The 44,002-nt window shown below is 68.3% G+C and carries 40 protein-coding genes and 1 pseudogene; 27 read left to right on the forward strand and 14 right to left on the reverse strand.

Translation table 11 applies throughout. From position 1 onward, the window contains the following. Positions 1 to 367: pseudogene (locus ACRDPS_RS04190) on the reverse strand (D-2-hydroxyacid dehydrogenase family protein); the annotation flags it as partial. A gap of 110 nt (positions 368 to 477) precedes the next feature. Between ACRDPS_RS04190 and ACRDPS_RS04195 the strand changes: the two are divergent. After that, positions 478 to 1,110: a ClpP family protease gene (locus ACRDPS_RS04195; protein WP_431500367.1), complete on the forward strand. Its 633-nt coding sequence runs from the start codon at positions 478 to 480 to the stop codon at positions 1,108 to 1,110. Between the two features lie 79 nt (positions 1,111 to 1,189). Then, positions 1,190 to 1,795 carry a ClpP family protease gene (locus tag ACRDPS_RS04200; RefSeq protein ID WP_431500368.1) on the forward strand — a complete coding sequence of 202 codons (606 nt, stop codon included), beginning with the start codon at positions 1,190 to 1,192 and terminating at the stop codon, positions 1,793 to 1,795. 10 nt (positions 1,796 to 1,805) lie between these two features. Here ACRDPS_RS04200 and ACRDPS_RS04205 read toward each other — a convergent pair whose 3' ends face one another. Further along, on the reverse strand, positions 1,806 to 2,042 hold the full coding sequence (locus ACRDPS_RS04205) for a helix-turn-helix domain-containing protein (RefSeq protein ID WP_431500369.1): 237 nt from the start codon (positions 2,040 to 2,042) through the stop codon (positions 1,806 to 1,808). A 329-nt stretch (positions 2,043 to 2,371) separates the two neighbouring features. Here ACRDPS_RS04205 and ACRDPS_RS04210 point away from each other — a divergent pair, with 329 nt between their 5' ends. Continuing rightward, entirely contained in the window at positions 2,372 to 2,884 is a 513-nt protein-coding gene (locus ACRDPS_RS04210; protein WP_431500370.1) for a hypothetical protein, read from the forward strand. 133 nt (positions 2,885 to 3,017) lie between these two features. Beyond that, the gene (locus ACRDPS_RS04215; protein WP_431500371.1) at positions 3,018 to 3,518 is read left to right on the forward strand and encodes a hypothetical protein; all 501 of its coding nucleotides are present in this window, start codon (positions 3,018 to 3,020) and stop codon (positions 3,516 to 3,518) included. A gap of 34 nt (positions 3,519 to 3,552) precedes the next feature. Here the strand turns inward: ACRDPS_RS04215 and ACRDPS_RS04220 are convergent, their stop codons facing one another. After that, positions 3,553 to 4,236 carry an MBL fold metallo-hydrolase gene (locus tag ACRDPS_RS04220; protein WP_431500372.1) on the reverse strand — a complete coding sequence of 228 codons (684 nt, stop codon included), beginning with the start codon at positions 4,234 to 4,236 and terminating at the stop codon, positions 3,553 to 3,555. Positions 4,237 to 4,386: 150 nt separating this feature from the next. Between ACRDPS_RS04220 and uvrA the strand changes: the two genes are divergently transcribed. Together uvrA and ACRDPS_RS04230 are read left to right on the forward strand one after the other, a co-directional pair. Then, the gene (gene uvrA, locus ACRDPS_RS04225) at positions 4,387 to 7,368 is read left to right on the forward strand and encodes an excinuclease ABC subunit UvrA (RefSeq protein WP_431500373.1); all 2,982 of its coding nucleotides are present in this window, start codon (positions 4,387 to 4,389) and stop codon (positions 7,366 to 7,368) included. A gap of 76 nt (positions 7,369 to 7,444) precedes the next feature. Further along, entirely contained in the window at positions 7,445 to 7,873 is a 429-nt protein-coding gene (locus ACRDPS_RS04230; RefSeq protein ID WP_431500374.1) for a Rieske (2Fe-2S) protein, read from the forward strand. A gap of 253 nt (positions 7,874 to 8,126) precedes the next feature. Here ACRDPS_RS04230 and ACRDPS_RS04235 read toward each other — a convergent pair whose 3' ends face one another. Both ACRDPS_RS04235 and ACRDPS_RS04240 read right to left on the reverse strand, forming a co-directional pair. Continuing rightward, on the reverse strand, positions 8,127 to 9,410 hold the full coding sequence (locus tag ACRDPS_RS04235) for a pyridine nucleotide-disulfide oxidoreductase (protein WP_431500375.1): 1,284 nt from the start codon (positions 9,408 to 9,410) through the stop codon (positions 8,127 to 8,129). Between the two features lie 61 nt (positions 9,411 to 9,471). Beyond that, positions 9,472 to 10,506: a LacI family DNA-binding transcriptional regulator gene (locus tag ACRDPS_RS04240; RefSeq protein ID WP_431500376.1), complete on the reverse strand. Its 1,035-nt coding sequence runs from the start codon at positions 10,504 to 10,506 to the stop codon at positions 9,472 to 9,474. 180 nt (positions 10,507 to 10,686) lie between these two features. On the opposite strand from ACRDPS_RS04240, the gene ACRDPS_RS04245 reads away from it, so the two are divergent. The 10 genes from ACRDPS_RS04245 to ACRDPS_RS04290 all read left to right on the forward strand — a co-directional run bounded on the left by ACRDPS_RS04245 (position 10,687) and on the right by ACRDPS_RS04290 (position 23,766). After that, positions 10,687 to 14,679, forward strand: a complete 3,993-nt coding sequence (locus ACRDPS_RS04245; protein WP_431500377.1) for a GH92 family glycosyl hydrolase — start codon at positions 10,687 to 10,689, stop codon at positions 14,677 to 14,679. A gap of 112 nt (positions 14,680 to 14,791) precedes the next feature. Further along, a complete protein-coding gene (gene uvrC / locus ACRDPS_RS04250) occupies positions 14,792 to 16,786 on the forward strand; it encodes an excinuclease ABC subunit UvrC (protein ID WP_431500378.1) in 1,995 nt (664 codons plus the stop codon). A 3-nt stretch (positions 16,787 to 16,789) separates the two neighbouring features. After that, a complete protein-coding gene (gene rapZ, locus ACRDPS_RS04255; protein WP_431500379.1) occupies positions 16,790 to 17,656 on the forward strand; it encodes an RNase adapter RapZ in 867 nt (288 codons plus the stop codon). Between the two features lie 2 nt (positions 17,657 to 17,658). Further along, positions 17,659 to 18,639, forward strand: a complete 981-nt coding sequence (locus tag ACRDPS_RS04260; protein ID WP_431500380.1) for a gluconeogenesis factor YvcK family protein — start codon at positions 17,659 to 17,661, stop codon at positions 18,637 to 18,639. Between the two features lie 156 nt (positions 18,640 to 18,795). Then, positions 18,796 to 19,782, forward strand: a complete 987-nt coding sequence (gene whiA, locus ACRDPS_RS04265) for a DNA-binding protein WhiA (protein ID WP_431500381.1) — start codon at positions 18,796 to 18,798, stop codon at positions 19,780 to 19,782. A 150-nt stretch (positions 19,783 to 19,932) separates the two neighbouring features. Further along, a complete protein-coding gene (gene gap / locus ACRDPS_RS04270; protein ID WP_431500382.1) occupies positions 19,933 to 20,931 on the forward strand; it encodes a type I glyceraldehyde-3-phosphate dehydrogenase in 999 nt (332 codons plus the stop codon). A 38-nt stretch (positions 20,932 to 20,969) separates the two neighbouring features. Beyond that, complete coding sequence (locus ACRDPS_RS04275) at positions 20,970 to 22,193, forward strand: phosphoglycerate kinase (protein ID WP_431500383.1); 1,224 nt, start codon at positions 20,970 to 20,972, stop codon at positions 22,191 to 22,193. After that, the gene (gene tpiA, locus ACRDPS_RS04280; RefSeq protein WP_431500384.1) at positions 22,193 to 23,002 is read left to right on the forward strand and encodes a triose-phosphate isomerase; all 810 of its coding nucleotides are present in this window, start codon (positions 22,193 to 22,195) and stop codon (positions 23,000 to 23,002) included. Before ACRDPS_RS04275 ends, tpiA begins: the two co-directional genes overlap by 1 nt. A gap of 43 nt (positions 23,003 to 23,045) precedes the next feature. Continuing rightward, entirely contained in the window at positions 23,046 to 23,276 is a 231-nt protein-coding gene (secG, locus tag ACRDPS_RS04285; RefSeq protein WP_431500385.1) for a preprotein translocase subunit SecG, read from the forward strand. 130 nt (positions 23,277 to 23,406) lie between these two features. Then, a complete protein-coding gene (locus ACRDPS_RS04290) occupies positions 23,407 to 23,766 on the forward strand; it encodes an RNA polymerase-binding protein RbpA (protein ID WP_008357153.1) in 360 nt (119 codons plus the stop codon). Between the two features lie 139 nt (positions 23,767 to 23,905). Here the strand turns inward: ACRDPS_RS04290 and ACRDPS_RS04295 are convergent, their stop codons facing one another. From ACRDPS_RS04295 to tkt, 6 genes are all read right to left on the reverse strand, one after another. Further along, complete coding sequence (locus ACRDPS_RS04295; RefSeq protein WP_431500386.1) at positions 23,906 to 24,880, reverse strand: type IV toxin-antitoxin system AbiEi family antitoxin domain-containing protein; 975 nt, start codon at positions 24,878 to 24,880, stop codon at positions 23,906 to 23,908. Positions 24,881 to 25,083: 203 nt separating this feature from the next. Then, the gene (locus ACRDPS_RS04300) at positions 25,084 to 25,923 is read right to left on the reverse strand and encodes an endonuclease I family protein (RefSeq protein WP_431500387.1); all 840 of its coding nucleotides are present in this window, start codon (positions 25,921 to 25,923) and stop codon (positions 25,084 to 25,086) included. A 111-nt stretch (positions 25,924 to 26,034) separates the two neighbouring features. Beyond that, complete coding sequence (gene pgl / locus ACRDPS_RS04305) at positions 26,035 to 26,778, reverse strand: 6-phosphogluconolactonase (RefSeq protein ID WP_431500388.1); 744 nt, start codon at positions 26,776 to 26,778, stop codon at positions 26,035 to 26,037. Next, complete coding sequence (pgi, locus tag ACRDPS_RS04310; RefSeq protein ID WP_431500389.1) at positions 26,775 to 28,445, reverse strand: glucose-6-phosphate isomerase; 1,671 nt, start codon at positions 28,443 to 28,445, stop codon at positions 26,775 to 26,777. Before pgi ends, pgl begins: the two co-directional genes overlap by 4 nt. After that, entirely contained in the window at positions 28,442 to 29,548 is a 1,107-nt protein-coding gene (tal, locus tag ACRDPS_RS04315) for a transaldolase (protein WP_431500390.1), read from the reverse strand. The genes pgi and tal overlap by 4 nt, the downstream gene beginning before the upstream one ends. Positions 29,549 to 29,582: 34 nt before the next feature. Continuing rightward, on the reverse strand, positions 29,583 to 31,688 hold the full coding sequence (tkt, locus tag ACRDPS_RS04320; protein WP_431500391.1) for a transketolase: 2,106 nt from the start codon (positions 31,686 to 31,688) through the stop codon (positions 29,583 to 29,585). A 169-nt stretch (positions 31,689 to 31,857) separates the two neighbouring features. On the opposite strand from tkt, the gene ACRDPS_RS04325 reads away from it, so the two are divergent. Beyond that, on the forward strand, positions 31,858 to 32,796 hold the full coding sequence (locus ACRDPS_RS04325; protein ID WP_431500392.1) for a heme o synthase: 939 nt from the start codon (positions 31,858 to 31,860) through the stop codon (positions 32,794 to 32,796). Between the two features lie 18 nt (positions 32,797 to 32,814). Beyond that, complete coding sequence (locus ACRDPS_RS04330) at positions 32,815 to 33,423, forward strand: hypothetical protein (RefSeq protein ID WP_431500393.1); 609 nt, start codon at positions 32,815 to 32,817, stop codon at positions 33,421 to 33,423. Between the two features lie 39 nt (positions 33,424 to 33,462). Here the strand turns inward: ACRDPS_RS04330 and ACRDPS_RS04335 are convergent, their stop codons facing one another. Genes ACRDPS_RS04335 through ACRDPS_RS04345 form a run of 3 tightly spaced genes read right to left on the reverse strand, consistent with a single transcriptional unit; the run spans position 33,463 to position 36,111 of the window. Continuing rightward, entirely contained in the window at positions 33,463 to 34,365 is a 903-nt protein-coding gene (locus ACRDPS_RS04335) for a COX15/CtaA family protein (RefSeq protein WP_431500394.1), read from the reverse strand. Then, the gene (locus tag ACRDPS_RS04340; protein WP_431500395.1) at positions 34,362 to 35,153 is read right to left on the reverse strand and encodes an ABC transporter permease; all 792 of its coding nucleotides are present in this window, start codon (positions 35,151 to 35,153) and stop codon (positions 34,362 to 34,364) included. Before ACRDPS_RS04340 ends, ACRDPS_RS04335 begins: the two co-directional genes overlap by 4 nt. Next, entirely contained in the window at positions 35,146 to 36,111 is a 966-nt protein-coding gene (locus ACRDPS_RS04345) for an ABC transporter ATP-binding protein (RefSeq protein WP_431500396.1), read from the reverse strand. Before ACRDPS_RS04345 ends, ACRDPS_RS04340 begins: the two co-directional genes overlap by 8 nt. Positions 36,112 to 36,358: 247 nt before the next feature. Here ACRDPS_RS04345 and ACRDPS_RS04350 point away from each other — a divergent pair, with 247 nt between their 5' ends. From ACRDPS_RS04350 to ACRDPS_RS04390, 9 genes are all read left to right on the forward strand, one after another. After that, on the forward strand, positions 36,359 to 37,000 hold the full coding sequence (locus ACRDPS_RS04350; RefSeq protein WP_431500397.1) for a glyoxalase: 642 nt from the start codon (positions 36,359 to 36,361) through the stop codon (positions 36,998 to 37,000). After that, positions 36,966 to 37,436: a PPOX class F420-dependent oxidoreductase gene (locus ACRDPS_RS04355; RefSeq protein ID WP_431500398.1), complete on the forward strand. Its 471-nt coding sequence runs from the start codon at positions 36,966 to 36,968 to the stop codon at positions 37,434 to 37,436. Before ACRDPS_RS04350 ends, ACRDPS_RS04355 begins: the two co-directional genes overlap by 35 nt. A 100-nt stretch (positions 37,437 to 37,536) precedes the next feature. Continuing rightward, positions 37,537 to 38,322: a helix-turn-helix transcriptional regulator gene (locus ACRDPS_RS04360; RefSeq protein ID WP_431500399.1), complete on the forward strand. Its 786-nt coding sequence runs from the start codon at positions 37,537 to 37,539 to the stop codon at positions 38,320 to 38,322. Beyond that, complete coding sequence (sufB, locus tag ACRDPS_RS04365) at positions 38,319 to 39,737, forward strand: Fe-S cluster assembly protein SufB (protein ID WP_431500400.1); 1,419 nt, start codon at positions 38,319 to 38,321, stop codon at positions 39,735 to 39,737. Before ACRDPS_RS04360 ends, sufB begins: the two co-directional genes overlap by 4 nt. Further along, entirely contained in the window at positions 39,737 to 40,933 is a 1,197-nt protein-coding gene (sufD, locus tag ACRDPS_RS04370; RefSeq protein WP_431500401.1) for a Fe-S cluster assembly protein SufD, read from the forward strand. Before sufB ends, sufD begins: the two co-directional genes overlap by 1 nt. Next, positions 40,930 to 41,688: a Fe-S cluster assembly ATPase SufC gene (gene sufC, locus ACRDPS_RS04375; RefSeq protein WP_431500402.1), complete on the forward strand. Its 759-nt coding sequence runs from the start codon at positions 40,930 to 40,932 to the stop codon at positions 41,686 to 41,688. Before sufD ends, sufC begins: the two co-directional genes overlap by 4 nt. Positions 41,689 to 41,803: 115 nt before the next feature. Beyond that, positions 41,804 to 43,057 (forward strand): cysteine desulfurase, encoded by a 1,254-nt coding sequence (locus tag ACRDPS_RS04380; protein ID WP_431500403.1) that lies wholly within the window; start codon positions 41,804 to 41,806, stop codon positions 43,055 to 43,057. Next, positions 43,057 to 43,524 (forward strand): Fe-S cluster assembly sulfur transfer protein SufU, encoded by a 468-nt coding sequence (gene sufU / locus ACRDPS_RS04385; RefSeq protein ID WP_431500404.1) that lies wholly within the window; start codon positions 43,057 to 43,059, stop codon positions 43,522 to 43,524. Before ACRDPS_RS04380 ends, sufU begins: the two co-directional genes overlap by 1 nt. Before the next feature lie 92 nt (positions 43,525 to 43,616). Continuing rightward, the gene (locus ACRDPS_RS04390) at positions 43,617 to 43,952 is read left to right on the forward strand and encodes a metal-sulfur cluster assembly factor (protein ID WP_431500405.1); all 336 of its coding nucleotides are present in this window, start codon (positions 43,617 to 43,619) and stop codon (positions 43,950 to 43,952) included. Positions 43,953 to 44,002 lie beyond the last annotated feature (50 nt).

Consider the following 44,002-nt stretch of genomic DNA (forward strand, 5'->3'; position numbering starts at 1 on the left):
CCTCGGTGACGATGTGGCGGGTCAGCGCATGGATGAGCGCCCAGGTCAGCTCGACCGGCGGATGCGGGCTCGACGGGGTGCCGCACACGGTGACACCGAGCCGGGCCGCCGCGTCGAGGTCGATCGAAGCGTTCCGCATCCCGGTCGTGACCAGCAGCCTCAGTGACGGCAGCCGTTCCAGGACGGCGGCCGGAAACGGCGTACGCTCCCGCATCGCCACCACGATCTCGGCTCCGTCCAAGGCCCGGACGAGGGCATCGGGCTCGAGATGCGAGGTGAGCGAGGTGACCTCGACGCCGTCGAGCGAGTCCCATGCGGCGTACGTCCTGGCCACATCCTGATAGTCATCGAGAATCACACAGCGCACGACGCCAACCTATCGGTGTGGCCCATCGGGTCGCGGCGTTCTGCTGTGGGCAGATCTGCCTTCGGCAGATTCGCTGGAATGCGGCGTACGCCTGGATCAGGCTCGACAGCATGACTCAGACACCAATGGCGGCCGGGCCGCTCGACGAGCAGCTGACGGCAAGGCTCCAGAATCAGCGGATCATCGTGCTCGGCCAGGAGGTGGACGACGCGATCGCCAACCGGATCTGCGCGCAGCTGCTCCTGCTCTCGGCCGAGGACCCGCACCGCGACATCTCCCTCTACATCAACTCGCCAGGTGGCTCGGTGACCGCCGGGATGGCGATCTACGACGTGATGAACCTGATCCCCAACGACGTCTCCACGCTCGGGATGGGCATGGCGGCGAGCATGGGGCAGTTCCTGCTCACCGCCGGCACCCCGGGTAAGCGTTACGTGCTCCCGCACACCGAGGTGCTGCTGCACAAGGGGTCGGCCGGGATCGGCGGCTCCGCGGCCGACATCGAGGTGCAGGCCGCGCGGTTGGCGCGGATGACCGAGCAGATGCTGCGGATCACCGCCGAGCACACCGGACAGAGCGTCGAGCAGATCGACAACGACTCGCTGCGTGATCGGTGGTTCAGCGCGGAAGAGGCGCGGGACTACGGCTTCGTGGACGAGGTGCTCGACGACGTGCAGTCGGTGACCCCGGTGCAGCAGCGCAGCGTCGCCTTCGGTCTCTCCGCGGCTGGGGGTGCCCGATGAGCGAGCGTCAGCGAGCGAACGTCGGATCTTTCATCGGGACGCGTCCGTACTCTGGCTCTTGCGCTACGGAGGTGGCCCGATGAGCTCCTACACGATTCCCTCGGTCGTCGAGAAGACCCGCAACGGCGAGCGGGCCGTCGACATCTACAGTCGTCTGCTCTCGGACCGGATCGTCTATATCGGTACGCCCATCGACGACGGCGTCGCGAACGTGGTCATCGCCCAGCTGCTGCACCTGGAGTCGGACTCGCCCGAGTCCGAGATCAATCTCTACCTCAGCTCGCCCGGCGGCGACCCCACCGCGATGTTCGGCATCTACGACACGATGCAGTTCATCGGTGCCCCGGTCGCGACCACGTGCGTGGGCCAGGCGGCGGGTTCCGCGGCCGTGCTGCTCGCCGCTGGGGAGCCGGGGCGCCGGATGGTCCTGCCGCACGCGCGCGTCGTGCTGCAGCAGCCCGGCCAGGACGGTCAACGGGGCGATGTCACCGACCTGCAGGTCGCGGCGAAGGAGATCAGCCGGGTGCGTGCGGAGATGGACACGCTGCTGGCGCGTCACACCGGCCACGGCCGGGAGCAGATCCACACCGACACCGAGCGCGACCTGGTCCTCGGGGCCGAGGGCGCGGTGGCGTACGGCCTGGCGGACGGCGTGCTGGAGAGCCGCAAGCTCGCCACGGTGTGAGCCCGGGCGCTCAGGCGGCAAGGGCGAGGGGGCCGGACGGATGGGCGGCGGTGCGCAGGGTGCGGGTGACGCGCTCGGTGAGGTCGACGAGGCCGAGACCGAGCGCGCCGCCGACCGCCTGGAGCACCTCGGAGCTGGGCTCCTTGCGGCCACGCTCGATCTCGGAGAGATACTGCGTCGAGACACCGGCGTCGCCGGCGACCTCGGAGAGCGTACGTTCCTGGCGCGATCTCTCCTCACGGATCACCTGCCCGGCGGCCTCACGCCATAGCGGCGCGGATTTATTCTCATCCGGTAACGGTCGGCCGGGAAACCTGATCAATTCGCCCATGACATCACATTAGCGCTGGTCACATCGGATGACGCGATAGTTCGCGCTGGGCGAACAAGCGTCCTACCTGCGGTTTTATCGGTCGAACGATAGATGGCGAGGACTTGCCAGCGGGGCTCGACACTCCGATAGTGGTCGCACAGTTTGGATCTTTGTAGGTCTACTGTGCACGACCAGAGAACGAGTCGAGTCGTTGGTATCACGGGGGAATCGTGTTGCATCGCAAGCAGATCGCTTTGGCCGGAATGGCAACCGGACTGGCCATGACAAGCATCGGGATCGGCGGACTGATCGTCGGCAACGCTGGGGCAGAGGAGCCCGGACAGCGGTACGCATCGGGTGAGGAGTCCGGGGTCAGCCTGATCTCGCCGGTCTCGCCGGTGGCACCGCTGGAGAAGTCGTCCTCGACGCCGTCGGAGGGCGAGCCGTACACCAGGGGCCCCGGGAGCCAGGCTCCCGAGATCGGCGAGTCGGTCCCGGCGAGCCCGCGGGCGATCGAGGAGTCGATGACCGGGTCGACCTCGCCGGTTCCGGCGCGTCCGACCCACCCGCCGGTGGAACCGAGGCCGACGGGCAGCCCGACGGAGTCGCCGAGCGACCCCGGCGAGTCGCCGAGCGAGCCGAGCGAGAGCCCGAGCGACCCCAGTGAGTCGCCGAGCGAGCCGAGCGAGTCGCCGAGCGAGCCGAGCGAGTCGCCCAGCGATCCCAGCGAGTCGCCGACCGACCCGGACGACCCGTCCGGGTCGCCGACCGACTGAACCGGCTGAGCTGAGCGCCGGGCCGTCTGTGACGGTCACACTGCTCCCGATGCCCAGGGGAGAGTGACGCCCCGGGCGGGGCTGCCCTACGCTGTGCGCCACATCATGCGCGGGGCATGCACAGGGAGTCGAGTTGCAGAGCAAGCAGATCGCCGTCGCGGGCATCCTGTCCGGCGCTGTCATGACCGGCCTCGGGGTCGTCGTCCTGCTCGCCAGCCTGGCAGAGGCCGAGCAGCCCAAGCGCGATCCGGTCACCGGGTACGGGGACACCGGGACCAACTACTCCGAGGTCGAGCCTTTGCCGTTGCGGCCCTCCGAGAAGTCGTCCCGGAAGCCCAGCGCCGACCCCTCAGACGATTCGAGGGGCGCGGCCGAGCGCGAGAGCGAGGGCGGGGCGTACGAGCCGGGGGAGCCTGCTCCTGCGCGAACCGCCGAACCAGACGACCCGGCGGCTCCGAGTGCGTCGACCAAGCCCACCGGGCCGGGCGGATCGACTCCGACCTCGGGGCCGACGCGCACGAGCGAACCCGAGCCGACCACCGAGCCGAGCGACCCGGACGATCCCACCACCGAACCGGAGCCGTCCGAGACGCCGACGCCCACTTCCGATCCGGATCCGCAGGCGCTCGGCTAGGAGCGCCAGGACCCGTTGGTGACCCGAGAGGTGGTCACCATCCGCGCTCGCGCCACTCGGCGAGATGGGGGCGCTCGGCGCCGAGCGTGGAGTCGTCGCCGTGCCCTGGGTAGAACCAGGTGTCGTCGGGGAGGGTTCCGAAGATGCGCTCTTCGACGTCGTCGATCAGCTGGGCGAAGCGTACGGAGTCGTTCTGGGTGTTTCCGACGCCACCTGGGAAGAGGCTGTCGCCCGTCCACAGGTGCGGCGTGCCCTCGGGATCGCGATAGACGAGGGCGACCGAGCCGGGTGTGTGGCCGCGCAGGGCGATCACCTCGAGAGAGCAGTCGCCGACGGTAACCGTGTCGCCGTGGGAGAGGGCACGCGAGATGCGTACGCCGGTGGCCTCCGTGACCGCGGCAGCGTCGGGCTCGCCGGCGAGGGCGGTGGCGCCGGTCGCTGCGGTGACGTCCGCCAGGGCTCGGTGGTGGTCCCAGTGCTGGTGGGTGGTGACGACGGTGCCGAGCCGGTCGCCGATCAGGGGGAGCAGGGTCTCGGGCTCGGCCGCGGCGTCGACGAGGAGCTGCTCGCCGGTGGTCCGGCAGCGCAGCAGATAGCAGTTGTTGGACATCTGCTCGTCGACGGCGACCTTCGTGATGGTCAGGCCGGCGAGCTCGCGAACGTCGGCCGGTCCGCCCGGTTTCACGGCGCCTGTATAAGTGGAGGGAACATCGCTCATGCACCCATGCAAGCACGCCGAGCAACGCCGCAGGTAAAAATGTCGGTGCTCCGTGAGAGGGTGCCAACTGGGAGACTTCTTGGCGTCGTATGATGCGAACATCTGTTCGACGCAGTAGCGCGATGCGATAGCACTGGACGAGGAAAGAACGTGGCGGAGCAGCAGCTGATCATCCGGGGAGCCCGGGAGCACAACCTCAAGGACATCTCGCTCGACCTGCCTCGAGACTCGATGATCGTTTTCACCGGCCTGTCGGGAAGCGGCAAGTCGAGCCTCGCGTTCGACACCATCTTCGCTGAGGGCCAGCGGCGCTATGTCGAGTCGTTGTCGGCGTACGCTCGCCAGTTCCTGGGCCAGATGGACAAGCCCGACGTCGACTTCATCGAGGGCCTCTCCCCGGCGGTGTCGATCGACCAGAAGTCGACCTCGAAGAACCCTCGATCGACCGTGGGGACGATCACCGAGGTCTATGACTACCTGCGTCTGCTCTATGCCCGCGCGGGACGTCCGCACTGCCCGACCTGCGGGGCGCCGATCGAGCGCCAGACGCCGCAGCAGATCGTCGACCACGTGCTCGCACTGGAGGAGGGACGGCGCTTCCAGGTGCTCAGCCCGGTGATCCGGGCCCGCAAGGGGGAGTACGTCGAGCTCTTCAGCCAGCTCCAGCAGCAGGGCTACTCGCGGGTGCGTGTGGACGGCGAGACCTATCAGCTCGACGCTCCTCCCAAGCTGGAGAAGCAGAGAAAGCACACCATCGAGGTGGTCATCGACCGGCTCGCGGTCAAGGAGTCCTCCAAGCGGCGGCTGACCGACTCGGTCGAGACCGCGCTGGAGCTCGCCGGCGGTCTGGTCGTCTTCGACTTCGTCGACAGTGGCGAGCAGATGAAGTTCTCCGAGCGGATGTCGTGCCCCAACGACCATCTGCTCGACACCGACGAGCTGGAGCCGCGCTCCTTCTCGTTCAACTCGCCCTTCGGTGCGTGCCCGGCCTGCACGGGTCTGGGCACCAGGATGGAGGTCGACCCCGAGCTGGTCGTCCCCAACCCGGCCGCGACGCTGGCCGAGGGAGCGCTGCAGCCGTGGTCCCAGGCTCACGTCGCCGACTACTTCCTCCGTCTCCTCGAGGCTCTCGGTGGCGAGCTCGGCTTCGACCTGGAGACGCCGTGGGACGCGATCCCGGCAGCGGGCCAGAAGGCGATCCTCGACGGACACGGGCACAAGGTGCACGTGGTCTCGGTCAACCGCTATGGCCGCCGCCGCTCCTATGACGCCGAGTTCGAGGGCGTACGCCGCTGGGTCGAGCGCCGCCACAAGGAGGCGGAGTCCGACACGACCCGGGAGCGCTTCGAGGGCTACATGCGCCAGGTGCCGTGCCCGACCTGTGGTGGCACCCGGCTCAAGCCCGTCTCCACCTCGGTGACGCTGGGGGAGAGGAGTGAGGGCGGCCTCAACATCGCCGAGCTGTGCGCGATGCCGATCAACGAGGCGGCCGAGTGGCTCGACAAGGTCGAGCTCAGCGGCCGCGAGCGTCAGATCGCCGAGCAGGTGCTCAAGGAGATCCAGGCGCGGCTGCGCTTCCTCCTCGACGTCGGCCTCGACTACCTCTCCCTGGAGCGGCCCTCGGGATCGCTCTCCGGTGGCGAGGCGCAGCGGATTCGGCTCGCGACCCAGATCGGCTCCGGCCTGGTCGGCGTGCTCTACGTGCTCGACGAGCCCTCGATCGGGCTTCATCAGCGCGACAACCACCGCCTGATCGAGACGCTCCAGCGGCTCAAGCGCCTCGGCAACACGCTCATCGTGGTCGAGCACGACGAGGACACCATCAACGTCGCCGACTGGGTCGTCGACATCGGCCCCGGCGCGGGCGAGCACGGCGGCCAGGTGATCCACTCCGGCCCGGTCAAGGAGCTCCTCGCCAACGAGGAGTCGATCACCGGCCAGTATCTGGCGGGGCGCCGCGAGATCGCCGTACCTGCCGTACGCCGCCCGCGCACCGCCGGGCGAGAGCTGACCGTGCACGGTGCCCGAGAGAACAACCTCAAGGACATCGACGTCACCTTCCCGCTGGGGCTCTTCCTCGCGGTCACCGGGGTCTCGGGCTCCGGCAAGTCGACGCTCGTCAACGACATCCTCTACACCGCGCTGGCCAAGGAGTTCTACCGCGCCCGCACCGTTCCGGGTCGGCACACCAAGATCTCCGGCCTCGACAACGTCGACAAGGTGATCCACGTCGACCAGTCCCCGATCGGTCGTACGCCGCGGTCCAACCCGGCCACCTACACCGGTGTCTTCGACCACGTCCGTAAGCTCTTCGCCTCCACCCCTGAGGCCAAGATGCGGGGCTACCTGCAGGGCCGGTTCTCGTTCAACGTCAAGGGCGGCCGCTGCGAGGCGTGCTCGGGTGACGGCACGATCAAGATCGAGATGAACTTCCTGCCCGACGTCTACGTCCCGTGCGAGGTCTGCCACGGCGCGCGCTACAACCGCGAGACGCTCGAGGTGCACTACAAGGGCAAGTCGATCGCTGAGGTGCTCGACATGCCGATCGAGGAGGCGGTCGACTTCTTCGCGGCCGTGCCCGCGATCGCACGCCACATGAAGACCCTGGTCGAGGTCGGCCTGGGCTACGTACGCCTGGGGCAGCCCGCGACCACCCTGTCCGGCGGTGAGGCGCAACGGGTCAAGCTCTCCTCCGAGCTGCAGAAGCGCTCGACCGGCAAGACGCTCTACGTGCTCGACGAGCCGACCACCGGGCTCCACTTCGAAGACATCCGCAAGCTCATCGGCGTGCTCTCCTCGCTGGTCGACAAGGGCAACACGGTGCTGGTGATCGAGCACAACCTCGACGTCGTCAAGACCGCCGACTGGATCATCGACATGGGCCCGGAGGGCGGGAACCGCGGTGGAATGGTGGTCGCCGAAGGCACCCCCGAGACCGTCGCCGCGACCCCCGGCAGCCACACCGGTGGATTCCTCGCTCCGCAGCTCGAGGGCAAGGCCGCCGAGCAGCCACCGGCCAAGCCGGTGAAGGCGAAGGCCGCCCCGGACAACGCGAGCCCGGCGAAGAAGGCGGCCGCGAAGAAGTCCGCCGCGAAGAAGTCGGCGGCGCGGAGGAGGGTCGCGGCGTCCTGAGCCTGTCGAGAATCGTGTGTGAAGGTTTACGCCCAGTCCGCGATCAGTCTCGTCAACCCAGCCTATTCTTTGTCGCATGAGTGAATCTCGAATCACCCGGCGGAAGGTCTTCGCGAGCACCGCAGTCACCGCGGTCGGTGTCCCGCTTCTCGCTGCGTGCGGCAGCGACGAGAGTGGCACCGATTCGGGTGGCGACTCCGCCGGGGGCGATGCGGGTGACGGTCCGCTGGTCGCGACCAGCGAGGTCCCCGTGGGCGGGGGAGTGATCCTCGCCGATCGCAACCTGGTCGCCACCCAACCCACCGAGGGCACCTTCAAGGTCTTCTCCGCGGTCTGCACCCACCAGGGCTGCACGCTGACCAAGGTCGTCGACGGCACCATCGACTGCCCCTGCCACGGCAGCCGCTTCTCGATCGAGGACGGCTCGGTGGCCCAGGGCCCCGCCGAGGACCCCCTCGATGAGGTGACCTTCAAGGTCACCGACGGCGACATCGTCCCCAGCTGAACCCCCGCCAAGCGTCACCCCCACCAAGGGTTACCCCGCCAAGGGTCACCCCCGCCGAAGGTCACCCCCGCTGGCCGAGACGTCAGTTCTGCAGGCCGAGAGGTCACTTGTGCAGGCCGAGAGGTCTGTTCTGCAGGTCCACACGTCACTGCGCTGCCCACTCGGCCTGCGAAGTTGACGCCTCGATCTGCAGGAGTGACGTCTCGGCCTGCAAAGTTGACGCCTCGGTCTGCAGAGGTGACTTCTCGGCGGGTCAGGCGCCGGCGAGGGCCTCGGCACGCCAGGCGGAGTCGCGGGGGGAGCGGCGGCGGTCGAGGCGGGCGTCGAGCAGCACCCGCGCGTCGTCCCAGCGGTCGGCGCGGAGCAGGGCGGCGATGCGGGCCTCCTCGATGATCTCCCGCTGAGCGTCTGACCCGCCGAGGCGGCGGATCGACGGCGCCAGCGCGGCGAGGCTGTCGGCCGCGGCGGAGTGCTCCTCGCGCGCCATCAGGCCCAGTGCCCCGGCGAGGGGTGAGACGACGTCGGCCATCGTCGGGTGTACGTGGCCGGCGGCCCACGACCTCAGCTCGTCGAGAGCGCCGATGTCCCCGGTGGCGAGGTGCGCGACCGCGGTGTGCATGGCCAGGAACGGCGTAGCCGGCCGGATCATCGTCTCGCGGCCGGTGACGCGGATGACCTCGGCGATGTCTGGCACGTCGCGCGCTCCCGGCGTGAGCGCCCAGCGGAACAGCAACGAGCCGGAGTCGACCAGGGCCCGGCAGCCCAGCGCGTGGCCGGGCTGGAGCTGGGACTCGTAGCGGCGGCGTACGGCCTCCATGTCGCCGAGCGAGAGCTCGTGCAGCGCGGCGTGCCAGGAGAAGTGCGAGAGCGAGTCGATCTCAGCGCCGTCGCCGAGCACCCATGACGACATCCAGGCCAGACCCGCCTCGTGGTCCCCGGTCTCATAGTGCGCGTGCGCGCGGGCGTGGGCGGAGTGCCCGGCGCCGGGTTCGACCGCCAGCGAGGCGCAGGCGAGCGTCATCGCGTCGTCGAAGCGGCGCTGCTCCTGGCGTACGAAGGCGAGCAGGCCGGCGAACCACCAGTCGTCACCATACGCGGGCGCGGCACGTTCAACGATCGCCCAGGCCTCCTCGGGCACCTCGGTGGCGCCGGCGAACGCGATGGTCGGGACCGAGGTGGACAGCAGCAGCGCGTCCCTCGGGAAAGCCGCCAGGTGGTCGATGAGCGGCCGCGGATTGCCATCGATGTGAGCCTCGACAGCGTGGACGTGGCTGCGCTCCCGCTCGGTCGCCCGCCTGGCGTGCAGCCGGGCCTGCCGCAGGCGCGCGCCGACGTCGACGGGAGCACACATCTCGTGGCCGAGCAGCGCGAGCGCGGCATGTCCCAGCGCGAAGGTCGGGTCGAGGACGATCGAGGCCGCGAACGAAGCGAGAGCGCCGTCGCGCAGTCGGAGCACGTTCAACAGTCCCTGGGAGTAGGCCAGGGCGGCTTGGTCACTGGTGGTCAGCGAGTATCCATAGCGGTCACGACAATGCACATAACAATACTAGACCACTAGACTTTAAAATCCAGGGTCGATGGGCCCGATATCCCCAGACTCAGGGAGCGTCAAGCTCTCCGGAGCCCCGGGCGATCAGTCGGGTGCCGATCGTGACGGTCTGCGTCGGGCCGCCGACGTCGCCGGCGATGCGCTGGAAGAGCAGGCGCGCGGCGGCAGCACCCATGGCGCCGGGATCCTGCGCCACGACGGTGAGCCCGGGCCGGAGCAGATCGCCGAGCTCGACGTCGTCGAACCCGACCAGGGCCAGTCGCGTCGAGCGGCGGGCGAGCTCGCGGAGCACGCTGACGGTGGTGCGGCTGTTGCCGCACAGCAGCGCGGTCGCCGGCGACGGCCCGCCGAGCAGCCGGTCCAGCGCGTCGGTCGTCGACGCGGGTGACGGTGGCGCCTGGGTGACCAGCTGGTCGTCGAAAGGGATTCCGGCGGACTCCAGTGCCTCTCGATAGCCGCGAAGGCGCTCGCCCGCGGTGTAGATCCCCGGTGCGTCGCCGATGAAGCCGATCCGCCGGTGACCGAAGGACAGCAGGTGCTCCACCCCGCGCCGGGTGCCGCCGGCGTTGTCGGTGAGGACGATGTCGGCGTCGATGTCGCCGGGCGGACGGTCGACGAACACTACCGGGATGCCGGCCTGTATCTCGGGGAGGAGGTAGGAGTGGCTGGTGCCTGCTGGTACGACGATGAGGCCGTCGACGCGTCGCTCGCAGAACGCCAGGGCGAGCTCGCGTTCCCGTTCGGTGTCCTCGGCCGAGGATCCGGCGAACACCATCGTGCCGTGCCCGCGGGCTACCTCCTCGACCGCTCGCGACAGGATCGAGTAGAACGGATCGGCGACGTCCTCCAGGAGCAGGCCGACGCTGCCCGACCGGCCCTGGCGGAGGTCGCGTGCGCTGGCGTTGCGGCGAAAGCCGAGTGCGGCGATCGACTCCAGCACAGCTGAGCGTCGGTCGTCGTTGACGTTGGCTTCGCCGTTGACCACCCGCGAGACGGTCTTCAGGCTCACGCCCGCGGCGGCGGCGACGTCCTTCATCGTCGGTCGCCGCTGCTGGGGGGTCGTCTCGGACGGAGGTAGGGCCACACCCCAAGAGTAAGTCGCCGACGTGGTCGCGACAACGATGTCACAGGTTCGGCGGTGTGTCGGGCGATCAGCCGCACAAGAGCCCCGACTTCCCGCGTAAATCCTTTGCCAATCTCGTTGACAACGTTGTCATCCGGGTGTTCGATCACCCTGTTCCCCCATGTGAAGGAGATCACATCAATGCACCACTGGGACGCACGACCGACGAGACGACGCCGGGCCTTCCGCCTGGCCGCGATGATCGCCGCACCAGCGGCACTGATGCTCGCGATGAGCGGGACCACGCCCGCGTTCGCGACCCCGGAGGCACCCGAGCCGTCCGCGCCGAAGAGCAACACCGCTGACCCCGAGCGGATCGAGGGCGTCGAGGACGGCGACTGGGCGACCTCCTTCGAGGAGGAGGACCCGCAGCCGACCTGGGCCGACCTGGTCGACACCGACGAGGACGGCAAACCACGCTCGGAGGGTGTCGCCGGCCCCGACCCCTCCGGCATCCCGGGCGACATCTCCAGTCACATCACCGAGGCGACCGCGAGCGACGAGAACGCCGACGGGGGTGAGGGCGCGGCCGAGCTCGTCGATGGTGACGTCAACTCCAAGTGGCTGACCTTCGACACCGCCGGCTGGGTGACGATCAAGCTCGACCAGCCGATCCAGGTGGTCAGGTACGCACTCACCTCGGCCAACGACGCGGCCGAGCGCGACCCGAAGGACTGGGAGATCCAGGGCTCTGCCGACGGTCAGACCTGGACCACCCTGGACAGTCGCACCGGCCAGTCGTGGGAGGAGCGCTTCGAGACCAAGGAGTTCGAGATCGCGTCCCCGCAGGCGTACTCCTACTACCGGATCGACATCACCGCCAACCAGTCCGGTGAAATCCTCCAGCTGGCCGAGTGGCAGCTCTCCGACGGCTCAGAACCCCCGCCGCCGCTGGAGAACATGACCAGCCATCCCGACGACGGCCCCGCCTCGGCGTACGCCGCCAAGTCCAAGGTCGGCTTCACCGGCCTGCACACGCTCGAGTACGCCGGCAAGGTCACCCGTGACAGCGGCGGCTTCTCGTACAACCGGGTCTTCGACGTCGACATCCCGGTCGGCAAGAAGACCGAGCTGTCCTACCTGCTCTTCCCCGAGTTCATCGAGGGCGACCTGAGCTACCCGAGCACCTACACAGCGGTCGACCTGACCTTCACCGACGGCACCCATCTCTCCGACCTGGGCGCGCTCGACGCGCAGGGCTACGAGCTCTCCCCGAAGGGGCAGGGCGAGTCGAAGTCGCTCTACACCAACCAGTGGAACAAGAAGGTCTCCGTCATCGGGGAGGTGGCCGCGGGCAGGACGATCGACCGCATCCTGGTCGCCGTCGACACTCCGAGCGGGCCGACGAAGTTCCGCGGCTGGTACGACGACATCAAGATCACCGCGGCGCCCGAGACGCCACAGGTCACCAGTCGTGCCGACTACGCGCTGACCACTCGCGGGACCCAGTCCAGCGGCGACTTCTCCCGAGGCAACAACATCCCGGCGACGGCCGTTCCGCACGGCTTCAACTTCTGGGCGCCGATGACCAACGCCGGCTCGCTGTCGTGGTTCTACCGCTATCACGAGGACAACGACAAGCAGAACCGTACGCGGCTGCAGGCACTGACCCTCAGCCACGAGACGAGCCCGTGGATGGGGGATCGGCAGACCTTCCAGGTGATGCCGTCGGCATCCTCCGGCACCCCCGACCCGGGAAGAGATGCGCGGTCGCTGACCTTCAAGCACGAGAACGAGACGGCGCGCCCCTACTACTACAAGGTCGACTTCGACAACGGTCAGCGTGCCGAGATCGCGCCGACCGACCACGCGGCGATGTTCCGGTTCACCTATCCCGGTGACGACGCGAGCCTGGTGTTCGACAACGTCAACGACAACGGCGGACTGACGCTCGACAAGGAGAACGGGACGCTGTCCGGCTACACCGACACCCGCAGCGGCCTGTCGAACGGCGCGACCCGGATGTACGTCTACGCCACCTTCGACCAGCCGGTCACCGGCGGCGGCAAGTACGCCCAGGGCGAGCGCCCCGACGTACAGGGTCATCTCGAGTTCGACGCCGGTGCGGACAAGACGGTGACGATGCGCATCGCCACGAGCCTGATCGGCACAGACCAGGCCAAGCGGAACCTCGAGCTCGAGGTCGCCGACGACTCCTTCGACACGGTCAAGGACGAGGCCAAGGCGCTGTGGCAGGACAAGCTCGACATCCTCGACATCGAGGGGGCGAGCAAGGACGAGAAGACCACCGTCTACTCCAACCTGGCCCGGCTGTTCCTCTACCCCAACTCGGGCCACGAGAACACCGGCACCGCCGAGGAGCCGACCTGGCAGCACGCCGTGCAGTCGACCTCGGAGGAAGGCAACCCGCCAGGCACCACCCCCACCCACACGGGCGCGGAGATCAAGGACGGCAAGGTCTATGTGAACAACGGCTTCTGGGACACCTATCGCACCACCTGGGCCGCGTACTCCCTGTTCGAGCCGAGCCAGGCCGCCGAGATGGTCAACGGCTTCGTGCAGCAGTACAAGGACAACGGCTGGATCTCGCGCTGGTCCTCCCCGGGCTACGCCAACCTGATGACCGGGACGAGCTCCGACGTCTCCTTCGCCGATGCGTACGTCAAGGGTGTCAAGGGGATCGACGCCGAGGCCGCGTACAAGGCCGCCGTGAAGAACGCCACCGTCCGGCCGCCGGGCACCGCGACCAACTCCAACGTGGGCCGCAAGGGCATGCAGACGTCGCTGTTCCTCGGCTATACGCCGGCGGCGGTCGGCGAGGGCGTCTCCTGGGCGCTCGAGGGCTACATCAACGACTTCGGGATCGGCAACATGGCCGCCGCGCTGGCCAAGCGCGAGGGCATCTCCAGCGCCGAGAAGAAGCGGTTCACCGAGGAGTCGGAGTACTTCCTCGACCGGGCCCGCAACTACGTGAACACCTTCGACACCAAGGTGGGCTTCTTCCAGGGACGCAACGCCGACGGCACCTTCAAGAAGTCGCCGCAGGAGTTCAACCCGCTGGTGTGGGGCAGCGACCACGACTACACCGAGACCAACGGCTGGAACTTCGCCTTCCACACCCCGCAGGACGGCCAGGGCCTGGCCAACCTCTACGGCGGCCGAGACGGTCTGGCGCAGAAGCTGGACACCTTCTTCTCCACGCCGGAGACGGGGGAGTACCCCGGTTCCTACGGTGGCATCATCCACGAGATGCGTGAGGCCCGAGACGTACGCATGGGGCAGTGGGGCTTCTCCAACCAGGTCAGCCACCACATCCCGTGGATGTACACCTACGCGGGCCAACCGTCGAAGACGCAGAAGATCGTCCGCGAGACCCTGCGCCGGATGTACACCGGCTCGGAGATCGGGCAGGGCTACGGCGGCGACGAGGACAACGGCGAGACCTCGGCGTGGTACCTCTTCTCAGCACTCGGCCTCTACCCCCTGCAGATGGGCAGCGAGAACCTCGTGATCGGCTCGCCGCTGTTCACGAAGGCGACGCTGCACCTCGAGGGCGGCAAGGACCTGGTCGTCAAGGCGCCCGAGAACAGCACCGAGAACATCTACGTGCAGGGTGTCAAGATCGACGGCAAGAAGTGGGACAAGACGTACGTCTCCCACAAGGAGCTCGCCGACGGCGGAACCATCGAGTTCGACATGGGCTCGAGCCCGTCCTCGTGGGGCACGAAGCGCTCGGCAGCGCCGCCGTCGCTGACCGAGGGGTCGAAGCCGGCCACGCCGATCGCCGACAGGTCCGGTCCGGGCAAGGGCACGATCCTGACCAGCGGCAGCGACGGCGAGATCCTGGTGGACAACGACTCCGGGACCGAGACCACCGTGGCCGGCGACGGCTGGGTGGAATACCGGTTGAACAAGAAGCGGGTCCCGGTGTCGTTCTACACGCTCACCAACGGCGTCGCGGGCGGTTCTCCGACCGGTTGGGTCGTCAAGGGATCGATGGACGGGACCTCCTGGAAGGTGCTCGACGAGCGCTCCGGTGAGAAGTTCGACTGGCAGCAGGCCACCAGACCGTTCAAGCTCGGTTCGGAGGCGAGGTACAACCGCTACCGGATCGAGTTCACCGGCTCCGCCGGCGACCGGATCACGCTCTCCGAGCTGGAGCTGCTCGGCTGACCTGTGTGATGGAGAGACGATGCCCGGCCGGAGCTCCGGCCGGGCATCGTCGTCGGGCGTCGCCGTCTCTGCACCCGACGAGACTGTCCGTGGTCGCCACTAGGGTTGGAGCGTGCCCGATCCGCAGAGCTATCGCCCCAAAGCTGGAGACATCCCCACCCAGCCTGGGGTCTACCGGTTCCGTGACCCCAAGGGCCGGGTGATCTATGTCGGCAAGGCGATCAACCTGCGCCAGCGGCTCGCGAACTACTTCCAGCCGATCCCGAGCCTGCACCCGCGTACGGCCACGATGGTCACCACCGCGGCCGGGGTCGAGTGGACGACGGTCAACAACGACATCGAGGCGCTCCAGCTCGAATACACCTGGATCAAGGAGTTCGACCCGCGGTTCAACGTCAAGTACCGCGACGACAAGTCCTACCCCTGGCTCGCGGTCACGGTCTCCGACGAGTTCCCGCGGGTCATGGTCGGCCGCGGCGCCAAGCGCAAGGGCACCCGATACTTCGGCCCCTACGGCCACGCCTGGGCGATCCGGGAGACCGTCGACATCCTGCTGCGGGTCTTCCCGATGCGCAGCTGCTCCAACGGCGTCTTCAAACGGTCCCAGCAGATCGGCAGGCCGTGCCTGCTCGGTTACATCGACAAGTGCACCGCGCCCTGCGTCGGGGAGATCTCCGCCGATGACCACCGTGAGATCGTCGACGACTTCTGCGACTTCATGGCCGGCCGAACGGCGCCCTTCACGCGGCGGATCGAGAAGGAGATGCTCGCCGCCTCGGAGGCGCTCGACTTCGAGAAGGCAGCCCGCCTGCGCGACGACCTCGCCGCGATGCAGCGCGCGCTGGAGAAGCAGGCCGTGGTGCTCGGCGACGGCGCCGACGCCGACGTCATCGCGCTGGCCGAGGACCCGCTCGAGGTCGGCGTCCAGATCTTCTACGTCCGCGGCGGCCGCATCAAGGGCCAGCGCGGCTGGGTCGCCGACCGGATGGACGACGCCGATACCGCGGGCCTGGTCGAGCACTTCCTGCTCCAGCTCTACGCCGGCGAGGCTGGTGAGTCTGGCGAGCCTGGCGAGGCGATCCCGCGCGAGATCCTGGTCCCGGCGCTCCCGCCCGACAGCGAGACCCTCGAGGAGCTCCTCTCCGACGTACGCAAGGCGAAGGTCCGGATCCGGGTCCCGCAGCGCGGGGACAAGAAGACGCTCCAGGACACCGTCGCCAGCAACGCCAAGCAGTCCCTCGCTCTCCACAAGACCAAGCGCGCCAGCGACCTGACCACCCGCAACCGGGCGCTGGAGGAGATCCAGGAGGCGCTCGAGCTCGACGAGGTGCCGCTGCGGATCGAGTGCTACGACATCTCCCACCTGCAGGGCACAGAGATCGTGGCCAGCATGGTGGTCTTCGAGGACGGCCTGGCCCGCAAGTCCGAATACCGCCGGTTCATCATCAAGGGCCAGGACGGCTCCGACGACGTCCGGGCGATGCACGAGGTGATCACCAGGCGGTTCAAGCGGCTCCTCGACGAGCAGTCCACCAGCGTCGTCTCGACGGAGATCGAAGGGGCCAACGGCCCGATGCTCGTCGACCCCGAGACCGGTCGGCCGAGGAAGTTCGCGTACGCCCCGGGGCTGGTCGTCGTCGACGGCGGCGCGCCGCAGGTGGCTGCCGCCCAGCGCGCCCTGGCGGAGCTCGGCGTCAATGACATCCCGGTCGTCGGCCTGGCCAAGCGGCTGGAGGAGGTCTGGGTCCCCGGGGAGGAGGACCCGGTGATCCTGCCCAGGTCCTCGGAGGGCCTCTACCTGCTGCAGCGGGTCCGCGACGAGGCGCACCGGTTCGCGATCACCCACCACCGCGGCCGCCGGAGCAAGTCGATGGTCGAGAGCCTGCTCGATGACGTGCCCGGCCTCGGCGAGGTGCGTCGCAAGACCCTGATGAAGCACTTCGGATCGCTGAAGAAGCTCCGTGCGGCCACCGCCGAGGAGATCGCCCAGGTGCCCGGCATCGGCCCGAGCACCGCCGCGGCGATCAAGGCCGCTGTGGAGCAGACGACGAAGGGTGGCAGGGTTGGTTCCATCAACGTCACCACCGGCGAGATCATCGAGGAGTAGGTCATGCACAAGGGGGAGCTCGTCGTCATCACCGGCATGACCGGCGCGGGGCGAAGCACCGCGGCCAAGGAGCTGGAGGATCTCGGCTACTACGTCGTCGACAACCTGCCGCCGAGCCTGCTCCCGCAGGTGGCCGAGCGGGTCGACGCCTCGCGAGGCCCGCAGCAGCCCATCGCGGTCGTGACCGACGTACGTTCGGGGTCGTTCTTCGCCGAGCTCGAAGAGATCCTGGCGAAGGGCTCCACCGGGCGGCGTACGACCCTGGTCTTCCTCGACGCCGCCGACGACACCCTCGTCCGCCGCCAGGAGGCGGCCCGACGGCCCCACCCGATGCAGAAGGGCAACGAGCGGCTGCTGGACGCGCTCGAGCGCGAACGGGTGGTGCTGGCCAGCCTGAGGGGCTCCGCCGACCTGGTCATCGACACGACCCAGCTCAACGTGCACCAGCTCACCGCCAGGATCGCGCAGGCGTTCGGCACGCCGGAGACCACGACGCTGAAGGTGTCGGTGGTGAGCTTCGGGTTCAAGTACGGGATCCCGGTCGACGCCGACTTCATGGCCGACATGCGATTCCTGCCCAACCCGCACTGGGTGCCGGAGCTGAAGGGCGGCAACGGACGCGACAACCCCGACGTCGCTGCCTACGTCTACTCACGCCCTGGCGCGGAGGAGTTCTTGAGCGGGTATGTTCCGGTGCTCATCGGAGTGACCAAGGGCTATCTTCACGAAGGGAAGAGGTTCATGCGCGTGGCGATCGGGTGCACTGGTGGCAAGCACCGCAGCGTAGCGATGGCGGAGGAGATCTCCCGGCGGCTGCGAGATGCCGGCCTGGAGGCGAAGGCGATCCACCGAGACCTCGGTCGGGAGTGAGCGTGGCCGGGGCCGACCGGCCCGGGGCGGACGCCCAGGCCGTCGTCGCCCTGGGGGGAGGGCACGGGCTGCACGCCTCGCTGAGCGGGTTGCGGCTGCTGGTCGACGATCTGACAGTCGATCGGCTCACCGCGATCGTGACGGTCGCCGACAACGGCGGCTCCAGCGGGCGGCTGAGGCGAGAGTTCGGGGTGCTCCCGCCGGGTGACCTGCGGATGGCGTTGGCCGCGCTGTGCGGCGAGGACCGCTGGGACGACACCTGGGCGCAGGTGCTCCAGCACCGGTTCGCCGGTGAGGGGGAGATGCGAGGCCACAACCTGGGCAACCTGCTGATCGTGGGTCTGTGGGAGCAGCTCGGTGACCACGTCGAGGCCCTCGACTGGGTCGGACGCCTGCTCGCCGCCAAGGGCCGCGTCCTGCCGATGGCACTGGTGCCGATGGACATCGTCGCCGAGGTGAGCGGGCTGGTCCTCGAGGACCCCGAGGAGCGCCGTACGATCCGCGGACAGGTCGAGGTGGCCACCACCGACGGCCAGATCGAGTCGATCCGGCTGATCCCCGACAACCCGCCGGCGGCGCCCGACGCGGTCAAGGCGATCCAGGAGGCCGAGTGGGTGTTCCTGGGGCCCGGGTCGTGGTTCACCTCGGTGCTGCCGCACCTGATGGTGCAGGCTCTGCGTGAGGCTCTGGTCGCCACCGCCGCGAAGATCGTCGTTGTGCTCAACCTCGGCGAGCAGCCGGGGGAGACGACCGGATTCGGTCCGGCGGAGCACCTCGACGTGCTCCTCGAACATGCTCCTGAACTGCGAATTCACACGGTCCTCGTCGACGCTTCGATGGACGGCCTGGACGAGCTCCATCAGGTCGCCGACAAGTGCGGTGCGGGCGTCGTCGTGGCCGACGTCGCTCTTGGTGACGGGACTCCTCGCCACGACCCGGAGCGGCTCGCCGCGGCGTACGCGAGCGTGATCGGGGCGGGGTGAATGTACGCGGCCGGGCGACGAGATTTGTCGAAGCCCTCGCGTCATGGCACCGCGCCGAGGCCGTCCCAACCCCGCAAGCCTCGCTCTGGCCCCACTCGGAGTGCTCCGAAATGGAACCGGTTCTAGGGTCGTTGACAACAATGAAAGACTCTCGACATGGCGATGACGGGACAGGTGAAGGCCGAGCTGGCCTCCACTCAGATCACCAAGACATGCTGCCGGAAGGCGGAGGTGGCCTCGACGTTGAGGTTCGCCGGGGGAATCCACATCGTGGCAGGCAGGATCGTGGTCGAGGCTGAGCTCGACACCGGTATGGCCGCCCGGAGGTTGAAGCGAGACATCGCCGACGTCTTCGGCCACGAGGCAGAGGTTGCACTCATCCAGGCGAGCGGGATTCGTAAGGGCAGCCGCTACATCGTGCGGGTGGTCAAGGACGGCGAGGCGCTCGCGCGCCAGACCGGCCTCCTGGACCAGCGCGGACGTCCCGTACGCGGGCTTCCGCCGGCCGTCGTCTCGGGCGGTGCCTGCGACGCTGTCGCCGCCTGGCGTGGCGCCTTCCTGGCCCACGGGTCGCTGACCGAGCCGGGCCGCTCCTCCTCGATGGAGGTGACCTGCCCGGGGTCGGAGGCGGCCCTGGCCCTCGTCGGGGTGGCCCGTCGCATCGGCATCTCCGCAAAGCCGCGAGAGGTACGCGGCGTGGACCGTGTCGTCATCCGCGACGGTGACGCGATCGGCCAGCTGTTGACCCGTCTGGGCGCCCATGAGTCGCTGATGGCCTGGGAGGAGCGCCGGATGCGCCGCGAGGTCCGGGCCACCGCCAACCGGCTGGCCAACTTCGATGACGCCAACCTGCGGCGCTCGGCCCGCGCGGCGGTCGCCGCGGGAGCGCGGGTGGACCGGGCTCTGGAGATCCTCGGCGAGGAGATCCCCGACCACCTGCGCCAGGCCGGAAAGCTGCGCCTGGAGCACAAGCAGGCCTCGCTCGAGGAGCTCGGTCAGCTGCACGACCCGGTGCTGACCAAGGACGCCATCGCGGGCCGCATCCGTCGCCTGCTGGCGATGGCAGACAAGCGGGCCGAGGAGCTCGGCATCCCCGACACCGAGGCTTCGCTGACCGCGGAGATGCTCGCCGAGGACGCATAGGGCTCCGTCAGCGACGGGCTGTCGGCCGGATGCTACTCGTCCGTCTTTTGGAACGATCAAACCCAGTCTCCCGCAGCTCAGGGGTGCTGGGTAGTGTCGTCGTCGGCGGGTGATCCCGCCCACAGTCTTCGACGCGAACCAGGAGTGCACGTGACAGTTCGAGTAGGCATCAACGGCTTCGGCAGGATCGGCCGGAACTTCTTCCGCGCGGTCCGCGCCTCCGACCTCGACATCGAGATCGTCGGGGTCAACGACCTGAGCGACAACGCGACGCTCGCGACGCTGCTGAGGTTCGACTCGATCCTCGGCCCGCTGGACGCCGAGGTGTTGGCCACCGACGACGCGATCGTCGTCGACGGCAAGGAGATCAAGGCGTACGCAGAGCGTGACCCGGCGAACCTCAAGTGGGCCGACCTCGGAGTCGACGTCGTGATCGAGTCCACCGGCTTCTTCACCGACGCCACCAAGGCGCGCGCTCACGTCGACTCGGGCGGGGCGAAGAAGGTGATCATCTCGGCGCCGGGGAAGAACGACGACGCCACCATCGTGATGGGCGTCAACGAGAAGACGTACGACCCCGACGGTCACACCGTCATCTCCAACGCCTCGTGCACGACCAACTGCCTGGCTCCGCTGGCGAAGGCACTCAACGACGGCATCGGCATCAACCGCGGCCTGATGACGACGGTCCACGCCTACACCGCCGACCAGAACCTCCAGGACAACATCCACAAGGATCTGCGTCGCGCCCGCGCCGCCGCGCTCAACGTGGTGCCGACCTCGACCGGTGCCGCCAAGGCGATCGGCCTGGTGCTGCCGGAGCTGAAGGGCAAGCTCGACGGCTACGCGCTGCGAGTGCCGGTGCCGACGGGCTCGATCGTCGACCTCTCCTTCGAGGCCTCCCGCGACACCACGGTCGAGGAGATCAACTCGATCATGGAGAAGGCCGCCGACGGGAAGTACCTCGTCTACTCCACCGACCCGATCGTCTCCCACGACATCGTCACCAACCCGGCCTCCTGCATCTTCGACGCACCGCTGACCAAGGTGATCGGCAACCAGGTCAAGGTCGCGGCGTGGTACGACAACGAGTGGGGCTACTCCAACCGGCTCGGTGACCTGGTCGCGTACGTCGGCGCGAGCCTGTGACGCCAGGACAGGTGTCGCAGGTTAGTGTCTAGCCCGTTATGTCTCTGAATCTCACACAGCTCATCGAGCAGGGGGTCGCGGGCAAGCGTGTTCTTGTGCGCTCCGACCTCAACGTCCCGCTGGAAGGCACGACGATCGCCGACGACGGTCGCATCCGTGCCTCGGTCCCCACGATCAAGGCGCTGGCCGACGCCGGCGCCAAGGTCGTGGTGGTCGCCCACCTCGGGCGCCCGAAGGGCGAGCCGGACCCGCAATACTCGCTCGCGCCCGTAGCCGTGCGGCTCGGTGAGCTGCTCGGCGCCGAGGTCTCCTTCGCGACCGACACGGTCGGCGAGTCCGCCAGCTCGGTCGTCGGCAGCCTCGGCGACGGCCAGGTCGCACTGCTCGAGAACGTACGCTTCAACGCCGGTGAGACCAGCGAGGACGACATCGAGCGGGCCACCTTCGCGGCCCAGCTCGCTGCCCTCGTCGACGCCTTCGTCTCCGACGGCTTCGGCGTGGTCCACCGCAAGCAGGCTTCGGTCTTCGACGTCGCCAAGCTGCTCCCGAGCGCGCAGGGTGGTCTGGTGGCCACCGAGGTGGACGTGCTCACGCGGCTCACCGAGACGCCCGAGCGTCCCTATGTGGTGGTGCTCGGCGGCTCCAAGGTCTCCGACAAGCTCGGCGTGATCGACAACCTGCTCGGCAAGGCCGACAAGCTGCTCATCGGCGGCGGCATGGTCTACACCTTCCTCAAGGCCCAGGGCAACGAGGTCGGCCAGTCGCTGCTGGAGGAGGACCAGGTCCTCACCGTGCTCGGCTACCTCGAGCGCGCCGAGGAGACCGGTGTCGAGATCCTGCTGCCTACCGACGTCGTCGTCGCGGACTCCTTCGGCGACGAGGAGTCCGCCCGCGTGGTCGCGGCCGGCTCCATCCCGTCCGAGTCGCTCGGCCTCGACATCGGCCCCGAGTCCGCCGCGGCGTACGCCGCGGCTCTCGAGGGTGCCAAGACGGTTTTCTGGAACGGTCCGATGGGCGTCTTCGAGCAGCCCGCGTTCGCCGAGGGCACCCGCGCGATCGCCGAGGCGCTCACCACCGTCGACGGCCTCACGGTCATCGGCGGCGGTGACTCCGCGGCGGCGATCCGCCAGCTCGGCTTCGCTGATGACCAGTTCGGCCACATCTCCACCGGCGGGGGCGCCTCGCTGGAATACCTGGAGGGCAAGACGCTTCCGGGCATCGCCGTGCTGGACGGCACGGCCACCGTCGGAGGACTGGGCTGATGGCGACCAAGAAGAAGCCCGAGGGGCGTACGCCACTCATCGCGGGCAACTGGAAGATGAACCTCAACCACCAAGAAGCGGTGGTCCTGGTCCAGAAGCTCGCCTGGACGCTCTCCGACAAGCGCCACGACTTCGCCGCCGTGGACGTCGCGGTGTTCCCGCCGTTCACCGACATCCGCTCGGTGCAGACGCTGGTCGACGGCGACAAGATGAGCATCAGGTACGGCGCTCAGAACGTCTCGACACAGGAGTCCGGCGCCTACACCGGCGAGGTCTCCGCCTCGATGCTGGCCAAGCTCGGCTGCACCTACGTGATCGTGGGCCACTCCGAGCGACGCGAGCACTACGGCGAGACCGACGAGACCGTCGCGCTCAAGGCCAAGATCACGCTCAAGCACAAGATGACGCCGATCGTGTGCGTCGGCGAGGGACTCGAGGTGCGTCAGGCGGGCAACCACCTGGACCACTGCACCAGCCAGGCCGAGGCCTCGCTGGCCGGGCTCACCGACGCCGAGGTCGCCCAGGTCGTGATCGCCTACGAGCCGGTATGGGCGATCGGCACGGGGGAGACCGCCACCGCGCAGGACGCGCAGGAGGTCTGCGTCGGCATCCGCGCGCGGCTGGAGAAGGTCTTCGGCGCCGAGGTTGCCGACGGCGTACGCATCCTCTACGGCGGCTCCGTGAAGCCCAACAACGTCGCCGCGCTGATGCAGGAGCCTGACGTCGACGGTGCCCTGGTGGGCGGGGCGAGTCTCTCGGTCGAGGACTTCGCGGCGGTCTCGCGTTACTACGACCTACCGGTGCTGTAGGGCAGTGCCCTAGTCTTGGCGCTCTTCAGATAGGATTTCAGACGTGGAACTTCTCTTCACCATCATCCTGGTCATCGCGAGTGCGCTGATGATCGTGCTCGTGCTCCTCCACAAGGGCCGCGGTGGCGGACTCTCCGACATGTTCGGTGGCGGTGTCTCGAGCTCGCTGGGTGGATCCTCGGTCGTCGAGCGCAACCTCGACCGGCTCACCATCGGTATCGGTGTGATCTGGTTCGCCACGGTGATCGCGCTCGGCCTGCTGATGGCCTACTGAAACAACCCCCTTCAGCGCGCGCGACATAGCGTCTAAACTCATTCGACGCTGGACGGCGTTTGCCGTCCGCTTCCCCCAAAGTGGCCTCTCGGGGCTGCGAACTTAAGTTGAGAGAGGACACCGCAGCACCATGGCAGGTGGAGGGAACGCGATTCGGGGCTCCCGAGTCGGTGCTGGGCCAATGGGCGAGGCGGAGCGTGGCGAGGCAGCGCCACGGAAGGCCGTCACCTACTTCTGCGCCAACGCACACCGCTCGGTCATCACGTTCGCCGTCGAGGCGACGCCGCCGGACTCCTGGGACTGCCCCAAGTGCGGCCTTCCAGCGGGTCTCGACGAGGAGAACGCGCCCCCGGCGCCGAAGATCGAGCCGTACAAGACCCACCTCGCCTACGTGAAGGAGCGCCGCTCCGACGCCGAGGCCGAGGACATCCTGGAGGAGGCAATCGCCCTCCTCCGCTCCCGCCGGAAGTCCGGCGAGATCATCTTCTGACCTTCCCCCGAGTCGGCGCATCTGCCCCAAGCAGAGGCGTCGATTCGGCGCATCTGTCTCAGGTTGAGGTGCCGAGTCGGCGCAACTGTCCCACGCTGAGGCGTCGAGTCGGCGCGTCTGTCCCACCGATCTCGCCAGATCAGCCCGTCAGCCGCTCTCCGCGCCGCCGCAGAGCCTGGTGGCGCAGTTGTCTGATGCGTACCTCCGCATCGCCGTGGCGGGTGAAGAGGTCTGCCTTCTCGAATGCCTCGATCAGCCACCCCTCTTGCCGTACGTCCTCGCGACGCTCCTGGTCATGGTCCCGTTGGCTGGGGGAGGAGTGCCAGTCATCCCCGTCGTATTCGACTGCCGCGAGCAGGTCCTCGTTGGCCAGGTCGAGCCGACCGACGAACTCGCCCTCGGCAGTCACGACCTCGACCTGCGGTGTGACGGGGAACCCGGCTTGGTGGCAGCGCAGCAGGAGGACTGCTTCGGGTGGCGACTCGACGCGGCCGTCGGCGAGCGGGCCGATGACACGAAGGGTGGTCACCCATCGCTGGCCGCGGAACCGCTCGATGCCTTGGAGGAACTCCTCGGTCTCGTACGCGCCGAGCCGGTGCATCGAGCTGACCCCGGCGATCGCCTCATCGGTCCAGCGAACACGGCCAAGATCCCAGGCCGTACGCAGCGGGTTGGTGACCCGGAGTCCGCCGATCTCGACGACGTCCGACTCAGGTATGTCGCGCTCCCCGCTGTCGGCGATGTCGTTGCGCAGCCTGCCGCGTCCGGCCGGGAGATAGAGCGACAGCGGGCGGAGGTTGAGGTGCTCGCCGGGAGCGAGCACCATCTCAGCGCCGAGCAGCCACCCTGCGTGTCTGTCGACGACGATGCAGTCGGGAGGCGCCACCAGCTTCAGGCACGCCGCGCGTAGGGCGAGCGAGTCGCCCGCCTCGGTGGCGAGGTAGGTGCCCTTGACTGGCCGGCGAACCAGACCATTCGTGAGGAGCTCGCCGAGGCGTCTTCTGGAGATTCCGGCTCGGCGCGCCATCTTGTAGGTGAATGGTTCGTTCGGGGGCAGAGGGAAGGTTTCCCCGAGGCTGCCGTTGTACAACATCTCGTTCAGGTCCAAGTCCATGTCTGAGAGTCTGAGAGCCTCTCGGGCATGGCGCCACTACGTCCAGCCAACCTGTGGAAAAGCCTGTGGATAACTCGGGGCAGTTGCGCCGACTCGACGCATCTGGGCGGGACAGACGCGCCGACTCGACCCTCGATTCTGGGGCAGTTGCGCCGGCTCGGGCTGAATTTTTGGGGCAGTTGCGCCGGGTCGGCATAGGGGGCTCACCAGATCGACTCGACCCATTCGGGGTGGTCTACGAAGGGATTGCGGTTGTTCTGCCAGGTGGCGTAGATCTTGTCGTTGCGGTTGATCTCGAACTCCGAGGGCGGGTCGGCCTCGTGCCAGGCCTTGAGCACTGACAGCTTGCCGATGTAGGGGGCGGAGCCGTTGTCGACCTGGTCGTTGAGCTCGAGGTCGACGTAGGAGTCGGTGCCCTCGTAGCGTACGGCCATGTAGAACATCGCTCGGGCGATGTCGCCCTTGCTCACCGCCGGCGGCTCGAAGGAGTCGCTGTCGACGGCGCAGTCGGAGCACTGGTCGACCGAGCCGGTGGTCTCGTCGAAGTCGAGGTTGCCACGGGTGCTGTTGACCGAGACGTCCTCGGGCATCAGGTGGTGGATGTCGGTGCCCGGGCCGGCCGAGGTGCCGAGGTCGCCGTGGCTCTTGGCCCAGGTGTGCTCACGGTTCCACTGGTCGGGGTCGCCGCCGTTGGAGCTCTTCGGCAGCGAGAGCTGGGAGTAGACGGTGATGACGTTGGCGGAGTCGTTCGGGTCCTCGTCGACGTCCTTCAGCGCCTCCCAGACCTGGTCGTAGGAGAGGGTCGTGTGGTCGTCGATGATGCCGTTGAGAGCCGTCTTGAGCTGGTCACCAGAGAGCCCGTCAGCGGCGTCGTAGTAGCCGCTCGGGATCTCGCTGCTCGTCGGCGGATCGGTCGCCCGGTCCGGGGGGAGAGTGGCCGACTGGGCCGGGACGGTCGTGAGCACGACCGCCGTGGTGGTCGCCGTAGCGAGGGTCAGAAGGCTGGCCGGGATGCGACGCAGCCGAGATCTGCGGAGAGGCATGCTCCTGATCGTGGCATGGCGGATGTCGACGGCGTCAGGGTTGAGGTCAAGTCTTTACGTGAACTTTGCACAACAGGTAATTCTGTTGCTTGATGCGGGACGACGCCCGGATCAGAGCTTGGAGGCCGCGCCGCGGTCCAGGAACCAGGTCGTCTCTGCCGTGCCGGTGACGCCGGTGGCGGGGATCTCGGAGACCTGAGCCCCGGCGTGAGCCTTCGCCACCGCGTCGGCCTTGCCCTCGCCGCTGACCAGGAACCAGACGGTCGTTGCCCGTCGCAGGGCCTCGAAGGTGAAGGTGATGCGCTCGGGCGGCGGCTTGGGGGAGTCGGTGACTCCGACGGCGATCGCGTCCTTCGCCTCGAGCTGCGGATGGCCGGGGAAGAGCGAGGCGATGTGGCCATCGGGGCCGACACCGAGCATGAGGATGTCGAAGCCGCCCGAGCCGTGGCTTCGTACCTCATCGGAGAACTGAGCCGCGGCGTCGTCGACGCTCAGGCCGGAGTCGGAGGAGGGCATCTCGTGGATGCGGTGGTCCGGGACGCCGACCGGGGTCAGGAACGCGGCGCGCGCCTGACCCGCGTTGCGATCGGCGGAGTCGGAGGGGACATAACGCTCGTCGCCGAAGAAGAAGTCGACCGCGCCCCAGTCCACGCCCGACTCGGGTGCCAGCCGCGCGATCTCGCGGTGGATCGCCTCGGCGATGGTGCCGCCGGTGAGACCGATGGTGGGTACGTCGCCGGCGGCCTGCAGGTCTGCGAGGCGGCTGAGGAACTCCCCGGCCACCGCGCCGGCCAGTGCCTCGGCGGTGTCGTGGACCTCGATGAGTGACTCGGGATGACCGTCGCTGGTCGTCACGTGCGCTTCTCTCTGTAGTAGGCGATGAGGGACTGGGTGGAGGTGTCCTGCTGGCGGGCGGTGCTCGCGTCGCCGGAGACGGCGGGGCTGATCTGCAGGGCGAGCTGCTTGCCGAGCTCGACGCCCCACTGGTCGAAGGAGTCGATGCCCCACACCACGCCCTGGGTGAAGGTGATGTGCTCGTAGAGCGCGATCAGCTGACCTAGCACGCCTGGGGTCAGGGACGGCGCCATGATCGAGGTGGTCGGCCGGTTGCCGGAGAAGACACGTGCGTTGACGATGTTCGCAGCGGTGCCCTCGGCACGCACCTGCTCGTCGTTCTTGCCGAACGCCAGGGCCTGGGTCTGGGCGAAGAAGTTGGCCAGGAACAGCTCGTGCACGTCGACGTCGCCCTGTCCGCTGTCGGCGTCCTTGAGCGGATAGGCCGGGTTGGCGAAGGCGATGAAGTCGGCCGGGATGACCCGGGTGCCCTGGTGGATCAGCTGGTAGAAGGCATGCTGTCCGTTGGTGCCGGGCTCGCCCCAGAACACCTCACCGGTGTCGGTCGTGACCGCGGTGCCGTCCCAGCGCACCGACTTGCCGTTGGACTCCATGGTGAGCTGCTGAAGGTAGGCGGGGAACCGGTGCAGCAGCTGCGAGTAGGGCAGCACCGCGTGGGTCTGGGCGTCGAGGAAGTTGACGTACCAGACGTTCAGGAGGCCCATCAACGCCGGTACGTTCTCGGCGAGCGGGGCCGTGCGGAAGTGCTCGTCGATCGCGTGGAAGCCACCGAGGAACTCCGCGAACCCCTCGGGCCCGACGGCGATGGCCAGCGAGGTGCCGATCGCGGAGTCGACCGAGTAGCGACCGCCGACCCAGTCCCAGAAGCCGAAGGCGTTCTCCGGGTCGATCCCGAAGGCCTCGACCTTGTCCAGCGCCGTGGAGACCGCGACGAAGTGCTTCTTCACGGCCTCGGCGGAGTCGACGTCGGGGCCGAGCGCGTCGAGCAGCCAGGCGCGGGCGAGCCGGGCGTTGGTCAGGGTCTCCAGCGTCGAGAAGGTCTTCGAGGAGACGATGAACAGGGTGGTCGCGGGGTCGAGCCCCTTGAGCTTCTGGCCGGCGTCGGTCGGATCGATGTTGGAGATGAACCGGCACTCGATCTCGGGATGATGGAACGGCTCCAGCGCTTCGTACGCCATCACCGGACCCAGGTCGGAGCCACCGATGCCGATGTTGACGACCGTCCGGATCCGCTCGCCGGTCACGCCCTGCCACTCTCCGGACCGGACCCGGTCGGCGAAGGCGTACATCTTGGCGAGGGTCTCGTGGACCGCCGGGACGATGTCTTCGCCGTCGACGGTCAGCGACGCGTCCGCGGGAAGACGCAGGGCGGTGTGGAGCACCGCACGGTCCTCGGTGACGTTGATGTGCTCACCGGCGAGCATCGCGTCGCGCCGGGCCTCGAGACCGACCTGCTCGGCGAGCGAGAGCAGGCCGGCCATGAGGTCATCGGTGATGAGACCCTTGGAGAGGTCGACGTGCAGGTCGGCCGCTCCGTAGGTGAAGCGTGAGGCCCGGCCGGGATCGTCGGCGAACCACGAGCGCAGATCGGGCTCGAAGCCGGTCCTGAGCTCGGTGAGCCGCTTCCAGGCGTCCGTGGTGGTGGCGTCGACCGGGCCTCGGGTCACTGCTTGACCGCCTCGATCTGGGCGACCACGGTGTCGACGAGCTCGGTCCAGGACGCCTTGAACTTGTCCACGCCCTCGGTCTCCAGCACCAGGAAGACGTCGGCGAGGTCGACCCCGACCGAGCTCAGCGACTCGAAGACGACCGCCGCGTCGGCGCCCTTGCCGGTCACCACGTCGCCCTTGACCTCGCCGTGGTCGGCGAAGGCGTCCATCGTCTTCTCCGGCATGGTGTTGACCGTGTCGGAGACCACCAGGTCGGTGACGTAGAGGGTGTCCGGGTAGGCCGGGTTCTTCACGCCGGTCGAGGCCCACAGCGGCCGCTGGTCGTTGGCACCCTCAGCGGCGAGCGCTGCCCAGCGCTCGCTCTTGTGGACCTCCTCGAAGGCGGCGTACGCAGCGATGGCGTTGGCCACGGCAGCCTTGCCGAGCAGGGCGCTGGCCTCGGGGGTACCGATCGCCTCGAGCCGCTTGTCGATCTCGCTGTCCACGCGGGAGACGAAGAACGAGGCGACGCTGCGGATCGTGGAGAGGTCCTTGCCGGCCGCCTTGGCCTGCTCCAGACCGGTCAGGTAGGCGTCCATGACCGCCTGGTAGCGCTCGACGGAGAAGATCAGGGTCACGTTGACCGAGATGCCCTCCGCGATCGCGGCGGTGATCGCCGGGAGCCCCTCCAGGGTGGCGGGGATCTTGATCAGCACGTTGGGGCGGTCGACCGCCGCCCACAGCGCCTTCGCGGAGGCGACGGTCGCCTCGGTGTCGTTGGCCAGGGTCGGCTCGACCTCGATCGAGACCCGGCCGTCGTCCTTGGTCGCGTCGGCGACCGGCGCGAGGATGTCGCAGGCGTTGCGTACGTCCTCGGTGGTCAGGCCGAAGATCACCTCGTCTACGTTCTTGCCCTCGGCCACCAGCGCGCGGAGCTGCTCGTCATAGCGCTCACCGTTGGCGATCGCCGCGGCGAAGATCGTCGGGTTGGTGGTCACCCCGACGACGGACTTCTCCTTGACCAGGGCGGCGAGGTTGCCGGTCTCGATCCGCTCCCGGGAGAGGTCGTCGAGCCAGATGGACACGCCGGCCTCGGCCAGCGCCTTGAGACGATCAGACATATCTGATTCCCTTCGAAGATTGGGTGGTTGGGCCTCAGCCGTTGCTGGCCGCGAGGCTCTCCTTGGCGGCCGTGATGACCGCCTCGGGGGTGAAGCCGTACTCCTTGAACAGCAGCGAGCCGGACGCCGAGGCGCCGAAGTGGTCGAGCGAGACGATCCGGCCGGCATCGCCGACGTACTCCCGCCAGCCCTGCTTCACGCCCGCCTCGACGCTGACCCGCGCCTTGACCGCGGGCGGGATCACCGAGTCGCGGTAGTCCTGGTCCTGGGCGTCGAACCACTCCAGGCAGGGCAGCGAGACGACACGGGCGCCGATGCCCTCCTCGGCCAGCGCCTCGCGGGCGGCCACGGCGTACTGCACCTCGGAGCCCGTGCCGAGCAGCACGACGTCGACCTTGTCGGTGGGGGAGTCGAGGAGCACATAGCCGCCCTTGGCCACGCCGCTCGTGTCCGAGTAGCCGTCCTTCCCACGCGGGAAGGTCGGCAGCGCCTGGCGCGTCAGGATGAGCGCCGAGGGGCGGTCGTGGTGCTTGAGCACCTGGAGCCACGCGGCGGCGGTCTCGTTGGCGTCGGCGGGACGGATCACGTCGAGACCCGGCATCGCGCGCACGGCCGCGAGGTGCTCGACCGGCTGGTGGGTGGGGCCGTCCTCGCCGAGCCCGACGGAGTCGTGGGTCCAGACGTGGATCACGGGCAGCTTGGACAGTGCCCCGACACGTACGGCACCTCGCATGTAGTCGGAGAACTGGAAGAACGTGCCACCGAAGACCCTGGTCGGGGAGTGGGCCACGATGCCGTTGAGGATCGCGCCCATGCCGTGCTCGCGGATGCCGAAGTGGAGCACGCGACCCGCGTAGGGGTCGCCCTTCCACTCACCGGTGGAGCGCTCCTCCGGGATGAAGCTCGGCGCGTCGGAGATGGTGGTGTTGTTGGATCCGGCGAGGTCGGCCGAGCCGCCCCAGAGCTCGGGAAGCACCGGTGCGAGGGCGTTGATCACCTTGCCGGAGGCGGCGCGGGTGGCGATGCCCTTCGCGTCGGCCTCGAAGACCGGGAGGGCGTCGGCGATGCCCTCGGGAAGCTCGCCGGCCTGGAGCCGCTCGAGCAGCTCCGCGCCCTCCGGGTTGGCCTTGGCCCAGGCCGCCTCCTCGGCGCGCCAGGCCTTCTCGGCCTCCTCCCCGCGCTCGATGAGCTCGCGGGTGTGCGCCAGCACCTCGGGGTCGACGTCGAAGGTCTTGGCCGGGTCGAAGCCCAGCACCTCCTTGGTCGCGGCGACCTCCTCCTCGCCGAGAGCCGAGCCGTGGGCGGCGCCGGTGTTCTGGGCGTTGGGTGCGGGCCAGGCGATGACGGTGCGCAGCACGATCAGGGACGGCTTGTCGGTGACCTCGGTGGCCGCGTTGATCGCCTCGAACAGCTCGGGCACGTCCTCCTTGTAGCCGGAGCCGCCGTTGGTCCAGTCGACCTCCTGGACGTGCCAGCCGTACGCCTCGTAGCGGGCGCCGACGTCCTCGGTGAAGGCGACGTTGGTGTCGCCCTCGATCGAGATCCGGTTGGCGTCGTAGATCATCGTGAGGTTGCCGAGCTTCTGGGTGCCGGCGATCGAGCTCGCTTCGCTGCTGACGCCCTCCTGCAGGTCGCCGTCGCTGGCCAGGACGTACGTCTTGTGGTCGAACGGGCTCGGCTTGTCGGCCGGGGTCTCGGGGTCGAGCAGACCGCGCAGCCTGCGCTGCGCCATCGCGATGCCGACCGCGTTGGCGACACCCTGGCCGAGCGGGCCGGTGGTCACCTCGATGCCCTTGGTGTGGCCGCGCTCGGGGTGGCCCGGGGTCAGCGAGTCCCACTGGCGCAGGGCCTCGAGGTCGCCGATCTCGAGACCGAAGCCGCCGAGGTAGAGCTGGATGTAGTGGGTGATCGAGGAGTGACCGACCGAGAGCACGAAGCGGTCTCGGGCGAGCCAGTCGGTGTCGGCGGGGTTGTGCCGCATCACCTTCTGGAAGAGGAGGTACGCCGCGGGCGCCAGGCTCATCGCGGTGCCAGGATGGCCGTTGCCGACCTTCTGCACGGAGTCCATGGCGAGAACGCGGACGGTGTCCACGGCCTTGCGGTCTAGATCGGTCCACTCGAGTACAGATTGGGTGCTCACGAGGTGCCTTTTCAATGCGTAGAGTCACTTGGAAGAGTTCCAGGGCCGGCCGTGGGGGCTGCCGAATCCGAGCCTACTCACGCACGGGGTTAGACTGCGAGCCGCATGCTGTGAACTGCGTGTTCGAGTCGCATGTGACGCTCTCCCCGATCGAGAAGGATCTTTCTCAGTGACGCACGTCGGACAGCCGGTCCCGGAACTCGACCAGCGTAGCGACCGCGCGTCAATGCGCGACGTCATCTCGGCTTATGTCTCGTTGACGAAGCCTCGGGTGATCGAGCTGCTGCTGCTGACCACGGTGCCGGTGATGTTCTTCGCCGCGCAGGGTGTGCCGAGCGTCGGCCTGGTCGCGGCGACCGTCGTCGGTGGGATCTTCTCGGCCGGCTCGGCCTCGGTCTTCAACTGCGTCTACGACCGCGACATCGACGAGCAGATGAGGCGTACGCGGCGACGTGCCCTGCCGCGGCACGTGGTCACCCCGCGCGCGGCCCTCGTCTTCGGGTCGGTGCTCGCCGTCCTGTCGGTCGTGGTGCTCGGTCTCTTCGTCAACTGGCTCTCCGCCGGACTCTCGCTGGCCGCCAACGCGTTCTACGTCTTCGTCTACACGATGCTGCTCAAGCGGCGTACGACGCAGAACATCGTCTGGGGCGGCATCGCCGGCTGCTTCCCGACCCTGATCGGCTGGACCGCGGTCACCAACCAGGTCTCCTGGGAGCCGCTGATCCTGTTCATGGTCGTCTTCTTCTGGACGCCGCCGCACACCTGGGCGCTGGCGCTTCGCTACCGCGAGGACTACGCGCAGGTCGACGTGCCGATGCTGCCCGTGGTCAAGTCCGCCCGGCACGTCGGCGGCCAGATCGTCATCTACTCCTGGGTGATGGTCGCGACGTCGCTGCTGATGTGGCCGCTCGCCTCGACGGGCTGGCTCTACCCGGTCGCCTCCGTCCTCCTGGGCGCGGTCTTCCTCGTCCAGGCCCACCAGCTGCACGCGCGCGCCAAGGGCACCGAGAACCTCACCAAGATCCGCCCGATGCAGCTCTTCCACTCGAGCAACCTCTACCTGAGCCTGCTCTTCGTCGCCCTCGCGGTCGACCCGCTGCTGCGCTGACCTCGAAGGCGCCAGACGGTGTGGTCCCGGGCCGTCCGCATCGCGGTGGAGGTGCTGGCGTGGTTCGCCGTCGCGGTCGGCCTGATCTGGTTGCTGATCGCACTCTCGGTGGGCGGCGAGGCCGCCTCGGGTGACTCGCGCCGTCCGTTCCCCGCGGAGTTGCGGGGTCTTGCACCCATGCTGGCGGCTACGTGTCTGCCGGGTGGAGCCCTCACGCTGGTGCTGCTGCGCACTCCCGCGGTTGCGCGGATCTGCGCCGGGTTCACCGGCGCGATGGTGGTTGCGGCGGGGTTCAGCTTCCGCCTCGTGCCCGAGACGGCCGAGCGCGCCGAGCCGTTCTACCAATGGGTTCCGGTCGTGGCGGGCGCTCTGCTCGTCGTGCTCGCGCTGGTCGGTTGGCGACCAGATGGTGAGCGGCCCGCCGCGGACCGTGGGCTGGAGTCGGTGCTGCTGGTGATCCTCTTGTGGGTCGGCGCGTTCGTCGTGGGCGTCTGGGCGTTGCTGCTGTCGGGCGACTGGATCGGCGCGTACTCGGATCAGGAGTCGAGCTGGAACGACGGTGGTCCCGAGTCAGTGATCATCTTCGTCGGGCTGGTCGCCGCCGGCCGACAAGCGCTGCGACTCTGACCCGGCCGCGCCGAGACGTCGTCTCGACGGGGAGCCGGCTCAGGCGGAGTGGGCGCGGGTGGAGGCCACGACACGAGCGAGGCCGGCGGAGATGAGCGCGGCGCCGAGCATGTGGAAGCCGACGAGGAGGACGGGGAGGTCGGTGAGGTACTGGACCCAGCCGATCAGTCCCTGGGCGAGCTCGACGACCAGCAGGGTGATGGTCACGCTCCGGACGTACGCGTTCTTGCGGCCGAGCCACAGCGCGACCAGGGTCGCGGCGACGAGCGCGTAGACGGCGTAGGCGTGGATGTGGGACATCAGCGCCGGGTCGAGGCCGGTGCGGCGGGACTCGAGGTCGCCGGAGTGGGGGCCGGAGCCGGTCACGACGGTGCCCAGCCAGAGGGTGACCCAGCCGACCACGAGGGTGACCACCGAGGCGATGCGCACGTTGCGCGGCGCGGCCTCGCGCACAGGCGAGCGGATCTCGTCGAGGAGCCAGACGCACAGGCCGACCATCGCCATCGAGAGCAGCAGGTGGAGGGCGACGACGTACGGGTTGAGGTCGGTGAGCACCGTGATCCCGCCGATCACGCCCTGGAACGGGATGCCGGCGGCGATCACGACCGCCAGGCGGCGTACGACTCCTGGGCGGTTCCAGACCGCGACGACGACCGCGATGGCGATCGCGGCCAGGACATAGGTCAGCAGGCGGTTGCCGAACTCGATGACACCGTTGATGCCGAGCGCCTCATGAGCCACGTAGGACTCCTCGGTGCACTTGGGCCAGGTGGGGCAGCCGAGCCCGGAGCCGGTCAGACGTACGACACCGCCGGTCACCACGATCCCGATGTTGGCGACCAGGTTGGCGACCGCCAGCCCGAACAGGTGGTCCCGGAGCCAGGCGAGGACCTTGTCCTTGGCCGAGGGGGCAGGGCGGGTCGTGGGTTCGGTGGTCGTCATTCCCACTTGAAGGTCCTAGCTGTGAGGGTCGAGCCGAGGACGGCCCAGATCATGAGGACGCCGAGGTCTCGCCAGGCGGGGACGCCGTCGAGGAAGGCGGTGCGTACTGCCTCTCCCAGCGCGCCGGAGGGCAGCCATCGGGCGACGTCACCGTAGGCGCCGTAGGCCGTCAGCGGCAGCACCACGGCACCGCCGGCGAGGAGGAGCAGGTAGATGAGGTTGGCCGCGGCCAAGGTGGCCTCGGCACGCAGCACCCCGGCGACGAAGAGACCGAGGGCGGCGAAGGCCAGCGTGCCGGTCGCGATGGCCAGGAAGAAGGCGATCACGGTGCCGACGCCCGCGGCGGGCGTCCAGCCGAGGATCTGACCGACGCCGCCGATGACGAAGAGCTGGACGAGCTGTACGCAGCCCAGCGCGAGCACCTTGCCGGCGAGCAGGCCGGTGCGGGGCAGCGGCGAGGCACCCAGGCGCTTGATCACGCCGTAGCGCCGCTCGAACCCGGTGGCGATCGCGAGGCTCGTGAAGGAGGTCGACATGATCGCCAGGGCCAGGACGCCCGGGGTGAGGATGTCGACCAGTCGCCGGTCGGTGCCGAGATGGAGGTCGATCGCGTTGCCCGCGGTGACACCGCCGATCAGCACCATCACCGGGATCACGACCGCCAGGAGCAGCTGCTCGCCGTTGCGGAGCATCAGCTTGGCTTCCATCAGCGCCTGGGCGACGACCTGACGGGGGAGCGGCGCGCCGCCGGGCCTGGGGGTGAAGGTCCCCGTGGCGACCTCAGACATGTTCGACCCCCTCGGTGAGATGGAGCCCTCCGGTGAGGTCGAGGAAGACGTCCTCGAGGCTCCTGCGGCCCAGGGTCAGCGACTCCGGGAGGACGTCGTTCTCCTCGCACCAGCGCGAGACCTTGGCGAGCGTGGTCGGGTCGGCCTTGCCGGCGACCCGCATCGAGCGCTCGTCGAGGAGCGTGACCTCGGTGTCCTCGCCGAGCGCCTTGCGCAGGGACTCGCGCGCACCGGGCGGGAACGGCTTGGTCACGACCAGCCTGATCGTGGCGGTGGCGCTCATCCCGGTTCCCGGCCCGCGGGTCAGCTCCAGCGGCGTACCCGAGGCGATCATCCGGCCGCGGTCGATGATGTGGACCTGGTCGGCCAGCTCCTCGGCCTCCTCCAGGTAGTGGGTGGTCAGCACCACCGTCACCCCGTCTGCGCGGAGCTCGCGCAGCAGCTCCCAGGTCGTACGCCGGCCCTGCGGGTCCATCCCCGCGGTCGGCTCGTCGACGAACACCAGGTCCGGCCGTCCGACCAGGGCCATCGCCAGACCGAGCCGCTGCTGCTGTCCGCCCGAGAGCCTCCGGTAGGGGGTGCGACCGCACTCACCCAGCCCCAGCCGCTCGGCCAGGTAGTCGATGTCCAGCGGATGCGCGTGCAGCCGCGAGATGTGACGGAGCATCTCCATGGCGCGTACGCCGCTCCAGGCGCCTTGCCCCTGCAGCATCACACCGATCCGGGGGAGCAGCTGCTTGCGGTCGGCGATCGGGTCGAGCCCGAGCACGCGCACGGTGCCCTGCTGGGGCTTGCGATAGCCCTCGCACGTCTCCAGGGTGGTCGTCTTCCCGGCGCCGTTCGGCCCGAGGACGGCCGTGATCGAGCCCTCCGCGACGCTCAGCGTGAGTCCGTCGACGGCCTGCTTGTCGCCGTAGGTCATTCGCAGGTCGCGGACCTCGACAGCGGGGGAGTGCACCCGTGCAGTCTAAGAAGGCGTACGCCACCGGCCCAATCGCGTGGCCGTGGGCCTCAGGATTCTTAGGTGTCTGTAAGGACGTTGGCCGCCCAACTCCCACCGAAGGACGGCCAACGCGGGGATGAGACGTGACGCCCCCGGTGCCATGACGCGGTACCTGAGACACAAGTTCTGCTCAGGAGATCAACAGGCCAAGACGGTCAGGAATCGAGAAGCCTCGCCCGCTCAGGGTTCCTAGGGTCAAGACATGTTCACTCTTCAGACCATCACCCTCGACGTGACAGACCCCACGGACGCCCGGGCGTTCTACGAGAAGGCCTTCGGCCTCACCGACCAGATCTCCGTACGCCAGGGCCCGGGCACCGGCACCGGCCGCCCGTTCACGATCTCGCTGGTCGTCGGCCAGCCCTCGACGGTCGACAGCCTCGTCGACTCGGCGCTCACCGCCGGCGCCACCTCCCTCAAGCCGGTCGAGAAGTCCTTCTGGGGCTACGGCGGTATCGTCTCGGCCCCCGACGGCTCGGTCTGGAAGATCGCGACCTCGGCGAAGAAGGACCGCGGCCCCGCCACCCGGGAGATCGACGACATCGTCCTGCTCCTCGGCGTCGCCGACGTCAAGGCGAGCAAGCGGTTCTACGCCGAGCGCGGACTCGGGGTGAAGCGGAGCTTCGGAGGCAAGTACGCCGAGTTCGAGGCCGCTCCCGGTGCCGTCCAGCTTGCGATCTACCCCCGGCACGCCCTGGAGAAGGAGACCGGTGTCGCGCTCGACCCGGCCGCTGCGTACGGAATCGTCCTGGGTGGCGGCGGCGAGGCCTTCACCGACCCGGACGGGTTCGCCTGGCAGGCTGGGGGCCATGGCACGCACGATCGCGACGAACACGACCGTTGATCTCGAGGGGCTCCTGGAGTTCGTACGTCCCCGCCACCAGATGATCCTGGTGACCGGCCGCGCCGATGGGAGCCCGCAGCTCTCACCGGTCACCGGCGGCGTCGACGACGACGGCCGGATCGTGATCGCCACCTACCCGGAGCGGGCCAAGACCCGCAACGCCCGCATCCGTCCGCAGGTGAGCGTGATGGTCCTCTCCGAGGAGTGGAACGGCGCCTGGGTCCAGGTCGACGGCGACGTAGAGGTCCTCGACGCGACGGCCGGGGAGTCGGCGCTCGACGCGTTCGTGGCCTACTTCCGCAACATCTCCGGCGAGCACTCCGACTGGGACGAGTACCGCCAGGCGATGGTCGACCAGGGCAAGTCGCTCCTCCGGATCACCCCGAAGCGGTGGGGGCCGGTCGCCACCGGAGGCTTCCCCGCGCGTCTCGCGTGAGGTCCCGCTCGGTGACCTGGATCACATGGATGAACCCGAGGCGAGCAAGTAAGGGTCACCTTCGTTGAATCCTCTTGGGGAATAAGGTCACAATGGTGTTGTGAAATTCGACGAGAGCACTTTGCCCCGGAACGGGCACAGCGCAGAGACCAGCGAGGAGAGCACCCGCGAGCGGGTCGCTCGCTCGCTGCTCGTCGACGGCCCGCAGACCGCTGCGGCGCTGGCCAAGAGGCTCGACCTCACGCCGGCCGCGGTCAGGCGCCACCTCGATGCCCTCGCCGAGGAGGAGGCGGTGGAGCAGCGTGAGCCGCGCACCGCGTCCGGGCGTGGGCGGGGCCGCCCGGCCAAGCTCTTCGCGCTCACCGACCAGGGTCGGGACGGCTTCGAGAAGAAGTACGACGACCTCGCGGTCGAGGCGCTCCGGTTCCTCTCCGAGGTGGCCGGCGAGGAGGCCGTGCGGGAATTCGCGGAGCGCCGCGCGGCGTTCATCAAGCAGGGGTTGGACCGTCTCGCCGCCAGCGAGACGGACCTCAGCCCCGCGCAGGTGCTCGCGAACGTGTTCACGGCCAACGGATACGCGGCCTCCGTCAAGGAGCTCCCGCTGATCAACGGCCAGGACGGCGGTGAGCAGCTGTGCCAGCAGCACTGCCCGGTCGCTCATGTCGCCCAGGAGTTCCCCGAGCTCTGCGAGGCGGAGACAGAGGCCATCGCGAAGCTGCTCGGCACACACGTACAACGCTTGGCCACCATCGCCCACGGCGACGGTGTCTGCACGACGCACATCCCTCCCGGTCCTTCCGGGGCCATCCCGACGGGTCTGAACGAAGTGGCCCCGACCACCGGGTCCGGCGAAGTTTCGAAGAAGAAGGAGCAGGTCACCACATGACCTCCATCGAGGAGCTCAACCCCGAGCTGAAGGGCATCGGCAAGTACGAGTTCGGCTGGTCCGACTCGGACGCCGCCGGTGCCGCGGCCCAGCGCGGTCTGAACGACGCCATCGTGCGCGACATCTCCGGCAAGAAGTCGGAGCCGCAGTGGATGCTCGACCTGCGCCTGAAGGGCCTCAAGCTCTTCGGCCGCAAGCCGATGCCCACCTGGGGCTCGGACCTCTCGGACATCGACTTCGACAACATCAAGTACTTCGTGCGTTCGTCCGAGAAGCAGGCGACCTCCTGGGAGGACCTGCCCGAGGACATCAAGAACACCTACGACAGGCTCGGCATCCCGGAGGCGGAGAAGCAGCGCCTCGTCGCCGGTGTCGCCGCTCAGTACGAGTCGGAGGTCGTCTACCACTCGATCCGCGAGGACCTCGAGGCTCAGGGCGTGCTCTTCCTCGACACCGACACCGCGCTCAAGGAGCACCCGGAGCTCTTCCAGGAGTACTTCGGCACGGTGATCCCGGTCGGCGACAACAAGTTCGCCGCGCTCAACACCTCGGTGTGGTCGGGTGGCTCGTTCATCTACGTGCCCAAGGGCGTCCACGTCGACATCCCGCTGCAGGCCTACTTCCGGATCAACACCGAGAACATGGGCCAGTTCGAGCGCACCCTGATCATCGCCGACGAGGGCTCCTACGTTCACTACGTCGAGGGCTGCACGGCGCCGATCTACCAGTCCGACTCGCTGCACTCCGCGGTCGTCGAGATCATCGTGAAGAAGAACGCGCGCGTTCGCTACACGACGATCCAGAACTGGTCGAACAACGTTTACAACCTGGTCACCAAGCGCGCCACCTGCGAGGAGGGCGCGACCATGGAGTGGGTCGACGGCAACATCGGCTCCAAGGTGACGATGAAGTACCCGGCCATCTACCTGATGGGCGAGCACTCCAAGGGCGAGACCCTCTCCATCGCCTTCGCGGGCGAGGGCCAGCACCAGGACGCGGGCGCCAAGATGGTGCACGCCGCTCCGAACACATCGAGCTCGATCCTGTCGAAGTCGGTGGCGCGCGGTGGTGGGCGTACGTCCTACCGTGGCCTGGTCCAGATCAACGAGGGCGCCCACGGCTCGAAGTCCAACGTGCTCTGCGACGCGCTGCTGGTCGACCAGATCTCGCGCTCGGACACCTACCCCTACGTCGACATCCGCGAGGACGACGTCTCGATGGGTCACGAGGCCTCCGTCTCGAAGGTCTCCGCCGACCAGCTGTTCTACCTGATGTCTCGCGGCCTGGCCGAGGACGAGGCGATGGCGATGATCGTGCGCGGCTTCGTAGAGCCGATCGCCAAGGAGCTCCCGATGGAGTACGCCCTCGAGCTCAACCGCCTGATCGAAATGCAGATGGAAGGAGCGGTCGGCTGATGACCGCAGCTGTACCCGTAGCGGAGGCCCTGGAGCTCGACGGTAACAAGAGTGTCGAGTCCCACCTCCACCCCGAAGGCTCTTTCGACGTCTCGGCCCATGAGGTGCCGAAGGGTCGCGAGGAGATCTGGCGGTTCACCCCGCTCAAGCGCATCAAGGGCATCCACGACTCGGCGCCCTTCGCCGACGGTGCGACCAAGATCGAGGTCGAGGCCGCCGACGGCGTGACCGTCGAGACGGTGGCGGCCGACGATGCCGTACGCGGCACCTCGGGCCTGGTTCCGACCGACCGCGTCTCGGCGCGGGCCTGGGAGGCGAGCACCGGGGCGACCCTGGTGCGCATCCCGACCGACACCGTCATCGACGGTGCGACCGTGATCCGTCACCACGGCACCGGCTCGGAGACCGCCGGCGCCGGTCACGCGGTGATCGTCGCGGAGAAGTTCGCCAAGGCGACCGTCGTGCTGGTCTTCGAGGGCTCGGCAGTGATCGCCGACAACATCGAGATCGTCGTGGAGGACGGTGCCGACCTCACCGTCGTCTCGGTCCAGGACTGGGCCGACGACGCCGTCCACCTCTCCACCCAGCACGCCAACGTGGGTCGCGACGCGACCCTGAAGCACGTCTCGGTGAGCTTCGGCGGTGACGTGGTGCGCCACGACTTCAGCGCTGAATACTCCGGCCCCGGTGGCTCCGTGGAGTCGCTCGGCCTCTACTTCGCCGACGCCGGCCAGCACATCGAGCACCGTCTCTTCGTCGACCACACCGCGCCCAAGACCAAGTCCAACGTGGTCTACAAGGGTGCGCTGCAGGGCGACAAGGCTCACGCGGTCTGGATCGGCAACGTGCTGATCCGCAAGGAGGCCGAGGGCATCGAGACCTACGAGGAGAACCGCAACCTCATCCTCACCGATGGTGCCTGGGCCGACTCCGTGCCCAACCTGGAGATCGAGACCGGCGAGATCGAGGGCGCGGGCCACGCGTCGGCGATCGGCCGGTTCGACGACGAGCAGCTCTTCTACCTCCGCAGCCGCGGCATCTCCGAGACCGAGGCCAAGCGCCTGGTTGTGCACGGCTTCTTCAACGACCTCATCCGCCAGATCGGCGTGCCGGAGCTCGAGGAGAAGCTGACCACGACGGTCGAGGCCGAGCTCGCAAAGAACATCAACACTCTGATTACGAAGGACAACGTATGAGCACGCTCGAGATCAAGGACCTGCAGGTCTCGGTCGAGACCGAGGACGGCCCGAAGGAGATCCTCAAGGGTGTCACGCTGACCATCAAGTCCGGCGAGACCCACGCGATCATGGGCCCCAACGGCTCGGGCAAGTCGACCCTTGCCTACTCGATCGCCGGCCACCCGAAATACACCATCACCGGTGGCACCGTCACCCTCGATGGTGAGAACGTGCTGGAGATGTCGGTCGACGAGCGTGCCAAGGCAGGCCTGTTCCTGGCGATGCAGTACCCCGTCGAGGTTCCCGGCGTGAGCGTGGCCAACTTCCTGCGCACCGCGAAGACGGCGCTGACCGGCGAGGCCCCCAAGCTGCGTACGTGGGTGAAGGACGTCAACGGTGCGATGAACAAGATGCACCTGGACCCGACCTTCTCGCAGCGCTCGGTCAACGAGGGCTTCTCCGGTGGCGAGAAGAAGCGCCACGAGATCGCCCAGCTCGACATCCTCGACCCGGCCTTCGCGCTGCTCGACGAGATCGACTCCGGCCTCGACATCGACGCGCTCAAGGTGGTCTCCGACGGCATCAACGACTTCCGCGCCCGCGAGGGCAAGTCGGTCCTGCTGATCACCCACTACACCCGCATCCTGCGCTACATCAAGCCTGACCACGTGCACGTCTTCGTGGCCGGCCGGATCGCGGAGTCGGGCGGCCCCGACCTCGCCGAGGAGCTCGAGGCCCAGGGCTACGAGAAGTACACCCCGGTAGCGCGATAAGCGGCACTGGGCGGCGTTGTCGTCGCTCGACGGCCCGCTTTCGCTCAAAGGCCGCCTTCGCTCCACCGCCTCGCCCAGCACCACTTCTCACGCCACCGTTGAAAGGAAACGAATGATGGAAGGCCTTCTTCCCGACCTGGATCTGGTCCGCAAGGACTTCCCGATCCTGGAGCGGACCTTCGACGGCGGCGAGACCCCGTTGGTCTACCTCGACAGCGCCAACACCTCGCAGAAGCCGCAGATCGTGATCGACACCCTCGTCGACCACCTGGAGCGGCACAACGCCAACATCGCTCGGGCGATGCACCACCTGGGCGCCGAGGCCACCGAGGCCTTCGAGGGGGCGCGCGACACCGTCGCGCGCTTCCTCGGCGCGCCCGAGCGCGACGAGGTGATCTTCACCAAGAACGCCTCCGAGGGGCTCAACCTGGTGGCCAACACCGTGCCGCTGGCCGAGGGTGACGTCGTGGTGACCACCGAGATGGAGCATCACTCCAACATCGTTCCGTGGCAGCTGGCCACGCAGCGTGCGGGTGCGTCGTTGAAGTGGTTCGGGCTCACCGACGACGGCGAGCTGGACCTCTCCAACATCGACGAGCTGATCACGCCGGCGACCAAGATCGTGACGCTGACCTGGGTCTCCAACATGCTCGGCACCATCAACCCGGTCGCCGAGATCGCCCGGAAGGCCCACGAGGTCGGCGCGCTGGTCGTCATCGACGCCGCCCAGGCCGCTCCGGTGCTGCCGATCGACCTGGCGTCGATGGCCGAGGAGGAGCGTCCCGACTTCCTCGTCTTCACCGGACACAAGGTCGTCGGCCCGACCGGCATCGGCGTCCTGTGGGGCCGGCGCGCCGCGCTCGAGGCACTGCCGCCGTTCCTCGGTGGTGGCGAGATGATCGCCACGGTGTCGATGGAGAAGTCCACCTACGCGCCGATCCCGCACAAGTTCGAGGCAGGCACCCCGCCGATCGCCGAGGCCGTGGGTCTCGGGGCGGCGCTGGAATACCTGATGCACGTCGGCATGGAGCACGTCCACGCCCACGAGCAGGCCATCACGGCGTACGCCCTGGAGCGTCTCGCCACCGTCCCCGGTGTGACCGTGCTCGGCCCGGCCGACGCGGCCAGGCGCGGGGGTGCGATCTCCTTCGAGCTCGACGGCGTGCACCCGCACGACGTGGCTCAGGTCCTCGACTCCAAGGGCGTCGCGATCCGTGCCGGGCACCACTGCGCCAAGCCCGCACACCAGCGGTTCGGCGTGCAGGCCTCCAACCGGATGTCGTCCTACCTCTACACCACGCCCGCCGAGATCGACGCGCTGGTCACGGGGTTGGAATACGTACGCAGCTTCTTCAGGTTGGACCAGTGATGACTGCCGCGAACCTCGAGAGCATGTACCAGGAGATCATCCTGGACCACTACAAGAACCCGCACGGGAAGGGTCTTCGCGACCCCTTCGAGGCGGAGGTTCACCACGTCAACCCGACCTGCGGTGACGAGATCACCCTGCGAGTGCACATCGAAGGCGGCAAGGTCGAGGACATCTCGTACGACGCCCTCGGATGCTCCATCTCGCAGGCCTCTGCCTCGGTGCTCAACGACCTCGTCGTCGGCAAGCCGGTCGAGGAGGCGATGGTGATCCACGAGGAGTTCCTGCGCCTGATGCAGGGCAAGGGCAACGTCGAGCCCGACGAGGACATTCTGGAGGACGGCATCGCCTTCGCGGGCGTCGCCAGGTTCCCCGCCCGGATCAAGTGCGCTCTGCTGTCGTGGATGGCCTGGAAAGATGCCGCCGCACAGGCAAACGCGCGTGCACTCGCTGAGGAGAAACGATGACTGAGACCGACCACAGCACACACGACCACACCGGTCATGACCACTCGGGTCACGGCCACGGCCATGGTCACGAGGCTCCGGAGGAGCACACCATGCGCTCGTCCACGGTCGAGGGCGCGAGCCTGAAGATCGAGGACGTCGAGGAGGCCATGAAGGACGTCGTCGACCCCGAGCTCGGGATCAACGTCGTCGACCTCGGCCTGGTCTACGGGATCCACGTCGAGGAGCACTCCAACGTGGTGCTCGACATGACCCTGACCTCGGCCGCGTGCCCGCTGACCGACGTCATCCAGGACCAGACCTCGCAGGCCCTGGAAGAAATGGTCAACGACGTGCACATCAACTGGGTCTGGATGCCGCCGTGGGGCCCGGACAAGATCACCCCCGACGGCCGCGAGATGCTGCGCGCGCTGGGGTTCAACGTCTGAGGGTTCGGCCCGAACGTGGGAGTTCTGGGGTCACCTGGTGACCCCAGAAC

The sequence above is a fragment of the Nocardioides sp. genome, assembly GCF_050699375.1.
In the GTDB taxonomy this organism is placed as follows: Bacteria; Actinomycetota; Actinomycetes; order Propionibacteriales; family Nocardioidaceae; genus Nocardioides.

What these genes read in the sequence shown, in the direction of transcription:
- ACRDPS_RS04195 (WP_431500367.1), top strand. Translation starts at nt 478, where the DNA reads ATGACTCAGACACCAATGGCGGCCGGGCCGCTCGACGAGCAGCTGACG.
- ACRDPS_RS04200 (WP_431500368.1), top strand. Translation starts at nt 1,190, where the DNA reads ATGAGCTCCTACACGATTCCCTCGGTCGTCGAGAAGACCCGCAACGGC.
- ACRDPS_RS04210 (WP_431500370.1), top strand. Translation starts at nt 2,372, where the DNA reads ATGGCAACCGGACTGGCCATGACAAGCATCGGGATCGGCGGACTGATC.
- ACRDPS_RS04220 (WP_431500372.1), bottom strand. Translation starts at nt 4,236, where the DNA reads ATGAGCGATGTTCCCTCCACTTATACAGGCGCCGTGAAACCGGGCGGA.
- ACRDPS_RS04230 (WP_431500374.1), top strand. Translation starts at nt 7,445, where the DNA reads ATGAGTGAATCTCGAATCACCCGGCGGAAGGTCTTCGCGAGCACCGCA.
- ACRDPS_RS04245 (WP_431500377.1), top strand. Translation starts at nt 10,687, where the DNA reads ATGCACCACTGGGACGCACGACCGACGAGACGACGCCGGGCCTTCCGC.
- rapZ (WP_431500379.1), top strand. Translation starts at nt 16,790, where the DNA reads ATGCACAAGGGGGAGCTCGTCGTCATCACCGGCATGACCGGCGCGGGG.
- whiA (WP_431500381.1), top strand. Translation starts at nt 18,796, where the DNA reads ATGGCGATGACGGGACAGGTGAAGGCCGAGCTGGCCTCCACTCAGATC.
- ACRDPS_RS04275 (WP_431500383.1), top strand. Translation starts at nt 20,970, where the DNA reads ATGTCTCTGAATCTCACACAGCTCATCGAGCAGGGGGTCGCGGGCAAG.
- tpiA (WP_431500384.1), top strand. Translation starts at nt 22,193, where the DNA reads ATGGCGACCAAGAAGAAGCCCGAGGGGCGTACGCCACTCATCGCGGGC.
- ACRDPS_RS04290 (WP_008357153.1), top strand. Translation starts at nt 23,407, where the DNA reads ATGGCAGGTGGAGGGAACGCGATTCGGGGCTCCCGAGTCGGTGCTGGG.
- ACRDPS_RS04295 (WP_431500386.1), bottom strand. Translation starts at nt 24,880, where the DNA reads ATGGACTTGGACCTGAACGAGATGTTGTACAACGGCAGCCTCGGGGAA.
- ACRDPS_RS04300 (WP_431500387.1), bottom strand. Translation starts at nt 25,923, where the DNA reads ATGCCTCTCCGCAGATCTCGGCTGCGTCGCATCCCGGCCAGCCTTCTG.
- tal (WP_431500390.1), bottom strand. Translation starts at nt 29,548, where the DNA reads ATGTCTGATCGTCTCAAGGCGCTGGCCGAGGCCGGCGTGTCCATCTGG.
- ACRDPS_RS04335 (WP_431500394.1), bottom strand. Translation starts at nt 34,365, where the DNA reads ATGACGACCACCGAACCCACGACCCGCCCTGCCCCCTCGGCCAAGGAC.
- ACRDPS_RS04340 (WP_431500395.1), bottom strand. Translation starts at nt 35,153, where the DNA reads ATGTCTGAGGTCGCCACGGGGACCTTCACCCCCAGGCCCGGCGGCGCG.
- ACRDPS_RS04350 (WP_431500397.1), top strand. Translation starts at nt 36,359, where the DNA reads ATGTTCACTCTTCAGACCATCACCCTCGACGTGACAGACCCCACGGAC.
- ACRDPS_RS04355 (WP_431500398.1), top strand. Translation starts at nt 36,966, where the DNA reads ATGGCACGCACGATCGCGACGAACACGACCGTTGATCTCGAGGGGCTC.
- sufB (WP_431500400.1), top strand. Translation starts at nt 38,319, where the DNA reads ATGACCTCCATCGAGGAGCTCAACCCCGAGCTGAAGGGCATCGGCAAG.
- sufD (WP_431500401.1), top strand. Translation starts at nt 39,737, where the DNA reads ATGACCGCAGCTGTACCCGTAGCGGAGGCCCTGGAGCTCGACGGTAAC.
- sufC (WP_431500402.1), top strand. Translation starts at nt 40,930, where the DNA reads ATGAGCACGCTCGAGATCAAGGACCTGCAGGTCTCGGTCGAGACCGAG.
- ACRDPS_RS04380 (WP_431500403.1), top strand. Translation starts at nt 41,804, where the DNA reads ATGGAAGGCCTTCTTCCCGACCTGGATCTGGTCCGCAAGGACTTCCCG.
- sufU (WP_431500404.1), top strand. Translation starts at nt 43,057, where the DNA reads ATGACTGCCGCGAACCTCGAGAGCATGTACCAGGAGATCATCCTGGAC.
- ACRDPS_RS04390 (WP_431500405.1), top strand. Translation starts at nt 43,617, where the DNA reads ATGCGCTCGTCCACGGTCGAGGGCGCGAGCCTGAAGATCGAGGACGTC.